This is a genomic window from Bacillus timonensis (assembly GCF_004799755.1).
In the GTDB taxonomy this organism is placed as follows: domain Bacteria; phylum Bacillota; class Bacilli; order Bacillales; family Bacillaceae_L; genus Ferdinandcohnia; species Ferdinandcohnia timonensis_A.
This window is the reverse complement of sequence record NZ_SLUB01000033.1, coordinates 1-48,051: the sequence shown is the minus strand read 5'-3', so window position 1 is coordinate 48,051 and position 48,051 is coordinate 1. Positions and strand designations below refer to the sequence as shown.

Below are 48,051 nucleotides of genomic sequence, written 5' to 3'. Positions count from 1 at the left end.
AGATGTGTATAAGAGACAGCTTTATACCTATGGATATGAATTAGCCCCTAACTTAATGTAATAGTATAGTAAAAAAATGGTTACACCTACCAAAAAACACGTACAGAATACTTCCAAATTCATATACATGATTCACCATAACGACCAAAATAAGCGATAGAGAGGTGGGGGTTCAATAGATGAGAACAGGAAATTCACAAAGTGCTCCGGAACATGTAACAGCAACACCTTCATCTGTTAATCTCGTATTAACAGTGACTGTAAATGGTCAAATTCTTTATATTTCGAGCAACTGTAAAGACGTTTTAGGCTACACGAAAGAGATGTTAATTGGAACTTCGATTAAAAATATCATCCATAAAGATGACCGTTTCATGCTTGAAAGCTATTTTTTCAATAAACAACAACAATCAGCATGTGCACTAAGAGTGCTGAAAACAAATAATGATATTATCTGGTTCGAAACTATTGTTGAGCCTATCTTTGACACCACGTCTTTCGAATATGAAGAAATACTTTTAAAAATGAACGTTTTAGTGGATCCCACAAATGACTGCATGCTTGAGGAAAACAGTCCTAATACGTTGTTATCGTCGCTTTTTCCGGATAAGTCTTTCCCGATTACTAGGTTAGTTGATGCACCGAATTTAATTGATGAAGCTCCATTTCCAATCATTATTGCAAAATTAGGTCAAATCGTGTATTTGAATAGGGAAGCAGCATCCCTTTTAGAAATCCAACAACCTAATGAGGTAATTGGGAACTCCATATATCAGTTTATAGACGAAGAATTCCACGAAGTGGTGAGTAAACGAATAGAGCAGCTTCAGAGTGGCTTTCGTTTAGGTATCATCGAACAAAAATGGTTGAAACAAAACAACGAAAAAATCTATCTGGAAGTGAAGGAAGTTCCAATCTATATCCATGATGAGATCTATGAGTATATCGTTTTACATGATATCTCATCACGTAAATCATTCCACGATATCATCCATAGAAGCCGTGAACGCTACCAACGAATTATTCAAAATTCGATTGATACCATTGCTGTGATTTATCAAAATAATTGGGTGTTTATCAATGACTCAGGTGTAAAAATGTTTGGGGCTAACAGCTACACAGAAATGTTAGGGAAAAATATTTATACCTTTCTTCATCCAGATAATCATGATCAAGTCAGAGAATTCATCGGGATTGTCAATTCTGAAAAGAAGGAAGTTAATTTCAGTAAACAATCATGGTATACATTTCAAGGAAAACAAATTTATACAGAACTAATTGGCATTCCAACAACTTATTTCGGGGAAGCAGCGGTTCAAGTCATTATTCGCGATATTTCTGACCGAATAAAGGCAGAAGAATTAATGATTAAATCTGAAAAACTATCGATTGCCGGACAGCTTGCTGCAGGGATTGCCCATGAAATTAGAAATCCATTAACCGCAATCAAAGGATTTTTACAATTGTTTAATGATGAAATCCAAGGAAAACAAAATTATTTTGACATTATTTTTTCGGAATTAAGTCGAATTGAATTGATTTTAAGTGAGCTTTTGTTATTGGCGAAGCCATCCGAGATAAAATTCAAAAATAAGGATATCCGGATCATATTGCGAGACGTTGTGACACTTCTTGAGACACAGGCTATTCTTCAAAATATTCAAATCAATATTGATTTTGTGAATCAAGATTCGATTATTACCTGTGATGAAAATCAAATTAAGCAAGTGTTCATCAATCTCATTAAGAATGCTATAGATGCGATGGAAAATGGCGGAACAATCATAATACGCACAAGGGTTACAAATGACTCGATCTATATCTTATTTATTGATGAGGGGTGTGGAATTCCAATGTCTATCCTTGATCGAATCGGGGAGCCTTTTTATACAACAAAAGAAAAGGGTACGGGCCTTGGGCTAATGGTAAGCTATAATATTATCGAAAACCATAATGGTGAAATTACGGTGGATAGTAAAGAACACGAAGGCACAACCTTTAAAATTAAGCTTCCGCGAATAAACGATACGGTGTAGCGCAGGAGGCTACACCGTTTTTTCAAAAGAAATGGCTAGTGCATCTCGCACTAGCCTATTGTTTATTGTAAAAAATGATGTTGAGACAGTAACATATTATATTGTTTTGTAAGTTTCATAAATAATGATTCATCTCGATTAATTAGGGATTCGTCGATTTGTTTAAGCAATTGCTCTTTCTTAAAGGAGGCCTGTGATTGGATGAGAACCATTTCTGCTACCTTCTCATACATCTCTTCATCAGGCGTTTGAGGTATAACAACTACTTCATTTTTTTGCTCTTTGTTAAAATGGTCCATTACGTAATCACTCCTTTTTATTTTTCGCTTATTTGTAAAAAAGCGTTGGTTTACTTATAAGCGCCACTAGATCCATGCTATTTTAGGAAACTATTGCATCATCTAGTTGTCTTTCTATTATGAAGGGAAAACGATAAAAAGTAAAGTATTTTTTAGAAAATTTAGATATGTCAGAACTTATCTGGTTTGGAAAACATTGTGATACGTGCCGGAGAATGTGAAAAAATGGGTTACTTTCCTAATTTTCATCATAGTATGATATGAGGACTTTTTATAAAAGGGAGGTACCTGCTATGAATCAACCATATGGTGGATATCAAATGAATCCGTATAACCGAACAGTTCCACAATATTTTTATCCATATTATCCCGTTAATGGCTACCAACAAGCTTATTATATAAATCATAACACACCGGAAAATCAAAAAAGACAAACAGAAGAGTTTCAAAATGTGTGGAAAGAAGTACGAAAAAATGTAAAACCCCATTATGATGAATTAGCAGAATTTAATGTTAACCGAAGAATGTCCCAGTATATTGCGATACAAATTGTTATGTTTACTCTTATGACGCAAAATCAATTTTCAGGTTCCTTAGATCAAAAGGTAAATCAGACTTATCAGGCGTTTCGGAACCAAGCATATTGGATCTTCGTTGTGCTCGCACCCTACCGTATTCCTGATCAGGTACTTCAACGGATCATGAAGGCGATTATTCGACTAACGTATGAAAATATTGGCTATTCACCTGAAAAAAGTTGGAGCGATTGGGAGGACCTTGGGGGTTACTTAACGTCAGGACCTTCGGCTACAATACCTGACAGGAATCAATTAGATGTCTATGTACGTGGCAGAAATCGGGTCCTCTACCACCGAATATGGAATGGGTCAAGTTGGAGCGATTGGGAGGAGCTCGGAGGATCTCTTACTTCATCCCCAGCTGCCATATCATGGGGACCAGGGCGAGTCGACGTTTTTGCCCGAGGTGATAATAACCATTTAATTCATAAATATTGGGACGGTTCCTCATGGAGTGAATGGGAAGATTTAGGAGGAGTTCTCTCGTCATCACCTGCGGTAGCATCATGGGGAGAGAATCGACTGGATGTATTTGGAAGAGGTACGGACCGCCATCTTTATCATAAATATTGGGATGGTTTGGAATGGAGTGAGTGGGAGGATTTAGGCGGTATTCTAACGTCAGCACCTGGTGCCGTATCATGGGGACCTAATCGCATCGATGTCTTCGCTAGAGGAGAGAATCGATCTCTTTTTCATAAGTATTGGGATGGCTCAAGCTGGAGTAATTGGGAAGACCTTGGTGGTCAATTAACCTCTAGTCCTGCTGCCTCTTCAAGAAAATCTAATAATCTAGATGTATTCGCAAAAGGAACAGATAATCATCTGTATCTAAAAAATTGGGACGGAAGTAGTTGGAGTGAATGGGAAGATCTTGGTGGAACATTAACCTCCGAACCATCCTCTGCCTCATGGAGCCGTAATCGAATTGATGTTTTTGCAAGAGGAGAAAACAATCAACTAATTCATAAATGGAAAGCATAATTTTATTCAACAGTCATCCTCCACTTAAGTGGCAGGACAAATGCAGAAAATAATGAATACAGTGTTTGATCTTGTATGCACTAAGGAGTTGTGAAAATGCCAAGATATGTATGGGGAGTGGATTCGTCGGCAACAGCCGACGAAGAATTATATACATGTGTGAAAAATAAATTTGGAAACCCGAAATTTTGGGGGAGATATTTGAGTGAAGTACCAAATGTTTCACACGCTTTAACAAGAGAAGAAATTTCATTTTTACGAAATCGTGGAATTAAGGTTTTGCCGATTTACAATGTTTTTTCTGATGCGACTACTTTTGAAAAAGGGCAGCTTGCTGCACGTAATGCTGTATTTAATGCAAGACGTCTCGGTATTCCCAATAATGTAGCTCTCTTTGCCAATATCGAGCGCTTTTTTGCTGTAGATGAAGCGTGGATTCGCGGATGGGTGGAGTCCATATATCCTACTGGCTATCGTCCAGGTATTTATCATGATCCAGTTGAAGGTGATTTTTCCAATGCGTATTGTGAGGCCGTTCGAAAAAATAAGCAGGTTGCGGTACAAACCATATTATGGAGTGCGGAACCTGAGCCTGGGGTGTCCAAGGAACGGAATGCACCTAACTTTAGACCAACATCACCGAAATGCAAAGCAAATGTATGGGTATGGCAATATGGGAGAGACGCGCAAGAATGCCCGATTGATACAAATTTAGCCGATCAACGCACCTTAACTTACCTCTATTAAAAAAACCAGGTACATACACCTGGTTTTTTTCTATGGACTTATCGATAACTTTCTCCTAATTTTTTGAATACAGGTTTTTGGTAGGTTCGTTTATGTGGTTGATGACTATTTTCTATCTTTTCTTCAATTCCAACGTATTGCTGTAGAAGGCTTTTAGCTAGAGAAAGTGATAGATGAGTTTTTGGATTGCGATATGTCTGACTCAACTTTCCAAGGTGTGGCAGGCGTGAGAAGTCTTCTTTTGTAGGAGGCATGTGAAAATAATAATCCCCTGCTGAAATTAAAACATCAGATTGCTGTTGGCTATTTTTCGGATTTCTAGAAAAATGAAGGCCTTCTTTTTTGGCTTTTCCTTCTACTATAAGCTTTTCTAATGCTTTACGCTTTAGTAAATATAAAAATTTAGGGTTTGTTGCGGTTTTAGCATGTCGATTCACAACAAAGATTGCGCGAGCAAGGTTGTCCACAGTTGGTTCAAGCGGGGTTTGATTTACCTGTTTTTTCATACTTTCGCTCCTTTCTATCTTTTATTATACTTGTAGTAGTGAATTTTGACAAATTCACTAGCATGTAGACGATACATAGCATATTTTATAAATGGATCTATTAAAATATTTCTTTAAAAATTAAAGGTTTTTATCGATATATGCAGAAAGATTTAGATATTACACGAAATAGGGAATGGTATCATGAACAGAATGAATAATGTCATTTTAAAGGATGATCAATTTAGCCGTTTTGATGAAAAAATCGAAGCAATCATCTTTGAAATTATCCTTAAGCACATCAAGGATTTAATTTATGTTATGAAAGTAGAAGACAACGGCGGCTTTTCCTATGTTTTCTTAAATGAAGAAGCCAAGGGGCATGCAAAGCTAACTGATGACAGCATAGGGAAAACACTTCATGAAGTATTACCTCTTGAAACTGCAAATCATTTGGATGAACAATATAAGTCTGTTATGGAGAAAAAAGAACCAGTTTCTTTTCAGGATGTAGTCATATTAGCTGACAAGAGAATCGTTCACGGAGAATCGATCCTTACGCCTATCTTTGATGATAATGGTGATATTACATTTATCGTAAGTGTAACACGTGATATATCTGCTAGAGTCGCAGATAAAGAAATGATTACCTATATGGCCTATCATGATCCACTTACAGGGTTGCCAAATCGAAGTTCATTAAAAAAGGACTTAGACAACGCAGTAGAAAAAGCAGAAATGACGAATCAAAATCTAGCATTAATGTTTATTGATCTTGATCGGTTTAAATTTTTTAACGATTCAATGGGGCATGTTGCTGGTGATCATCTATTAAAAGCAGTTGGAGAACGATTAACCTCTATTAGTGAAAAGAGCTATAAAGTATTCCGCCAAGGTGGGGACGAATTTATTGTGATCCTACCAAACACGTCAAGAGAACTCTCTGAACAATTTGCTCAAAATGTGAACAGAGCTTTTGAAAAGCCATTCCGACTAGAAGCAAAGGAGTTTTTTATTTCAGCAAGCATCGGTATTAGTATTTTTCCAACAGATGGAAGTGATGGCGATTCCCTTATCAAAAATGCGGATACAGCCTTGTATCGGGCGAAGGAATTAGGGCGGTCACTGTATCAATTTTATAGCTTTGATTTACAAAAACAGACGACTCATTTGATGCAGTTGGAGACAGGTCTTAGAAAAGCGATTGAGAAAAATGAACTTGAGATTTACTACCAACCACAGTTGGACCTAAGTACTGATAAAGTGACTAGTTTTGAGGCGTTATTAAGGTGGAAACATCCCGTGCTCGGTTTCGTGTCACCAGTTGAATTTATTCCTATTGCAGAGGAGACAGGTCTTATTTTATCAATTGGAGAATGGATTATTCAGACAGTATGTCGGAAACTAAAGCAATGGAAAGAATATGGGTATGGTTCAGTTTCTGTTTCGATCAATTTGTCTCCGAAGCAATTCCAACAACCTGAATTAGTGACCATGATTCAACAAAATATTGAAGAAAATCAACTTTATCCAGGATGCCTTGAATTTGAGCTTACAGAAGGGGCTATGCAGGACCCGAAGCGAACGTTGCAAACTCTCGCAAAATTAAAAGAGATTGGTGTACGCATTTCAGTAGATGATTTCGGAACAGGTTATTCCTCCTTAAGCTATATTAAGAAACTTCCAATTGATACGCTTAAAATCGATCAATCCTTCGTTAAAGATGTGCTTCGTGATGAGAAGGATGCTGCGATTACAACAACGATTATTCACTTAGCACAAAGCCTTGGTCTTTCCGTTATTGCAGAGGGTGTAGAAGTAGAACAACAGGTAGAATTTTTCAAAATTATGGGTTGTCATAAGGTTCAAGGCTATTTCTTTAGTAAACCCATTCCCGAAGATGAAATGGTTGAACATTATCTAAAAAACAAGTAATGATAGAAAAAGAGGCTGTCAAAGTAAAGTGACGGGTTCCGTTTTGAGGTGCAAACAGACAAATTATCATATTAAAACGCGTAGCGTTTCTAAGGTCAAATCACAGTAAAAATCATAGTCAAACTTTTTAGAGAAATAAAGTCAGAGAATATTCAGACAAGGGCAAGCTAAACCATCGCGGTTGTGTCCGAAGTAGAGGCATCTTCAGACAAGGGAAAGCCAAACATTGGTGGTTGTGTCCGAAGTGAAGGCATCTTCAGACAAAGGAAAGCCAAACCATGGCGGTTGTGTCCGAAGTGAAGGCATCTTCAGACAAGGGAAAGCCAAACCATGGTGGTTGTGTCCGAAGTGAAGGCATCTTCAGACAAGGGAAAGCCAAACATTGGTGGTTGTGTCCGAAGTGAAGGCATCTTCAGACAAAGGAAAGCCAAACCATAGTGGTTGTGTCCGAAGTCGAGTAAATCCTTTAATATTAGAATTTACTTTATTCAGCAAACACGCTGTTGCATCTTCAACTTTGGACCGAAAAGCAATCCACCGACAATATCGTACCTATTTTCACAATCACATTTTCAAGATACAGTATTGTCACACTCCCAAAAAACGGATGTAAGTTTTGATTGTTTTTATAATAAAAACTGCATTTAAACGTTACTATAACAAGATAATTAAAGCGTGAATTCATGTGTGAATTCACGCTAAAAACGTTATTGTGATATACTGCTTTGTACCCTGAATCGGAACCCGTAAAAAGTAAAGTGACATCCTTTTTTTTGCTAGGTAGCAGCTAATGTAAAAATAGAGATTTCGGGTTTAGCAAGAAAACGTAGTGGCAGTCTTGTTGTTCCAAGTCCTCGATTGACATATAGGAACATATTAGTAGGACCAATTAGATGATCTCCTTCAACGTAGATGCTGCCAAGTGGGGGAGTAATCAGTGGTCCGAAAAATGGAATTTGGATTTGGCCACCATGGCTATGACCTGATAGTTGCATATGGGCCCCCACTTCTTCAGCGCGCTCTGCAATATCCGGCTCATGCGCAAGCAGAATGGTAAAGCTAGAAGAATCCACATGCTTGAAGGCTTGTTCAAAATTAGGGCGACCAAGCATGACATCATCCAGCCCAACAATTGTAATCTTAGAATCCTCTACAAAAATTTCCTCTGAGCTATTCATTAATAGGGTAAAACCCGTTTGATTCATCATCTCTTTATAAATTTCTGATCCATAGCCTCCGTGGTCATGATTTCCGTATATGGCAAACTTTCCAAGCGGCGCTTCTAATCGCTCGAGAATCGGAATAAGGTGGTTGGTAGCAGCGTATTTATTAGGCTCATCCATTAAATCACCTGTAAAAAACAGAAGGTCAGGCTTGAGAGCATTTATTTTATCGACTATATGACTTAGTTGCTCCAAAGAAAAGTAGTGCCCAACATGTGTATCACTAAATTGAACTATTTTTATTTGATCGAATTTTTTCGGAATGGTAGGATGCTCGACGATGTGCTTCGTAATTTCTAGTTGCTTCGGTTCAATATAGCGGGCATAGCCATACCCGATTGAAGAAGCAATAATAGCTGTCGAAGTAGTAGCCAATGCTCTTTTTAAAAATTGTCTTCTTGTATATTTCTTTGACATCCTAACAGCCAACTTATCTATTAAATCATTTGAAGTCATGAGACTAGTGTAGCATATTCATATTCAAATAATTTTTAAATATGTATTACACATGTTAAAATGGTATAATAAAAAATGAATAGCCATTCATTTTGTGGAGGGGATAGGATGAAGGGGAAAGTTGTTATTGTTACAGGGGCATCAAGTGGTATGGGAAAATATATGGCAAAAAGGTTTGCTAGCGCTGGGGCGTTTGTTGTCATTACAGGGCGGACTCTTGAGAAATTGGAAGAGACGAAAAAAGAAATTGAAACCTTTCCAGACCAAGTTCTTATTGTTCAAATGGATGTAAGGGAGCCGGAGCATGCTGAGCATATGGTTAAGATAACCGATGAAGCATTTGGTCGGATTGATTTTCTCGTCAACAATGCTGCAGGGAACTTTATTTGTCCTGCTGAAAAGCTATCGGTAAATGGGTGGAATGCTGTCATCAATATTGTATTAAATGGAACATTTTATTGCAGTTCGACAGTTGGAAAGTACTGGATCAAAAAGAATATCAAGGGCAGTATAATTAATATGGTTGCTACATATGCTTGGGGTGCTGGTGCCGGGGTGATTCATTCAGCAGCAGCAAAAGCGGGCGTGTTATCCATGACTAGGACACTTGCCGTTGAATGGGGAAGTAAATATGGAATTCGTGTAAACGCGATTGCACCTGGGCCAATTGAACGTACAGGTGGAGCGGAAAAACTTTGGGAATCAGAAGAAGCGGCAAAACGAACGCTTGGAAGTGTGCCATTACGACGATTAGGAACACCAGAAGAAATCGCTGAACTCGCCTATTTTTTATTATCCGATCATGCAGCCTATGTGAATGGGGAATGCATTACGATGGATGGCGGTCAGTGGCTAAATCAGCATCCATTTTAATAGATTCATAACTTTTTAAAAAGATCACACTCGTGGTCTTTTTTTAGTATGGAGATTTTTCTTGTCAATATTCTTTCTTTTTTTCACTGGATGGTTGAATGAATTGTTTGTATATCGTGTATTGTGTCAAAATATGCAACTATTTAACGAACGATTGTTACCCATAGGAAGAAGAGAAATTGTTAAAATGATGGTACTTGTACTAAGACAGTCTAGCAAGGAAGGGATGATATATTGAACAAGCGAATCGTACTACTACTCATAATCATTTGTTTACTCGGACTCGTTACTGTTCCAGCGGCTACAGCATCATCAAATCAACCTTTACCAAAAGAACAAGTGTTCACACTTCTGCAAGAAGCCTTTCAAGCTCAATCTTCACTGACAATGGAATTTCGTACATATGATGAGGTAGAGCAAATCCTTGCGCCTTATTTTCATGAGGACTATGCAGCAACTTTTTTAGAGGAAAATTTGATGAAGGAAGAAGAGGGCTATATTGTATATGGCTCCGATTTTGCCTTATATTTTGTTCCGTTTTATTCCTATACAGATGAAACAAAAATGTTGTTTGATCAGAAAGAAAATAAAATGTATGTTTATGAATTATTCAAAGCTCCCGATTCAGGTCCTTTTTCGTATAAAAATCATTATGAAGTCATCACGCTTGAAAAAAAGAATTCAAATTGGGTAATTAGTGAACTAGCTATGGAAGATGAGCCCCCTTCTGTTAAAGAGTCTACCTTAGAAAATGAAACGGCTAAAACAGCTACTTCCATTCTAACTTGGAATCCGTTTAAAACGACGATTTATTCCTTGCTTGAAATGGATAACCGCACCCCGTTACAAGCTGGCTGCTTCAATAAAATATTCTGAAATCTAAAAAATAGAAATCCCACTGGGATTTCTATTTTAATTTTAAGAGAAAATCAACAATTCCCATCGAACATATATCAAGGTCAAGTTCAATTATTTCGTATACGTCATGATTCCTTGGAACATTCCTTTCATCAAGGTAAGAGGTGACCTCCTTTAATATTCGTTCTTTAATAAAATTTTTATGTTCACTTGGACTTGCCAATGGATGTTCTGCAAAGGCTTGTTTCCCAGCATCAACAAAGATAGGCAACCAAAACGAGAGTTGCTTATAAACTTCATTTACATTTGTCGTCATCCCATAATGCCCAAAATAAATCGTTGTAACGCCTAGCGATTTTATTTTTTCAGCAGATTCCATCATGGCATCAGGTCGGAATTGATTTGGTGAGGTGGAAGGTAAAATGAGTTCAAGATCATCTTTTACAAGCTCATGATAATAAACACCGATTGTGTCACCAGTAAAAATACCGTTGCTGACAGGGTCAAAAATGCTGAAGTGATGATTAGCGTGGCCTGGAGAATCATAAAAGACAAGTTTGCAATTTGGACCAATTGATAACTCTGTTTGATCTTCTTTCACAATTAGTTTTTCCTCAGGAATGGGTATAATCGGATTAAATAACGTATCAAAATCCTCGCCATATACCGCTCTGGCACCTGCCGTCAAACGGCTGGGATCAGCTAAATGCCTAGCCCCTTTTGGATGAACAACCACCTTGGCATTTGGACAATGCTGTAAGAGGAGTCCAGCACCTCCTGCATGATCTAAATGAATATGAGTGACAATAATATACTCAACATCATTTGGATGAATGTCGAGTTCTTTTAGCCCTTCTAATATGTAAGGAATAGACGGACTTGCACTCGTTTCAACAATTGTTATTTTTTCCTCTTGAATTATGTAAGAACCAGTTCGAGCTTTCCTTCCCAAATCATGTGCATCAATTAAAAATATTCGCTCATTTAGTTGCGTAAGATTTGACATGTTTTCCTCCCACTTTTTTATTGTTTCATGGCTAATTTTATTGTATTGTTACATAGTAGTTATGTAAAGGTATTGAATACAATATTCTGATAATATTGCTCCGTTCGAAAAATGTGGATAGAAGAATGGATATTGCTCAATCCTAAAATGAAACAGGCTTTATGCATACGAAAGGAGAGGCACTTATGTCACAGTTGCAAGGAATTATTACTCGCCTTATAAGTCTTCAGGAAAATGCAAATGGTGGGGAGCCACCTCAACGTTTTTTTGAAGTAAATGGTGAAAGAAAGTGCAGTGTAAAATATTTTAACAAAACAAGTACTTTTGAACTTGAAGTATACCAGGCAGGGGAAAAACCCAAAACATATCAATTCGATAATATTGATATGATCGCAATCGAAATTTTTGATTTAATTAGCTAATCATCATCGTAAAGGTTCGGCGCATGCCGGACCATTTTCTTTTTTAGCAACCTTTCATGTAACCCCTACAAAATAATACAAGTTATCCATTTAAAATTATGGTAAAATAGAGGAGGAGCATGAATAATAGTAATCTGGGAACATATGAAAAATAATTACGATGTGAGGTTGTGAGGCTTACATGTTTGGTCTTCAAAGTGAAAATTTATTTGAAACAACGATTCATGACATGATTATTCCTGCGGATAAAGTTGCCCATGTTCAAATTGGAAACAGCCTAGAACACGCACTTTTAGTCCTTACGAAAACAGGCTATACCGCCGTTCCAGTACTAGACCCAAAATATAAACTACACGGATTAATAAGCTCAACCCTTATCCTAGACTCAATCCTCGGATTAGAACGAATTGAATTTGAGCGTCTTGAGAAGATGAAGGTTGAAGAAGTGATGAATAGGGAAATCCCGAGGTTGAACCTTAATGACAATATGTTAAAAGGTATTCATTTAGTCATTGATCACCCATTTGTATGTGTAGAAAATGATGAACTAGTATTTGAGGGTATTTTTACTCGTCGTGCAATTTTAAAACAATTGAATAAACAACTGAAAATCAAATAAAGTTTCAAAAACCTCCAAATTGATAAAGGAGGTTTTTTTCTGTTATTAATGTAATTTAACGGTATATAAATTATACTATAAGTAAAACTTATACCTGTAATCAGGGAGGAACAAGTGTGCAATTTTCCGAATTTCAATTATTAGTTGTCCTTTCATCTGAATTAAATATGCGAAAAGCTTCAGAACGTTTATTTGTAACACAGCCAGCGCTATCTCAGCGTCTTCAAACGATTGAAAAAGCGTGGAATACTAAGATTTTTATTCGTTCCCAGAAAGGGCTAACACCTACACCGGCGGGAGAAAAAATTATTGATTTTGCAAAAGAGGTTGTCGAAAAAGAAGAGAAAATACGGGAGCAACTTCAAGGACTAAATCAAGAAGTGCATGGGACTTTAAAAATTGCGTGTGCATCCATTATTGGACAAAATTGGCTTCCAAAGGTGTTGAAGAAATATGTAAATAAATATCCACATGCAAAAATTTCGCTCATAACTGGTTGGAGTAGTGAAATCTTAAAAAACCTTTATGATGATACTGTACATATAGGAATCATTCGCGGAAAACCCGACTGGAAGGGGGCAAAACACCATTTATTAACGGATACGATGTATATGGTCGACAAAGAGATCCAAAAAATTGAACAGGTATGGGAAACCGACCGACCATTTATACAATTTAAAAGTGACTCAACCTACTATCAAGAAATCCAAGAATGGTGGCATCGTACCTTTCAGTCAACACCACGCCGAACAATCGTGGTTGATCAAATTGAAACTTGCAAACAAATGACGTTAAATGGAATTGGCTATGCAATTTTGCCATCCGTCACTTTAAATGATGAGGAAACGAAAAATATCTATAAAATTCCGTTAATGAATGAAAACAATGAGCCAATGAAACGGGATACATGGCTCGTTGGCTATGATTATGCGTTTGACCTTAAACAGGTTCAAGCCTTTGTGGAAATGATCAAGGAAAACATAGATACTTTTTAAATTTGTCCTTACGATGAATTCAATCTTCAAATATGTGTAGAATAATCACAGTATGATTGTGACAAATTACATATATGAGGAGGTGGATGATTAATGGCGAAAATTGGAGTTGAGGGCTCTCTAACAAATGTTCAGCAAGCTCTACAAGAAAAAGGCTATGAAGTTGTTCAGTTAAAACAGGAAAGTGATGCACAAAATTGTGACTGCTGCGTTGTGACAGGTTTAGATTCGAACGTGATGGGTATGGCTGATACTGTCATGAAAGGGCCGGTTATTGAAGCAAATGGCCTTTCTGCTGATGAGGTTTGTCAGCAAGTGGAGAGTCGTTTAGGACAAGCGTAAATGACAATAATAGAAGAAGAAAACAAGACTAGGTACAACACCTAGTCTTTTTCATGTGTTTAATCAACGTCTGAAAATGATCTTGATTGAGTGAAATCAAGCAAGAGGTCCAAAAACATAACATCACACAGCCTATTTTTGTTGAAAGTGATCTTAAATTAAATGATACATTTGACAATCAATATGTTCCTGCCTATTATGTGTTTGATAAAGAAGGTAAGCTTCGTCACTTCCAAGCCGGTGGCAGCGTAATAAAGATGCTAACAAAAACGTTGTTAATCGTGTACTAGAGGAAACATAAGAAGGCAGACTAGGAATAATAGTATACAAGACCTAGTCATTTTTTGACCTGGTCTTGTTTTTTATCTTTTTATAGAAAAAATTTAAGATTTTCAGATAATGCACTAGTAATTTATTTCGAAAACCGATATATTATAAGTTACGTAGTTTTTTAACATTTCTTCATGTTTTTGTAAACACCAAGGGGGGAGTTTAATGGAGACCTTTAAGAAATTAAAGGGGTTTTATTGGCCGTATCGAAAGTATTTTTTCTGGTCATTATTTGCAATGATTTTTGTGACGGGAATTACAGTTGTGTACCCAATTGTGCTTCAATTAACAATTGATGAAGTTTTTCGAGCGGGTAACTATCAGCTTGTACCATATCTTGCACTAGGTTTCATTGCCATTATGGTTGTTAAGGGGGTAGCTACATATTTCAACCAATATCTAGGGGATTTATTTGGAATTACTGCTGTATATAAAGTAAGAAATGCATTATACGAAAAGCTTCAACGATTATCGTTTAGCTACTATGACAATGCAAAAACTGGGGACCTTATGTCACGGTTAACAGCTGATGTCGAAGGCTTCCGATTCTTCCTATCTTTTGGATTTGCGGAATTGCTTCGTTTTACACTTTTAATTATCTTCAGTTTAATGGTCATGTTATCCTATTCTGTTCCACTCACTCTCGTGACAATTATGGCATTGCCATTTTTAGCGATTGTTGTCTATCGCTTTGACAAACGTGTTCACCCAGCATTTCGTAAGGTTCGAAAAACCTTTGGTCGCCTGAATACAAATGTTCAAGAAAATATTAGTGGAATAAATACAGTAAAATCACTATCTCGAGAAGAGTTTCAAATCAATAAATTTAATCAATCTAACGAGGGATATCGCGATGTTTCACTTGCAACATCTAAGATATGGGCGAAATTCTTTCCATTAATGGAGTTTATCGGTAATGTCTGTGTCGTTGCGCTTCTTTCATATGGAGGCTATTTAGTTATTGATGGTGCAGTTTCACATGGTGAACTTGTCGCCTTTTTTAGTTTAGTTTGGTACTTACTTAATCCAATCATGAACCTTGGATTTATTATCAACATGTTTTCACAAGCAAAAGCTTCAGGAGAACGCCTTTTAGAAATACTTGAGGCTGAGGAGAAAATTGTTGACGGAGACAATGTGTTCATGAAAGAAAAATTACAGGGTCTTGTTGAATTTAAAGATGTCACCCTAAAATATATGGAGGATGATGAGGCAGCTCTTGAATCTATTTCATTTACAGCTGAACCAGGTAAGGTTGTTGGCTTAATTGGGGCTACCGGCTCTGGAAAAACAAGTATTACTCAGCTGATGACGAGATTTTATGAACCAGTAAAGGGGCAAGTGTTAATTGATGGTAGAAGCATAACCGATTATTCAATTCACACCTTACGAAGTAATATTGGTTTTGTTATGCAGGAGTCGTTCTTATTCTCGTCAACAATCCGTGCCAATATTGCCTATGGAAAGCCGAATGCATCCATGGAAGAAATTATTGATGCAGCAAAACGAGCACAAGCGCATGAGTTCATCATGGAACTTCCAAATGGTTATGATACGATGTTAGGTGAACGCGGTATGGGATTATCAGGGGGACAGAAACAACGGATTGCAATTGCTCGTTCCATTTGCATTGATCCAAGTATTTTGATTCTAGATGATGCCACGAGTGCGGTTGATATGGAAACGGAATTCAAGATTCAGCAAGATTTAAAGGAAGTTATGAAAGGTCGTACAACCTTTATCATTGCTCATCGAATCTCTTCCTTGAAACATGCAGATGAAATTTTAGTATTAGATAATGGTGTTATTGTGGAACGTGGTACCCACGAAGAATTATTGAAAAATGAAGGACCTTATCAACGTATTTATGAAATTCAATATAAGGATCAAAAAGTGGTTTTAGAGACCCAAGTCGGTTAGGTAGGTGAGATGAAATGTCCCAGAAAGAAAAACAAGATATAAAACATCGCTTCCATTATTCAAGCGATACAGTAATTGAAAAACCGTTTAACTGGAAGCAAATGCTTCGATTACTAGCGTATATGAAACCATATTCTAAGAGTTTATTACCACTCGCCATTATCATGGTATTACTTACGACTGCGGTAAGGTTAATTGCACCGATTTTAATCGGTAAGTATACAATTGACCATGCGATTGCCAATAAAGATACGAATTTATTAATTACATTAGTTGTTACCATTGCTGGCTTATATGCAATCAACTATGTAGCCAATATTTATAGAATAAAATGGACGAATATGCTAGGTCAAAATATCATTTATGATTTACGAAAACATCTTTTTACACATGTTCAAGGGCTTTCACACCGCTTTTTTGACAAGCGATCAGCAGGTTCGATATTAGTTCGAATTCTTAATGATGTAAATTCCCTTCAAGAATTATTCACAAATGGAGTTATTAATCTATTAATGGACTTTGTTCTTTTGTTTGGGGTTATTTTTATTCTTTTTGGATTAAGTCCAAAACTTACACTGGCTATCTTGATTATTCTGCCTTTGATGGTCTTAATTACAACAAAGTTAAGAAGAAATATTCGAAGATCATGGCAAACAGTGCGAATTAAACAATCCATGCTTAACTCCCATTTGAATGAAAGTATTCAGGGGATACGAGTAACACAAGCATTTACTCAAGAAAATGAAAATATCGAATTCTTCGATGGTATTAACAATGAAAACTTTGAAAGCTGGAGAGTGGCAACCCAAAAGAACGCAATGTTCCGTCCGTTTGTTGAAATGACGAATGCAGTGGGGACAGCAATTCTTATTTGGTTTGGGGCAATGCTAATTCAGGACAATGGATTAACAGTTGGGGTCTTCGTTTCATTTGCCTTTTACTTAGGGATGTTCTGGGAACCGATATCCCGTTTAGGTCAAGTCTATAATCAACTATTGGTAGGGATGGCTTCATCTGAACGTATTTTTGAATTTATCGATGAAAAGCCAATTGTTGGTGAAAAAGAAGATGCGATTCATCTAACCGATATGAAAGGAAAAGTCGAATTTAATAAGGTTGAATTTTCTTATGATGATAGCCGTAAAGCGTTAAAGGGTATTTCCTTAACGATGGAAGCGGGTCAAACAGTCGCTCTTGTAGGACATACCGGATCAGGTAAAACTACCATAGCCAATTTAATAAGCCGTTTTTACGATGCGACAAGCGGGGAAGTTCGAATCGATGGAATCGATATTAAAGAACTATCGCTTCAAAGTGTTCGTTCCCAAATCAGTGTGGTTCTTCAGGATACATTTATTTTCTCAGGTACCATTAAAGATAATATTCGCTTTGGCCGGCCTGATGCAACCGATGAAGAGGTTATCGAAGCTGCAAAAGCAGTGGGTGCACATCAGTTTATTGAGAAGCTTATTAACGGCTATGATACAGAAGTCGAGGAGAGAGGAAATATCTTATCAGTGGGTGAACGACAATTATTATCATTTGCCCGCGCACTTTTAGCAGATCCGAAAATTTTAATACTAGATGAAGCTACAGCAAGTATTGATACTGAAACTGAGGTAAAAATCCAACAGGCTTTAAAACAGCTATTAAAGGACCGTACGGCAATAATCATTGCCCATAGACTTTCAACGATTCGTGAAGCTGACAAAATTTTTGTATTAGACCATGGCGAAATTATTGAACAAGGAAATCATGACGAACTTATGAAACAGCAGGGAGAATATTTCGGTTTAGTAAGGGCGCAATTTAAGATGCTTGAAGCAATATAAGTAAAAGAATGAAAGGACGACAAAAAAATTGTCCTTTCATTTTTTTGTCTCGTGTGGAAGAAAGCAGGATGATAGGGTGCTTCCACAATCGGAAATAATTATGTTACAATCAATGGTATCATCAAATTGATGGGGGAATCGTAGTGAATAAAAAGGAATTTGCGGTCATTGGCCTAGGGCGTTTCGGAGGAAGTATATGCCGAGCATTAAGTGAAGAAGGCATGGAAGTTATGGCCATGGACATTGATGAAGATAAAGTGAACGAGTATTCAACAATTGCCTCTCATGCGGTTGTAGGGGATTCCACAGATGAATCTGTCCTCAAAAGCATCGGGATTCGTAATTTTGACCTTGTCATTGTGGCAATCGGGGATAACTTGAAGGCAAGTATATTAACGACCATTATCTTAAAAGAATTAGGGGTTAAACAAATTTGGGTTAAGGCACAAAATGATTACCATGAGAAAATCTTAAGTAAAATTGGAGCAGATCGAATTGTCCACCCAGAGCGTGATATGGGGAAACGAATTGCCCATAATATCATTTCAAATAATGTCCTAGATTATTTAGAGCTTTCAGATGAGCATAGCATTATTGAAATTGTCGCAGGGCAGAAAATTGATGGAAAATCTTTAATTGAATTAGATGTTCGCGCCAACTATGGGGTAACCATCGTAGCAATGAAAAGAGGAAGAGATATCATTGTTTCTCCTCAAGCAACCGAACAAATTTATAAAGGAGATATTTTAATCATTATCGGAGCGGATACAGATATCAGTCGTTTCGAAAAAAACTTAATCGAAGAGTAAACGTCTCATTTGAGGCGTTTTTATTTTCATTTTTATTTAAAAACCCACTGAGGAGACTCAGTGGGAGATCAACATTGAATATAAGGGTACATGAAAGCGAATTAAACTTCCATAATGATTGGTAAAATCATCGGACGGCGTTTTGTCTTCTCATATAGGAAAGGAGCAAGTGTATCTGTGATTTCATTTTTAATCTCAGACCATTGTGTTGTACGTCGCTCCATTACTTTATTTAAATGCTTGGATATCAAGCTTTGCGCATCATTGATTAAATCTCCAGACTCACGCATGTACACAAATCCACGAGAAATTAAATCAGGACCTGCTGCAATCTTAAAGTCTTTCATATTAATACTAACGACAACAATAACAAGACCTTCTTCAGAAAGGATGCGGCGGTCGCGTAAAACGATGTTACCAATATCACCGATTCCACTACCATCAATATACACATTGCCTGAAGGGATTTTACCAGCTACAGACGCTTCATTCTCGCTTAGTGCAAGAACTTCACCATTGTCCATAATAAAGCAATTTTCCTTTAATACACCACAATCTACAGCGGATTTTGCATGCATGATTTGCATACGATATTCGCCGTGAATTGGCATAAAGTATTTTGGTTGCATCAGGCGAAGCATTAATTTTTGCTCTTCTTGCCCTCCGTGACCTGATGTATGGATGTCGCTTAGCGGTCCATGAATGACATCGGCCCCTGCACGATAAAGCATATTAATGATACGGCTAACACTCAATGTATTACCAGGAATAGGGGAGGATGAAAACACAACTGTATCCCCAGGGTTTATTTGAATTTGTCGGTGAGTACCATTCGCAATTCTTGAAAGAGCTGCCATTGGTTCACCTTGACTTCCTGTACATAGAATGACCACTTTATTAGCTGGTAGGCGATTGATTTGGTTTGCATCTACAAAAGTGTCCTTCGGGCATTGAATATAACCGAGATCATACCCAATGTTGATTGCCGATTCCATACTTCTTCCGAATACCGCAATTTTTCGGTCATTTTTAACAGCAGCTTCAACCACTTGTTGAAGACGATGTATATTAGATGCGAAAGTAGCGAAAATGATCCGACCATCAACCGTACGAAAAATATCTTGAATACTTTCGCCTACACGTCTTTCAGACATTGTAAAATGAGGAATCTCCGCATTCGTACTATCTGACAGTAAACATAGAACCCCGTCCTTACCTATTTCCGCCATCTTCTGGAGGTTTGCAGGTTCCCCAACAGGTGTGAAGTCAAACTTAAAATCTCCTGTATGTACGATTTGTCCAGGAGGAGTTTTTACCACAATCCCGTAAGAGTCCGGAATACTATGAGTTGTTCTGAAGAAAGTAACCGATGTTTTACGGAACTTTATGATGTCATCCTCTTTAATTTCGATTAGCTTTGCCTGACGGAGTAGCCCGTGCTCTTCTAATTTGTTTCGAATTAAACCGAGGGCAAGCTTTCCACCGTATATGGGTATATTAATTTCACGTAGTAAATAAGGAATACCGCCAATATGGTCTTCATGACCATGGGTGATAAATAAACCCTTAATCTTCTCTTCGTTCTTAACAAGATAGCTGTAATCAGGAATCACATAGTCGATTCCTAACAGCTCGTCCTCTGGAAACTTAATTCCAGCATCGATCAGGATAATTTCATCCTGGAACTGCACGCCATAAGTGTTTTTACCGATTTCCCCAAGTCCACCTAAGGCGAAAACAGCTGTTTGATCGTTCTTTACAAATTTCATCATTCATCAAATCTCCAATACTTTATAATCTTCATTTAGTTTTTCATATTCAAGAAAGGCCCCTTCCACCCGTTGAATATATTCAATGTTAATTTTCCGTTCCTTTAATTTTTGGCGAACCTCAACTTGTGATTCTGCTTCAATAAACATCGTTTTTGTATTTTCTCTTACAGGAACTTCATAAGCATCTTCTTGGTAGTAAACTTTAAATATCATTGCCAAATCTCTCCTTAATTTCCGAAAGTTAGAGTAACTTTTTCTATTATATAAAAATATAACATGATTTTCATGTTTTTTCTTTCTTTTCCTAAATATTTCTTATCAAATGTATACCTGATAGGTAAAAAGAGGAAGTAGCTTAGGGGGAAAGACTATGAACATTCGAATAAAACTAATTGGGAATCGAAGATTTAATCCACCGTACACCTAAAAATATATTATATCATTAATATTAATTGTAGTACATAACAAGCCCTCCGAAACACGAAGGGCTCTATAGTCTTTCACTTTCAAGAATTACGCAATCGACTTCCTTTTTAATAAATCCTGCCATTGCTTTATTAATTTTTTCCGTAACTTTTTTAGCATGACTATCATCTCCTTTTTTCACAGACTTTAAACATTTCAAAAACGATGCGTTGGTTCTAAGTTTGTCTTTAGTATGTGGAAAATATGGATGTTTATCATGGAAAAATACTGGAAAGAACAAAAAAGCATCGACATGCTTTGCACATCGATACTTTCAAATTAACGTTCAATTGGAATTGCATTTTCTGGTTCTGCAAAAGGATTTTCCATATCGATGTGATCATAAAACATAACACCATTTAAATGATCAATCTCATGTTGAAAACAAATGGCTGGAAGACCTTTAAGCTCCACAATAGTTTCTTCGCCATCTAAATTCGTTCCTTTGACCTTGATTTTTGCATAACGAGGAACATAGCCTGGAACAGCGCGGTCGACGGATAAGCAGCCCTCACCAGCTGTTAAATAACTCTTTTTAACAGAATGACTGATGATCTTTGGATTGAACAAAGCAAAGCTATAAAGCACATCATCTTCTCTTAAATGTACGGCAATCATACGCTTAGAGACATTAATTTGTGGTGCTGCAAGCCCAATCCCAGGCCTTAAGCCATATTTTTCTGCCATTTCTGGGTCCTGACTGTTTTTTACATATTGGAGTAGCTCTTCCAATGTTTTTCGGTCTTCTGCCGATGGTGGTAAAGTCACTTCTTTTGCCATTTGACGTAATGTTGGATGCCCTTCGCGGATTATATTATCCATTGTAATCAACGTAATCACTTCCTGCTCTTGATGCTTTTTGTAGTTTTAGTTTAACAAAGCTCTACGGATTTTTAAATACAAAAAGAAGAGGACAACCTTGTTCTAAAGCTTACGCAACTAAATATAATTAAATTAAATGCAAACCCAAAATTTATGTTATGAAAACATATTATTATATAGTATATTGTAAGTAGCTAAGGGGGAACAGATCGTGAAAAATAAAACGTTTAAATTGTCAATTGTTTTACTTTGTATGATTTTTCTCTTAATGGGATGTAATAATGGACCATCACCTGAAGAACAAATGTATGAGACCTTAGAAAAAGTAGTCAAAGTTGAAAAGGACTTTGAAGAACAACAAGAACCATTAGTCGAATTAGAGAAAAGAGAAAAAGAGCTTTATGATGAAATTTTAACATTGGGAATGAAAGAATTTGATCAAATTGTTACGTTATCTAAAGAAGCTCTAGATATTGTGACTGAACGCGAAACAAGAATTAACAATGAACATGAAAGTATCAAAGCCTCTAAAAAAGAGTTTCAAAAAGTGGATTCTTTTATTTCTGAGATAAAGGAAGAAAGTGTTAAGGAAGAAGCAGATGCTTTAGTTTCGGTCATGAATCAGCGGTATGAGAGCTATGAGAAACTTTACTCTTCTTATACAGAAGCCATTGGATATGATAAAAAATTATATGAAATGTTTCAAAATGAAGAATTGACCCTAGAAGAGTTGGAGCAACAAATCAATCTCATTAATGAGACATATGAAAAAGTAGTTGCGGCAAATGAAGATTTTAACAAACTCACTGACCAATACAACAATGCGAAGGTTTCATTTTATAAAAGTGCAGGACTAGAGGTTGTTTTTGAAGAGAAAGAATAAGACACAGGATGAAAGGGCTACCAATGCTGGTAGTCCTTTTTTTATGGCGTTTTTATAGTTTCAAGTCGGAAATTTTATTTTTTTTTATGATACAGATGACAAATGTGTACTGGTACAGTTTTTTAAAATGGATAAGAATTCCAAAAATTATTTTTGTGTGGACAAGAAATAAAACAGTAAACAAACAATTTGACGACTCTCTTACATTGTTGTAAACTTGGAAATGGATAAAGAGCAGTTGTATTAATTGCTTTACCAAAATAATTAATACAGCTTCATTTAGGAAACAGAATATCCTTTTCGAGCATTGCTGAAAGTCATTACATCTAAAGACCATGTCCATTCGGATAAAAAATGTCTTTGAAAAGATATATTTTTGGGTAACCTAATGCTGTATGTTTTGTATCATTCTTAACTTTATAAATGGTTTATCACCATAATAAAGTTACAGCACCTTGGTTTTAGGCACAAAGGCGCATTTGAATAAGAAAATAGGGTAAGAAAGGAAGCGAGAAGAAGATGGCTGTTAAAGCAAATGTCTTTGATTTACAAGGGCAACTGAATAAGGTTGCTGAAAACTTTCCTATGTTTCAGATCTTAAATGAAGAAGGAGAAGTAGTAAATAAAGCTGCTGTTCCTGATTTAAGTGATGAACAATTAAAAGAATTAATGAGAAGAATGGTCTATACACGAATTCTAGACCAACGTTCTATTTCGTTAAACCGTCAAGGGCGCTTAGGTTTCTATGCACCTACTGCTGGTCAAGAAGCATCTCAACTTGCATCTCAATTTGCTTTAGAAAAAGAAGATTTCATTTTACCAGGTTACCGTGATGTTCCTCAAATCGTTTGGCATGGTTTACCATTATACCAAGCATTCTTATTTTCACGTGGACATTTCCATGGGAACCAAATGCCTGAAGGAGTAAATGTCATTTCTCCACAAATCATCATTGGCGCTCAATACATACAATGTGCTGGTGTGGCATTGGGAATGAAAAAACGCGGTAAGAAATCAGTTGCGATTACTTATACTGGTGACGGCGGAACTTCACAAGGTGATTTCTATGAAGGAATTAACTTTGCTGGAGCATTCAAAGCACCTGCGATATTCATGGTTCAAAACAACCGTTTTGCCATTTCCACACCTGTTGAAAAACAATCAGCAGCACATACATTAGCTCAAAAAGCTGTAGCAGCTGGTATTCCTGGAATTCAAGTTGATGGAATGGATCCACTTGCTGTCTATGTTGCTGTTAAAGAAGCTCGTGAGCGTGCAGTTAATGGTGATGGTCCAACTTTAATTGAGACTTTGACTTATCGTTATGGCCCACATACAATGGCTGGGGATGACCCAACTAGATATCGTACTTCAGAGCTTGACAATGAATGGGAAAAGAAAGATCCACTTGTTCGTTTCCGTAAGTATCTAGAAGGAAAAGGAATTTGGAACGAAGAAATTGAAAACCAAGTCATTGAAGAAGCAAAAGAAGATATCAAGAACGCAATCAAAAAAGCTGATGAAACACCAAAGCAAAAGGTTACTGACCTTATTTCACATATGTTCGAAGTGCTTCCTCAAAATTTAGAGGAGCAAATGGAAATCTATAAAGCGAAGGAGTCGAAGTAAGCCATGGCGCAAATGACAATGATTCAAGCAATCACTGATGCGTTACGCACAGAATTAAAAAATAACCCAGATGTCTTAGTTTTCGGTGAAGACGTTGGAGTTAACGGCGGCGTGTTCCGTGCTACTGAAGGTCTTCAGGCTGAATTCGGCGAAGATCGCGTGTTTGATACACCACTTGCTGAATCAGGTATTGGTGGACTTGCAGTTGGTTTAAGCTTACAAGGCTACCGTCCAGTACCAGAAATCCAATTCTTCGGATTTGTATACGAAGTAATGGATTCAATTAGTGGTCAATTAGCGCGAATGCGATATCGTTCAGGTGGTCGTTACACTGCTCCAGTAACGATTCGTTCACCATTTGGTGGAGGGGTACATACTCCAGAGCTTCACGCAGATAGTTTAGAAGGCTTAATTGCTCAACAGCCAGGTGTGAAGGTTGTTATTCCATCTACACCATACGATGCAAAAGGACTACTAATTGCAGCTATTCGTGATAATGACCCTGTTGTATTCCTTGAGCACATGAAGCTTTATCGTTCATTCCGCCAAGAAGTTCCGGAAGGTGAATACACAATTGAGCTTGGAAAAGCTGAAGTGAAGCGCGAAGGTACTGATCTTACTATGATTTCCTATGGTGCAATGGTACATGAGTGCTTGAAAGCTGCAACTGAATTAGAAAAAGAGGGCGTTTCTGCAGAGGTTATTGACCTGCGTACAGTTAGCCCATTAGATATTCCAACCATTATTGCTTCTGTTGAAAAAACAGGGCGCGCAATCGTTGTTCAAGAAGCTCAAAAACAAGCTGGTATTGCGGCAAACGTTGTAGCTGAAATCAATGATCGTGCTATTTTAAGCTTAGAAGCACCCGTATTACGTGTAACTGCTCCTGATACTGTATATCCATTCTCACAAGCTGAGTCAGTTTGGTTACCAAACTTCAAGGATGTATTGGAAACAGCTAAGAAAGTATTGAACTTCTAATTAGACAAAGGAATACTATTTCCTTTTTATGAACAGCCTTTGGTGTACGAGAGAAGAACGATGACATCATATGTATAGCCGTATACCAGGGCATATTTAACTTTATTCAGAAAAGATCTCTTTCTTTTACGAGAGAGAATCATGAAATTAATTTTGTAGGAGGCGAAAACCGTGGCATTTGAATTTAAGTTGCCAGATATCGGTGAAGGTATCCATGAGGGTGAAATCGTAAAATGGTTTGTAAAACCAGGCGATGAAGTAAATGAGGACGATGTACTTTGTGAGGTTCAAAATGATAAAGCAGTAGTAGAAATTCCATCTCCAGTAAAAGGAAAAGTACTTGAAGTACTAGTTGAAGAGGGTACTGTTGCAATTGTAGGAGATACACTTATTAAATTTGATGCTCCTGGATATGAAGACCTTCAATTTAAAGGTAGTGAATCTGAGGAAGCTCCTAAAGAAGAAGCTCAAGCTGAGCAAGCTACAGCAACTGCACCAGAAGCAACTGCACCTGCTGCAGAAGTTGATGAAAACCGTCGTGTTATCGCAATGCCTTCTGTTCGTAAATATGCACGTGAAAAAGGCGTGGATATCAAAAAGGTTGCAGGTAGCGGTGATAATGGTAGAATAATGAAGTCGGATATTGATGCGTTTATTTCTGGCGGTGCACCTGTTGCCGCAGAAACACCAGCAACTGAGGCTCCAGCTGCGGCTACTCAAGAAGCAGCAAAAGCTCCTGCAAAACAACCAATTCCTGCGGGCACATATCCAGAGACTCGTGAAAAAATGAGTGGAATCCGTAAGGCAATTGCGAAGGCTATGGTGAACTCAAAACATACTGCTCCTCACGTTACATTAATGGACGAAGTAGATGTGACAGAGTTGGTTGCACACCGTAAGAAGTTTAAAGCTGTTGCAGCTGAAAAAGGTATTAAATTAACATACCTACCATATATCGTTAAAGCATTAACAGCGGCGTTACGTGATTTCCCTGCGTTAAATACATCTCTTGATGATGCTACTAATGAAATTATTCATAAGCACTACTTCAATATTGGTATTGCTGCAGATACTGAAAAAGGTCTACTTGTTCCTGTTGTTAAAGATGCGGATCGTAAATCTATCTTCAATATCTCAAATGAAATCAATGAATTAGCAGGTAAAGCGCGTGATGGTAAGCTTGCACCAGATGAAATGAAGGGTGCTTCATGTACAATCAGCAATATTGGTTCAGCTGGTGGACAATGGTTCACTCCAGTTATTAATCACCCTGAGGTTGCTATCTTAGGAGTAGGACGAATTGCTGAGAAGCCGGTTGTTAAAAATGGTGAAATTGTTGTAGCTCCAGTTCTTGCTTTATCATTAAGCTTTGACCACCGTATGATTGATGGTGCTACTGCACAAAACGCACTTAACCAAATCAAACGTTTGTTAAATGATCCACAATTATTATTAATGGAGGCGTAATTCAACATGGTAGTAGGAGATTTCCCGATTGAAACAGACACAATAGTCATTGGTGCTGGACCTGGTGGGTATGTTGCAGCTATTCGTGCAGCACAACTTGGACAAAAAGTTACCATTGTAGAAAAAGACACAGTTGGTGGTGTTTGTCTTAATGTTGGATGTATCCCATCTAAGGCATTGATCTCCGCTGGACACCGTTTTGACACAGCTAAACATTCTGATTCAATGGGAATCAAAGCTGAAAATGTTACACTTGATTTTTCTAAAGTTCAAGCATTTAAAGATGGTGTTGTTAAAAAGTTAACTGGTGGAGTTGCAGGGCTACTTAAAGGTAACAAAGTTGATGTTGTTAAAGGCGAAGCCTATTTCGTCGATGCAAACTCTTTACGTGTAATGAGTGAAAACTCTGCACAAACTTACAATTTCAAAAATGCAATCATTGCAACAGGATCTCGACCAATCGAGATACCATCTTTTAAATATTCAAAACGTGTTCTTGATTCAACAGGTGCATTAGGGCTTAAAGAAGTACCAGAAAAAATCGTAATTATCGGTGGCGGTGTTATCGGTATTGAACTTGGTGGCGCTTATGCAAACTTTGGAACACAAGTAACGATCTTAGAAGGAGCAGATGACATCCTTCTTGGTTTTGAAAAGCAAATGACTACACTTGTGAAGAAGAACCTAAAGAAAAAAGGTGCAGAAATCATCACAAAAGCATTAGCTAAGGGTGTAGAAGAAACAGATAATGGTGTAACAGTGAAGTATGAATCAAAAGGTGAAGAACAATCAATCGATGCAGATTATGTATTCGTAATGGTTGGACGTAGACCTAATACTGATGAGCTTGGTTTAGAGCTTGCAGGTGTTAAAATGAATGAAAGAGGCGTAATTGAGATTGATAAACAATGCCGTACTAGCGTAAGTAATATCTACGCAATCGGTGATATTGTTCCAGGACCTCAATTAGCACACAAAGCATCCTATGAAGGTAAAATTGCTGCAGAAGCAATCGCTGGTCACCCATCTGAAATTGACTACTTAGGAATTCCAGGAGTTGTATTCTCTGAACCTGAACTTGCAACTGTTGGTTATACTGAGCAGCAAGCTAAAGATGAAGGAATTGAAATCGTAGCAGCTAAGTTCCCATATGCTGCAAACGGTCGTGCTCTTGCTCTTGAAGCAACTGACGGTTTCGTGAAGCTCATTACTCGTAAAGAAGATGGACTCCTAATCGGTGCTCAAGTAGCTGGTGAAAGTGCGTCAGATATTATTTCAGAATTAGGTCTAGCTGTTGAAGCTGGAATGACAGCTGAAGATATCGCTATGACTATTCATGCTCACCCAACTCTTGGTGAAATTACAATGGAAGCAGCAGAAGTTGCTCTAGGTACTCCAATTCATATAGTAAAATAATGAATAGAATGAAAATCGCCCCTTTTTTAGGGGCGATTTTTTAATTTTTCAATGTGTTTATTTTTTGGAACTTGTAGAAGAGGATAATACGTTTTCTAGAGGGGTGATGATTTCGTCTTTGTCGACATTCCCTTCAATTTTTTGAAGAATTTTATCTTGCTGGACGATTAATAAAGATGGATATTGCTCAATCTGATATTTCGTATACAGTCTATTTTCGTCAGAAGAAACAACTTTCATGTTTTCGATTTCGGTTGGAAATTTATTTTTAAGTTCTAGTAAAGCATCATAGTAACTGGTTTCATTACGAAGATTATTCTCATCTGAAAAAAAGATAATTTGTTTTTCATCGGATTCCGGTATAGGCGGCTGTGCCTTGTACGAAGAACACGAGGAAAGTATAAAAAAAGAAAGTATGATTAGAGTATAAGCTTTCATTTTTATAATCACTCTTCCATAAAATAGTTAAAAGTATAGGTCTTTACAGCTAATGAAACTAATACAAAACACCTATTTTTTCATTCCAGTTTATTTTATCATGTATTCTAAAAATTCTTTCCAATGTAATCGATTTGTTACATAAATGAAAAATACTACCATCTTACTGTGCATATTAATTAATATAGTAAACAGAAATTTATAGAAGACAAGCTTAAGCTTGCGCCATTTGATTTAAAAAGACGTTGCAACTTGAGAAACTGCTTTCATAGTTTATGTTCTTTTATTGTAAATAAAAGGAGAGTTTTCTAATGAGGGTATATGTAATTGGGTTGATTCAGGTTTTAATTTGGAGTACTTTTACTTTAGTGACATGGTTGTCAGGATCTGATAGCATGCTTGCGAGAGGTGTATTATTGATTATTTTTTGTTATGTCGCCTTCATAATTGCTAACAAAATCGGTTTAACGCGAAAAGCATCGATACTGATAACAGCTATCTCATTTTTTTGTTTTTTCTCATTTGAAAAAGTGTTTTGGTTCTTTACGTAGAAATAGACCACATCTAGGGATATGGTCTATTTCTGTTTGAACTATTTTCGTTTGTAAAAATACATAACCCGTCCATTAAATAAATGTAATTCACCTTCGAGTTTTTTTGCTAAAAACTTGCAAAATTCGTTTGCTTTGCCTTTGTCTCCTGCAGTTGAAATTTCAGGAAGGGTGATTTGGATATAGCTTTGAACTGTGTTCTCACCAGTCTCGTCTACTATTTTCTCCTGTCCCACTCCTACTATGATTGCCTTGTATTTTTGATGATCTGATTTTAAGTAAAACCAATTTTTTTCATGATTCACTTCTTTTATCTGGTAGGGGAATGCGGCGTTATCGTAGTCCCAATCAAGCTGTGTGCCAGTTTTTCCAGTAATTTCTTTGTAATAGCTAAAGAGGTCTTTGACATCATCAAGTGAAATATGTTGTGCATTTGAATTAGTAACAAGCTTTATGTATGCGTTTTCCAAACTTTTCACTCCTACTCCGGTAAGTATTCGGTATTTATCTCTTATTCTATGTATATTTACTTCTATTCTAGCATTTAATCAATCAGACTTACAACTTCATATTGTTTGTGATACATGTATACATCCTTAATATGATCATATAACCAAATAAAAAAGTAATAATGTTATACAATTAACCATTGACTAATTAAATGTGACATACTATTATATAAATAACATATCTTAAAACGTTTTCACCAAAGGAAAAATCTACTTTTCGAAAGGGGCTTTGAATAATGGGTACAATCATCTGTCAAAACTGCAGCGAGACAATTGAACACTTTGAATACGAGAAGGTTACAACACTTTATTCAACATGCGACCACTGTGATTGTAATCACGAAGAGAATTAATCCTATTTAAAAAATATGAAAAAAGCATGCAGAATTTGCATGCTTTCTTTTTTGTTTTTAACGAATTGCTCTGTGTTCCATGATGACACGTAGGTATTTCAACTCATAATCCTCAGGTCCTTGGACAGGAAGGCCAGCTTCAATATTTTTTTGGATATAGGTTAAGTTCTCTTCAGTAATGATTTCTCCCGGGATAAAGATTGGAATACCCGGTGGGTAAACCATCACAAATTCTGCGATTACACGTCCTGCAGATTCTTCAAATGGAACCACTTCCGTTTCAGAGTAAAATGCATCTCTTGGCGATAAAGCGAGAACAGGAATGTCTGGAAGTAATACTTCTGGAACGATTCTTGATTCGAAAAAGTGGGATACCTCATCGGAAAGATTAGCAAGTGCTGCAATCAGAAGATCAGCCTCTTTTTGGGAATCACCAGGGGTGATAATACATAGGATGTTATAGAGATCGGACATCTCCACTTCTATATTATACTTTTCACGTAGCCAAACTTCTGCATCTGATCCTGTAATGCCAAGTTCTTTTACAGAAATGATTAATTTTGTTGGGTCAAAATCAAATGTTGCTTTCAAACCTAAAATTTCTCGTCCGACACAATAAAGTTTATCGATTTCGTTAATTTTGTCTCGAATATAATTGGATAAGGCAATCGTTTTTCCAATTAGTTCATGGCCTTCAGTGACTAAACGTTTTCTTGCAACGTCTAAGGAAGCCAATAATAAATAAGAAGTAGACGTTGTTGTAAGCATGCTTAAAATCGATTGTACTCGGTTAGCTGACACTAAACCTTCTTTTACATTTAAAATAGAGCTTTGTGTCATTGATCCACCAAGTTTATGGACGCTTGTGGCAGCCATATCTGCACCAGCTTGCATAGCTGATAGGGGAAGTCCTTCATGAAAGTGAATATGAACACCATGTGCTTCGTCAACAAGAACCGGAACATCATAGGAATGAGCAATATCTACAATTCTTTTTAAGTCTGCAGCGATTCCGAAGTATGTTGGATTAATCACAAGCAAACCTTTTGCATCTGGATGCTGGGCAAGTGCTTTTTCGACAGAGTCAGTTGTGATTCCATGAGAAATTCCTAATGTATTATCGATTTCAGGATGGATGAAAATAGGAACTGCACCAGAAAAGACAATGGCTGACATGACTGATTTATGCACGTTTCTTGGTACAATAATTTTATCCCCAGGGCCACATACAGCCATGACCATTGTCATGATTGCTCCGCTCGTCCCTTGAACTGAAAAAAATGTATGATCCGCGCCAAATGCTTCAGCAGCAAGGTCTTGTGCTTGTTTAATTATTCCTTTAGGTTGATGCAAATCATCTAAAGGTCCAATATTGATTAAATCGATGGATAGCGCATTATCACCGATAAAGTTTCGAAATTCAGGGTCAATCCCAGCTCCTTTTTTATGTCCAGGAATATGAAATTGGGTTGGATTTTTTTTTGCATGTTCAATAAGACCAGTAAATAATGGTGTTTCATTTTGCAACAATTGATAACCACACCTCTTTATTTAAATAATTTTCCTTTTTTCAAAATGTCTTTTTTGCATAAAACAAGAGAATTATAGCACTTCTTTTTCTGTTTGCATATAAAAATATTTCTTTCTTTTAAAGTGTCACAGGTAGTGGATTATTAAACATTTTTAAGGCTGTTAAACTTTACTGTAAATTACATAAGACCAGAAGTAAAAAAAGAGGAATTTTAGGTTGTCATCTCGAAATGATGTATTTGAAAGGTGGGAGTTTAATGAATTGGGAAACAAGAGTGTCAACTTTATTAGGAATTAAATATCCAATCATTCAGGGAGGACTTGCTTATTTAGCTTATTCTGAGCTTGCAGCAGCTGTTTCAAATGCAGGAGGATTGGGTCAAATTACAGCAATGTCACTTCATTCACCAGAAGAACTTCGGAATGAAATTAAAAAAGTAAAAGAATTAACAAATAATCCATTCGGAGTTAATTATGCAATTGGACAGCATGGTAGACCATTTTCTGACATGCTTGAAGTTGCAATTGAGGAAGAAGTGCCTGTTATTACAATGACCGGAGGAAATCCTGCGCCTATATTTGATCAATTAAAAGGTGTAAATACGAAAAAGCTCGTTCTTGTTGCAGCAAGAAGGCAAGCGCAAAAGGCCGAAGAACTAGGAGCAGACGCTGTGATGGTAGTTGGTCAAGAGGGTGGAGGTCACCTTGGAAGACAGGATATCGGAACAATGGTTCTTATTCCACAGGTAGTTGATGCTGTGTCTATTCCAGTCATCGCATCTGGTGGTATAGGGGATGCACGTGGTTTAATGGCAGCATTAAGTTTAGGGGCTGAAGGAATTGAAATGGGTACACGTTTTATTGCCACGAAAGAATGTGTCCATGCCCACCAAGGCTATAAAGACGCATTGATTAAAGGAACTGAAAATGATACAGTTGTGATTAAACGATCACTTGGAGCACCAGGTCGAGCGATTTCTAATGAATGGACCTCGAAAATTCTTCAGTTGGAAGAAGAGAACACTGGATATGATGGATTGAAAGAATACATAAGTGGTCAAGCTAATATAAACTATATTTATGATGGGAAAGTAGATGGTGGATTTGCTTGGGCGGGTCAGGTAATGGGCCTGATTAAAGATGAACCAACAGTTGCTGAGCTTTTTGAGAGGATGATCACTGAGGCCGAGCAAATTCGAAACAGGTGGAGTAAATAGAGGTGAATGAATTGGATTATCAATATCCCCTTTCTTTTGATTGGAGCACAGATGAAGTAGTCGATGTAATCTCCTTTTTTGAATGTGTTGAAAAAGCATATGAGAAGGGAATTGCAAGGGATCGATTGATGCAGGCTTATAAGCGTTTTAAAGAAATTGTGCCAAGTAAATTAGAAGAAAAACAGGTTTGCGGAGAATTCGAGGAAACAAGTGGATATTCAGCGTACCGTGTTATCCAAAAGGCAAAAGAAAATAAGGAAATCATCAAAATGTAAATAAAAAGGATGTCTTATTCGGAATAGGACATCCTTTTAGCTTGTCGAAAAATGCTTCTATTTCAAAACTTATTTTGAACTTTTTTGTGCCAGCTGATATAATGGAAGTAACTTTCTGAAAGTTCCATCAATTGTTTGTAGTAATTCTTCACCACCCATTTCTACAGCTTTATCTCGAGAAATAGTAATTCCACAAAGGATTTCAGCCTTTTTAACCGTTTGAAGCCGCGTGAACATCGATTCAAGTTCTTGGTCATTCAACTCATGATGAATACTCGTATCTGGTTTCGTGTGATCAATTGACCATAAAAAATGGTTTGGTACACTTTCTCTAATTTGTTTCGAATGCTCCAATAAAATGTTTCCGAACTCAGCTTTAATGGGTGCTTCATATATGACTGCAAACCAAACAAAAAGATGAGTATTCCACAATCCGATTTGAAAATGAGGAAGCATTTTATATCCGCGTTTATTATTTGCAAAAGCAACCCAAGTATCTTTAGGTGGATTGATTGTTCTTCTCGCATGTTTTGCCACATGAGCAAACATCTCGTCTCCTGTAAGGCTTGAAAGTGTAGGTGCGAAATAATTCCCTAAATCCTCTAATTTAGGCCGAACATGTGTAATTAATGCATCCATCCGATTTTCAAGTCCATCTATTGTAAACACATCAAAGTCTTCGTTTGTAAACCCTGTAAAAGTCATTTATGTATCCTCCTATTGATATTCCTATAGTCATTTTACCAAAAATATAAGAAATTCTGTACTAGTCTGCTTTGAATAGATTCGATGCTTCTAGGTATACGCACATATTTGTTACAATGCTCCCGCTTTTTCATAAGATAGTTGTAACAAGTGGAATTGTTATTTTAGGGAAAGTGAAGGATTGAAATAAACGAAAGGGGTGCGAAAATTGAAACAAGTGATAAATGATTTAAAACGAAAAGACGGAGAAAAACGCTTGGCAGTGTTACGTCTAGAAGTAGACTATGAATTGGCAACCCTTTATGATGCGATGATTGAAAATGATGAAGTGAAAAAAGCAGAATGTAAAAAGAAACTACAAAAACTTAGCAAAGAAATAACTAAACTTGAAGCATAAAGGAATAAAAGCGAAAAGCGCTGGGCTACACCATTTAAAGATCCAGATGATATAATTTATAATTTTCTAGACCAGCACAAAGGCGAACCGAACTTGGTTCGCTTTCCTTATTGCTTGCTTTTCAGTAAAAAAGTGAAGTAAGCTTTTAAAGAATCATACTTAGCGTATACTATCCGATGAGATAAAAAAGTGAGGTACTTACAATGATGAATTGGAATGAAATAGAAGATTACGCCAAACATTGGATAAGAGAAGCGGGGGAACGGATTAGAGATTCGTTTCAAACAAAGCTTGTGGTTGAGTCAAAATCAAATCCTGATGATTTGGTCACAAATATGGATAAAGAAACGGAACAATTTTTTATCGAAAAAATACATGAAACCTTTCCATCACACCAGATTCTTGGAGAGGAAGGATTAGGAGATAAACTTCAGTCATTAAAGGGGATTACATGGATTATTGATCCAATCGATGGCACAATGAATTTCGTTCATCAACAGCGAAACTTTGCGATTTCCGTTGCTGTATATGAAGACGGAGTAGGGCAAATTGGTCTTATCTACGATGTCGTCCATGATGAATTGTATCATGCACGTAAAGGTCAGGGTGCCTATTTGAACTCTACAAAGATTGAACCATTAGGGGATGTTCCTCTCGAAAAAGCCATCGTGGCGATAAATGCTACATGGGTTACCGAGAATAGACGAATTGATCCAAAAATTTTGATTCCTATCGTCAATGCTGTTCGCGGAACTCGTTCCTATGGTTCTGCTGCATTGGAATTGGCCTATCTCGTAACAGGACGAATTGATGTATACATCACCATGCGCCTATCACCGTGGGATTTTGCAGCAGGAGTTGTCCTTTTAAATGAGGTAGGTGGAGTAATCACGACGCTCGAAGGGGAGCCCTTAAACTTTTTGAAGGAAAACAGTATTTTTGTTGCAAGACCTAATTTACATAAAGAGATTTTTACAAAATTTTTAAAAAGGAAATAAAAATAGCGTGAGAAGGCAGAATTAAAGCCTGCCGTTCTCACGCATTTTTTTCTTTGTCGTAAATCCTAAACCTGTAACAATAATTACTGCGATAATAGACAAAATAATACCTAATAGACTTTTTTCAGCTATTGATACACCAATCAGCATAATGCAAACAGCTGTGGCAATCGCAAAGAGAAGCATTGGGATATTCACGTTTTTCATAGTAATTTGCCCCTTTCCATAATTTATTTTACAGATAAATATGTATTATTTCTAGACTTTGGTATATAATATTTTAGTTGCGACTCTTTTCGAAAGTAAAAAAATGTAAAAAGAATTTAAATCCTTAATTTGATAATAGGAGATGTGAAATAGTGACAACACGTAATGACTTACGAAATATAGCAATTATTGCCCACGTAGACCATGGAAAAACAACCCTAGTAGATACGCTGCTTCATCAATCAGGTACATTCCGCTCAAATGAGCATGTTGATGAACGTGTAATGGACTCAAATGATATTGAACGTGAACGCGGTATCACCATTCTTGCCAAAAATACGGCAATTAATTATAAAGGTACCCGAATTAATATTATGGATACTCCAGGACATGCTGACTTCGGTGGAGAAGTTGAACGTATTATGAAAATGGTGGATGGAGTACTATTAGTTGTCGATGCTTATGAAGGCTGTATGCCTCAAACTCGCTTTGTATTGAAAAAAGCATTGGAGCAAAACCTTACACCGATCGTAGTTGTAAACAAAATTGACCGTGACTTTGCCAGACCTGAAGAAGTTGTCGATGAAGTAATCGACTTATTTATCGAGTTAGATGCTACTGAAGAACAATTAGAGTTTCCGGTTGTATATGCTTCAGCAATCAATGGAACAGCAAGTACAGACCCAAAACAACAAGATGAAAACATGGAATCTTTATTCCAATGCATTATCGAGAACATTCCTGCTCCAATTGATAATAGTGAAGAACCATTACAATTCCAAGTAGCGTTACTTGATTATAACGATTATGTTGGAAGAATTGGAATCGGACGAGTATTCAGAGGAACTATGCATGTTGGACAGCAAGTTGCGTTAATGAAATTAGATGGCAGTGTAAAACAATTCCGTGTTACAAAAATCTTTGGCTTCTCAGGATTAAAACGAATTGAAATTCAAGAAGCAAAAGCGGGAGATCTTGTAGCTGTATCGGGTATGGAAGATATCAATGTTGGTGAAACAGTTTGTCCAATCGAACACCAAGATGCTTTACCAATTCTCCATATCGATGAGCCGACTTTACAAATGACATTTTTAGTAAATAATAGCCCATTCGCTGGCCGCGAAGGTAAATATGTCACAGCACGTAAAATTGAAGAACGTCTTCGTGAACAGCTTCATACGGATGTAAGTTTACGCGTGGATAATACAGATTCCCCTGATGCATGGATTGTTTCAGGACGTGGTGAGCTTCATTTATCAATATTAATTGAAAATATGCGTCGTGAAGGCTACGAGCTTCAAGTTTCAAAGCCAGAAGTAATTGTAAAAGATATTGATGGAGTACGTTGTGAACCGGTTGAACGCGTTCAAATAGATGCACCTGAGGAAAACACTGGTGCGATCATGGAATCTATTGGTGCACGTAAAGGCGAAATGTTAGACATGATTAACAATGGGAATGGTCAAGTCCGACTTATTTTCATGGTCCCTGCACGTGGGCTTATCGGATACACAACAGAATTTTTAACATTAACAAGAGGTTTTGGTATCCTTAATCATACCTTTGATAGCTATAAGCCAATGGCACAAGGACAAGTAGGTGGACGTAGACAAGGTGTGCTTGTTTCGATGGAAACAGGTAAAGCAACCCAATACGGAATTACTGGCGTTGCAGACCGTGGTACGATCTTTGTTGAGCCTGGTACAGAGGTTTATGAAGGGATGATTGTGGGTGAACATACCCGTGAAAATGACTTAACGGTTAATATCGTGAAAGCCAAACAAATGACAAACATGCGTTCTGCCAATAAAGACCAAACAACAACAATGAAAAAGGCACGCATTATGTCATTAGAAGAATCACTTGAATATTTAAACGATGATGAGTACTGTGAGGTTACTCCAGAATCCATCCGTTTACGTAAAAAGGTTCTAGATAAAAATGAACGTGAAAAAGCTGCAAAACGAAAAAAACTGGCTGAAGTTAATCAATAAGGTTGTGAACCTTGTCTCTTTCTGATACTTTTATGATAGATGTGTCAGAAAGAGGGGTATAAATAGTTATGGATGTCTATGAACACATGTGGCCGATTGCAAAAACAATCTATAGTTCGACAACACCTAATGTCGGGTCAAATATATTGTATGCAGTCATTTTACTCCTAACGATTATCGTGTTTCGTTTAGGATTTGCGAAAAAACTGCCATTGTTAAAAAATATTGTTATTTATGCATGTCTTGCCTTAGGCTGCACCATTTTAACGTTTTTAGGTGCATTCTTACCGATTGCGGAAGGATTAGCGATTACCGCAGCAATTTTACTTATTTATAAATTACGTCTTCACCAGACAAAAAAACGGGAAGCGTAAGGAGGTAATCTGATGAAATCCCTACAGGATGCGATTTATAATTGGTTAACGATTAAAATTGTAGCTGAAGCAAGACCTGATGATAAAGCAGCCAAGGAAACTTTCGATTTATTTGAAGATATTTTGGTTAATGAGTTTAGGTTGAAGGACATCCATATTCAAAAAGATGATGTGATGTATCTTGTGAACTATACGATTGATGGGGAAGCGAAAAGTGCTAGGTTTCCAACAGAGTTAATTGAAGTCATGCACAACCAAATCAATCAACATCCAGAGAAATATCAGAATTACGAATAAAACAAAAAAGCCGAGCGAAGTGTTCGGCTTTTTTAGTGGTTTAGGAAATTATAAAATTTATCATTGTGGATAACTTTTATTGGGTGTATCCACGTCTAGCTCCAGCGCCTAGCCCCTCGAGGTCATAAGTCAATCGCTTCGGAAGGCAAGAAGCGCCTTCCGTCAGCGCTCGTCTTATGCTTGTCGGACTTGCACAGGATGTGCTGACGTCTACGTTTGCCACAGGACGTGGCAGTAGTTAGTAGACGTTCAACAAAAGGCGCTTGCGCTTTTGTTCTTGGCGTCTACATTTACCACCAATCGTCGTCAGTTTTCTTTTTGCGATAGAGCTTGAATTTATTTGTTGCGATTCTTTCGTTTGTCCTCGATTCAATTCGATCATGGCATTCTTTACACATATATGTATGGATTGGGCGGTTTCTTAGCCGTTTAGCGAGGCTCGATTCATCCTCAATGTCCTCAATCTTATCACAAATTACACATTTTACTTTCATTTTTTATAAACCCCTCAACTATTATCTAGTATCTATTTTTTCATTATACAACATTACTTACTTTTCTGACAAAGTTTGTCTTTTTGAGGGGAATATTTAATCACAAAAGACAGCGCAGGACACCTTGTTGTATCCATACGCTGAACAATCACAGTAATTACTATTTTATTTATTACCTATTTTACTATTTGACTGATCTTGTTGTTCTTTATCTAATTTTTGTTGTTCTTTTTGATTTAGCTGCTTGTCATTTGTCTTCGTTGGTTCAGTATTTTGATTGTCAATGATATCACTTGGAACATCAGGGACTAGTCTACCAACGATTTGCGCCAATTCATCTAAGATACCTGTAACAGGTCTTCCGTCTTCAATTTGTTTCTTCATTTGCTTCAAACGTTCAAAGGTATCAGCATCAGCTATTACAATTGCGTTAGCGCCATAAGGGTCATGCTGTAAACTCTCAGCAACTGAATATTTAATCGTCTGTACCCTTGATCGTTCCAATTTTGAATCAACGTCAATGCCAACGACGGCAAACTTTCCTAGTACAACAGCTGTGGCATCATTCACCTTAGGAACACTACTTGCAAGTTCGACAAGATGACTCGCGATTTCTTGCCCTGTTTTTCTGTCGATATTGTTTTCCACTGTATTTTGAACCTTTACACGAGTATCTTTTTCATTTTCACCAGCATTATTATTTCCACCACAACCAGAAACCAAAAATAGTATGCTTGAGAACAGAAGGATATAAATATGTCTCACCGTTTTGCCTCCCATCGTTCTTTATGTTTTCTTTTTTTATTGTTTAATTATTCTTCTATCTTTATTCATTCCTACATATATTTTTATCAATGGTCGTCCTTACACGAACAAAAAAGGGGATTGGCTAATATAATATAAAAAAATATTCTCGTACGAAAGGATTATCCTGTTTCACTCCTAAAACAAAAAATGAAACCCACTTGAGTAGGAGGCGTGATTTTGGGGAAAATTTATGTATTAGACACAAATGTATTACTGCAAGATCCTAGATCCATTTTTTCATTTGAAGATAATGAGGTTGTTATACCCGCAGTAGTGTTAGAAGAGGTTGACTCAAAAAAACGTTATATGGATGAAATAGGAAGAAATGCGAGGCATGTATCAAAGCTTATCGATAATTTACGACAAACAGGGAAGTTACACGAAAAAATTCTGCTTGAAACAGGTGGAAGCCTGCGGATTGAATTAAATCATAGATCCTTTCATGAACTTCAAGAGATCTTTGTGGAAAAAACCAATGATAACCGCATTTTGGCAGTTGCCAAAAATCTCTCATTGGAAGAACAATCAAAAGAAAATGGGAAACAGGTCATTTTAGTTAGTAAGGATGCATTAGTTCGCGTAAAGGCTGATGCATTAGGGTTACAATCTGAAGATTTTTTAAGTGATCGTGTTGTTGAGGTTGACCATATTTATTCGGGATTTCTCGAAATTTATATAAACCGTAACCTACTTGATCTCTTTTATGAAAAAGGGGAACTTCACGTAACAGAGTTAGTCAATCATCCATTCTATCCTAATCAATTTATTCTCTTAAAAGATGCATTAGGCGGTTCATCATCTGCGATTGGGATTGTTGATCGAACAGGTAAAGTGGTAAAAAAACTTCATTTTAAACAAGATCATATTTGGGGTATTAAACCTAGAAATGTTCAACAAACAATGGCATTTGAGCTGTTATTAAGAGATGATATTCCATTGGTGACATTAATAGGAAAGGCAGGGACAGGAAAAACATTATTAGCTCTTGCAGCTGGACTGATGCAGACAGAAGATTTAGGACAATATAAAAAGCTTTTAGTCGCGCGTCCAATTGTCCCGGTGGGAAAAGATATAGGCTTTTTACCCGGAGAAAAACAGGAAAAGCTTAGACCGTGGATGCAGCCAATTTTCGATAATCTAGAATATTTATTTAATACGAAAAAGCCTGGGGAATTGGATGCGATACTTGCAGGAATGGGCTCAATCGAGGTTGAGGCGCTGACCTATATCAGAGGGAGAAGCATACCAGAGCAATTTATCATTATTGATGAGGCACAAAACTTAACCAAGCATGAGGTGAAAACCATACTCACCAGAGTCGGGGAAAAGAGTAAAATCGTGTTCATGGGAGATACCGAACAAATAGACCACCCATATTTAGATGAATACAATAATGGGTTAACATATGTGGTAGAGAAGTTTAAGGACCAAAAAATTGCTGGTCATATTCGATTAGTAAAAGGAGAACGGTCAGGGCTTGCTCAGTTGGCGGCAGATATTCTGTGAAAAAATGAGCCTGTTGCTAATCCGATAAAGGATTAGTTACAGGCTCTATTTTCAAATTATTCGATGATAAAACGTTCTATATGCTTTATAGGATTTTCCTGGTTAGAGCCATCTCCGAAATAGAAATGGACAGGACCGTCTTCACGTAAAGGCTTACCTTCTTTTGAAAATCCAAGAACAGCATCATATGCTTTGCTAAGTGGCACTAATGTTTCTTGTTCCTTTTGTACGATCTTTAATGTAGTAGCTTCTTCCATGGGTTCAGCATTTTTAATGAAATCTGAAAATGGGATTCCGAATGTACCAGTTAATACTTTTTCCTTTAAAAACCTTTTCTCTGTTTTTAGTGTTGGCGGGTAAATCGCACCTTCACGAATTTCTCGATCCCAATGCTTAGAAATGGACTTTGTGTATTCGCTTAAATCTTCCTGGGTGACTTGATCTGTCTCAAAATATGTAAGTAAATCCACTCTACGATCATCAAAAATCCACACACTTGGATCAAGTGTAATTGTATACTTTGTCTTTCCTTCAATCAAAATAATTGAGTTCATCGATGCATCAATCCTTTCATTCATATTATAGAGCTTTTAAAACGTAATAGAAAGTATAAGCTCAATTATTGTCTATATGAACGATTTTTTTAAGGGAATTTGAATTTAAAGAATAATAGTCTTATCTATTTATTCTTGCAATTTTATTGTATACAGGTTAATATTTATAGATAGGATTAGGTATCGCTTCTGAACGGAGGGGTTATAAATTGACTTCAGAGATTTCGATTAATCATCGTGAAAAGGCATTGTCTTTGCTACAGGCAGATGCTGAAAAAATATTAAAACTTATAAAAGTTCAAATGGATAATTTAACCATGCCTCAATGTCCACTGTATGAAGAAGTACTTGATACGCAAATGTTCGGATTATCCAGGGAGATAGATTTTGCAGTACGATTAGGCTTAATAGATGGGCTTGAAGGAAAAGAGCTCCTAAATCAACTTGAGCGTGAATTGTCCGTTCTTCATGAAGCCTCAACTCGAAAATAGGTAACCTATAGATAAATCAACTCAAATTATCCGGTCCATAGGATAATTTGAGTTTTTTTATAAGAAGGGGTTTACAGCATTTCATTTTTACAGTAATTTTATAAAAAGGTTTTTACGTTGTAGATAGTAAAAAACACTTAAATAGGTTGAAAGATTAGTAGAAAAATGCAGGAATTTTACGATATAAACCGAAAAATATAGTACAATGAATAATTATATCCTTTATTTAGAGGAAGATGCCAATGCTTAAAAAAATTATAAAATCATATGATTACACCCTAGTTGTTGCTGTGTTTCTTTTATGTTCCTTTGGACTTGTCATGGTCTATAGTGCAAGCATGGTCATTGCCTCAGCCCCAAAGTTTGGAGAAAACCCGTCCTTCTTCTTTGATAGACAGAAAGTAGCTTTACTTGCTGGTACAGCTGCATTTTTCGTAACCATGATCTTACCTTATAAAATATATGCATCTAAAAAAATTCTTCTCACTATTGTTCTAGGTTCAGTTGCAATGCTTTTATTAGTTTTTGTTGTAGGTCATACGGCAAATAATGCACAAAGTTGGATTATGGTAGGGGCAAGGGGAATTCAGCCATCTGAGTTTACGAAACTTAGCGTTATCATCTATCTTGCTGCCGTATATGCGAAGAAACAAGCTTATATCAACCAATTTGGAATAGCAGTCATGCCACCTATCATTTTTACCCTTGGCATATGTATGACAGTAGCGATACAACCTGACTTCGGAACAGCCTTTATTATAGGGTTAATTGCTTTGACAATCATTTTATGTTCAGGTATGGGGATTAAAAGCCTAGGTAAACTTATCTTATTGGGCTTTGTAACAGCGGTACTTTTATCACCGCTACTTTACATATTATCAGGTGGGATCCTATCTGAGGGCCGTATGGGGCGTTTTTTAGGGTTTATGAATCCTTTTGAAGATGAAAAGAATGGCTACCAATTAGTTAACTCCTATATAGCTTTAGGTGCTGGTGGATGGAAAGGTCTAGGTTTAGGACAGAGTATTCAAAAGTTTAATTACCTTCCAGAAGCCCATACAGATTTCATTATGGCAATAATTGCTGAAGAATTAGGTTTATTTGGAGTCTTATTTGTATTATTATTGTTAGCATATATTGTTTTGCGAGGATTCCAAATTGCAAGAAAATGTACAGACTCGTTTGGAAGTTTGCTTGCGATTGGCATATCCTCCATGATCGCCATTCAAACCTTTATAAATCTAGGAGGATTAACAGGGTTGATTCCAATCACTGGGGTTACCTTGCCTTTTATCAGTTATGGAGGTTCATCCCTATTGTTATTAATGGCTTCAATGGGAATCCTAATAAATGTTTCTATGTTTACAAATTATCAATCTATGTATCTCACAAAAGAAAAACAACCACAGAGCCAACCAGCTCGGTCTTTTCAAAAAAACTATGTCTCTTATAGATAAAAATATCTATATGTTGATGATAAAATGTATTATACTTTTTAAACTATGTAATTTTTAGAAGGAGGATTTATATGGACAAGCGCATCAAGAAGGTACTAGTTGCCAATCGTGGAGAAATCGCGATACGTGTTTTCAGGGCTTGTACGGAGTTAAATATTCGTACAGTTGCTGTCTATTCTAAGGAAGATGCAGGCTCTTATCATCGATATAAAGCGGATGAGGCTTATTTAGTAGGTGAAGGAAAAAAACCGATTGATGCCTATTTGGATATTGAAGGAATTATTGAGATTGCAAAAGAAAATGATGTAGATGCGATTCATCCTGGTTACGGTTTTTTATCTGAAAATATTGATTTTGCTAGAAGATGTGAAGAAGAGAATATTATTTTTATCGGGCCTAAAACCGACCATCTTGATATGTTTGGTGACAAGGTTAAAGCAAGACACCAAGCAGAAAAAGCGGAAATTCCGGTCATTCCTGGTAGTGATGGACCACTAAAAAACTTAGAAGATGCAGTGCGTTTTGGTGAAGAACACGGCTATCCTGTAATCATCAAGGCATCACTTGGTGGTGGCGGACGCGGAATGCGAATTGTTCGCAATAAGGCGGGGATTAAAGAATCCTATGAACGTGCTAAATCCGAAGCTAAAGCAGCATTTGGTAGTGATGAAGTATATATTGAAAAGCTAATTGAAAATCCAAAACATATTGAAGTTCAAATTATTGGTGATAGTCATGGAAATATCGTTCACCTCTATGAGCGCGATTGCTCTGTTCAACGACGTCATCAAAAAGTGGTCGAAGTAGCACCGAGTGTTTCTTTATCTGAACAATTACGTCAAGACATTTGTGATGCTGCGGTAAAATTAATGAAAAATGTACAGTATGTGAATGCTGGAACAGTTGAATTCCTCGTAGCCAATGATGAATTCTACTTTATCGAAGTCAACCCACGTGTACAGGTTGAACATACAATCACAGAAATGATTACAGGAATTGATATTGTTCAAACACAAATCCAGGTTGCTGAGGGTCATTCATTACACAGTAATGAAATCAGTATACCGGCACAGGAAGATATCAAAACACATGGATATGCGATCCAATCCCGTGTAACAACAGAGGATCCATTAAATAATTTTATGCCTGATACAGGTCGAATTAGTGCATATCGGAGTGGCGGAGGATTTGGTGTTCGTCTAGATGCTGGGAACGGATTCCAAGGTGCAGTTATTACACCATATTATGACTCATTATTAGTGAAGCTATCTACACAAGCGTTAACCTTTGAACATGCTGCATCAAAAATGGTCAGAAACTTGAAGGAATTCAGAATCCGCGGAATTAAAACAAACATTCCTTTCTTAGAAAATGTTGTAAGACACGAAAAATTCTTATCTGGTGAATATGATACTTCTTTTATTGATTCATCACCTGAGTTGTTTATTTTTCCTAAACCAAAAGACCGTGGAACGAAGATGCTTTCCTATATTGGAACAGTAACAATCAATGGTTTCCCAGGTGTTGAAAAGAAACGAAAGCCAGTGTTTGATAAACCATTCTTGCCTAGAGTAAGACACGATGAGCCAGTCCCAACTGGAACAAAACAAATTTTAGATCAACATGGTCCCCAAGGGGTAGTGGATTGGGTAAAAGAACAAAAACAAGTTCTTTTTACTGATACAACATTCCGTGATGCTCACCAATCACTTCTTGCAACAAGAATTAGAACAAATGATATTAAACATATTGCAGATCCAACCGCTAGATTATTACCAGAGTTATTCTCACTCGAGATGTGGGGTGGAGCAACCTTTGATGTGGCATACCGTTTCTTAAATGAGGATCCTTGGGAGCGCCTTGAAACATTAAGAAAGCAGGCTCCAAATATTTTATTCCAAATGCTACTTCGTGCTTCTAATGCAGTGGGATATAAAAACTATCCGGATAATCTGATCCGTGAGTTTGTGAAAGAGTCAGCTCAGTCTGGAATTGATGTATTCCGTATCTTTGACAGCTTGAACTGGGTAAAAGGGATGACACTAGCAATTGATTCTGTTCGTAACAATGGAAAAATAGCTGAAGCGGCCATTTGTTATACAGGTGATATTAGTGATCCAACACGTACAAAGTATGATTTGCAATATTACAAAGACCTAGCAAAAGAACTAGAGCAATCTGGTGCACATATTCTGGGAATCAAGGATATGGCAGGCTTACTAAAGCCTCAAGCAGCATATGCGTTAATTTCTGAATTGAAAGAAACAGTTTCTATTCCAATTCACTTACACACACATGATACAAGTGGCAATGGGCTATTCACTTATGCTAAAGCAATTGAAGCAGGTGTAGACATTGTTGATGTAGCGGCGAGTTCTATGGCAGGACTAACATCTCAACCAAGTGCAAACTCATTATTATATGCATTAGAAGGTTCTGAACGAAAGCCTGAACTTTCAGTTAAAGCATATGAAGAGATTGCGCGATACTGGGAAGGTGTACGTAAATACTATCAAGATTTTGAAAGTGGTATGAATGCACCACATACTGAAGTCTATCAGCATGAAATGCCAGGCGGACAATACAGTAATCTTCAGCAACAGGCAAAGGGAGTTGGCCTTGGCGCAAGATGGGAAGAGGTTAAAGAAATGTATCGCCGTGTAAATGACATGTTCGGTGATATTGTCAAGGTAACACCGTCTTCAAAGGTTGTGGGTGATATGGCATTATACATGGTTCAAAACAACCTAACGGAAGATGATATTTACGAAAGAGGCGAAACGCTTGATTTTCCGGATTCTGTAGTGGAGTTATTTGAAGGATATTTAGGTCAACCACATGGTGGATTCCCTAGAGAACTTCAACGCATTATATTAAAGGGACGCGAGCCGATTACCGTTCGCCCTGGTGAACTACTAGAGTCTGTTGATTTCAGTGATGTAAAAGATACTTTAACTCACAGCCTAAATCGCGATGTAACGAATCAAGATATGGTCTCTTATGCGTTATATCCAAAGGTATTCATGGACTACCAGAAAACATTTGAGCAATTTGGTAACATTTCAATGTTAGATACACCAACTTTCTTATACGGAATGAGACTTGGTGAGGAAATTGAAGTAGAGATTGAACAAGGGAAGACATTAATTGTTAAACTTGTGTCAGTTGGCCAAGCTCAACCAGATGGTACACGGATTATCTATTTTGAATTAAATGGACAGCCTCGTGAAGTAATCGTTAAGGATACGAATATTAAATCAACTGTTGTTGCGAAGCTAAAGGCAGATCGCGATAACGAAAACCATATTGGTGCTACAATGCCAGGTACAGTGATTAAAGTATTAGTAGAAAAAGGCGATAAAGTAAATAAAGGGGACCATCTCATGATTACTGAAGCAATGAAGATGGAAACAACTGTTCAAGCCCCATTCACAGGTGTAGTTCGGGATATTCACGTCGCAAATGGTGAAGCAATCCAAACAGGTGACCTTTTGCTAGAACTTACAAAATAAATACTTCGAGCCCTAAAGGTGAATACTTTGGGGCTCTTTTTATGCAAAAAAATAACCCGTGGGCAAGTGCCCTCGGGTTTATTATACTTATTGAACTGGTACTGTTCGATTTGAATTAATTGGTTCCTCATTTGGATTTTGCGCTTCTGCTTTTAATGCCATTTCATTTTTATTACTTCTAGAAGATAATAAAATAAAGTAACTAAAAACGCCAAATAGGCAAGCAATAAATAAAGCATGTGCAAGTGCGATATAAAGATTTATCTCTGATATTACTACAACGGCACCAGAAATAACTTGCAACGAGATGAAGCCTAATGCAATCATCCAACCATGATAAAGGACTTTTTCGTGTTTATAATGCTTGTAAATTCGTACAAAAAGTAACAATACCCAAATAAATAATATGCCTGCTAACATTCTGTGCCCCATTTGAATCCATTCATGCATCTGAGTTGGAAGACCAATATTATTATATGTACATACTGGCCAATCAGGGCAGGCAAGTGAAGCGCCAACGTGTCGAACCAGTGCGCCAGTATAGACAACAACTAAACTATAAATGGTTATGGCGTAAAACTGTGTTCGTAGTTTTTTGTCTATAACTAGTGAATCGGCATCAAACTTTTTATCCACTTCAAAAATAAGCAAAGTCAATAATAAAACTGATGCAAAGGAGATGAGTGAAATTCCGAAATGTAGAGCTAGTACGAGATCAGATTGTCCCCACATAACTGCTGCCGCACCAATCAGTCCTTGTAAAACTAAGAAAAAGAATGATATAAAGGCCAAAAACTTCGTTTCTCTAATATGACCGATTGCTATCCAAGACCAAATTGATAGTGCTAGAACTAAGATTCCAACAACTCCAGAAACGACCCGGTGGCTAAGTTCAATTACAAGTTCAAACGTTATCTCATCAGGGATCAATTGCCCGTGACAAAGCGGCCATGAATCACCGCATCCAGCACCTGATTCAGTTTTCGTTACAAGTGCCCCACCGATTAACACAAACAGCATACCAATCGTAGTTAGAACCGATAACCATTTTAATGAACGGTTCAAAAAATCACCTTCTTACTTATTAAAACGTTATTTCTATTATTCATATTAACTTTCTTGATATTCATCTTATCTAAATAATAGATAAAATTCAAAGAAACACTCTTCTCGATATTACACCTGTCTCTTATACACATCT

Annotated in this window: 46 protein-coding genes and 1 pseudogene; 31 read left to right on the top strand and 16 right to left on the bottom strand. The window is 37.0% G+C overall.

Annotated features, from left to right (window positions below; all coding sequences use genetic code 11):
• Window positions 1-179 precede the first annotated feature (179 nt).
• Complete coding sequence (locus E1I69_RS16230) at window positions 180-2,036, top strand: PAS domain S-box protein (protein WP_136380611.1); 1,857 nt, start codon at window positions 180-182, stop codon at window positions 2,034-2,036.
• 62 nt (window positions 2,037-2,098) lie between these two features.
• Here E1I69_RS16230 and E1I69_RS16225 read toward each other — a convergent pair whose 3' ends face one another.
• Complete coding sequence (locus tag E1I69_RS16225; protein WP_136380610.1) at window positions 2,099-2,335, bottom strand: IDEAL domain-containing protein; 237 nt, start codon at window positions 2,333-2,335, stop codon at window positions 2,099-2,101.
• Window positions 2,336-2,628: 293 nt separating this feature from the next.
• Here E1I69_RS16225 and E1I69_RS16220 point away from each other — a divergent pair, with 293 nt between their 5' ends.
• Both E1I69_RS16220 and E1I69_RS16215 read left to right on the top strand, forming a co-directional pair.
• Window positions 2,629-3,897, top strand: coding sequence for a DUF346 domain-containing protein (locus E1I69_RS16220; protein WP_136380609.1), 1,269 nt, complete (start codon window positions 2,629-2,631; stop codon window positions 3,895-3,897).
• Between the two features lie 96 nt (window positions 3,898-3,993).
• The gene (locus tag E1I69_RS16215) at window positions 3,994-4,644 is read left to right on the top strand and encodes a glycoside hydrolase domain-containing protein (RefSeq protein WP_136380608.1); all 651 of its coding nucleotides are present in this window, start codon (window positions 3,994-3,996) and stop codon (window positions 4,642-4,644) included.
• A gap of 38 nt (window positions 4,645-4,682) precedes the next feature.
• Here E1I69_RS16215 and E1I69_RS16210 read toward each other — a convergent pair whose 3' ends face one another.
• The gene (locus E1I69_RS16210) at window positions 4,683-5,150 is read right to left on the bottom strand and encodes a YkyB family protein (RefSeq protein ID WP_136380607.1); all 468 of its coding nucleotides are present in this window, start codon (window positions 5,148-5,150) and stop codon (window positions 4,683-4,685) included.
• Between the two features lie 183 nt (window positions 5,151-5,333).
• Here E1I69_RS16210 and E1I69_RS16205 point away from each other — a divergent pair, with 183 nt between their 5' ends.
• Window positions 5,334-7,064, top strand: coding sequence for a sensor domain-containing protein (locus E1I69_RS16205; RefSeq protein ID WP_136380606.1), 1,731 nt, complete (start codon window positions 5,334-5,336; stop codon window positions 7,062-7,064).
• Window positions 7,065-7,840: 776 nt separating this feature from the next.
• On the opposite strand, the gene E1I69_RS16200 is transcribed toward E1I69_RS16205, so the two are convergent.
• The gene (locus E1I69_RS16200; protein ID WP_136380616.1) at window positions 7,841-8,704 is read right to left on the bottom strand and encodes a metallophosphoesterase; all 864 of its coding nucleotides are present in this window, start codon (window positions 8,702-8,704) and stop codon (window positions 7,841-7,843) included.
• Between the two features lie 147 nt (window positions 8,705-8,851).
• Between E1I69_RS16200 and fadH the strand changes: the two genes are divergently transcribed.
• Together fadH and E1I69_RS16190 are read left to right on the top strand one after the other, a co-directional pair.
• Window positions 8,852-9,616: a 2,4-dienoyl-CoA reductase gene (gene fadH, locus E1I69_RS16195; protein ID WP_136380605.1), complete on the top strand. Its 765-nt coding sequence runs from the start codon at window positions 8,852-8,854 to the stop codon at window positions 9,614-9,616.
• A gap of 234 nt (window positions 9,617-9,850) precedes the next feature.
• Window positions 9,851-10,492, top strand: a complete 642-nt coding sequence (locus E1I69_RS16190; protein WP_161974918.1) for a DUF3993 domain-containing protein — start codon at window positions 9,851-9,853, stop codon at window positions 10,490-10,492.
• 31 nt (window positions 10,493-10,523) lie between these two features.
• Here the strand turns inward: E1I69_RS16190 and E1I69_RS16185 are convergent, their stop codons facing one another.
• The gene (locus E1I69_RS16185; protein ID WP_136380603.1) at window positions 10,524-11,480 is read right to left on the bottom strand and encodes an MBL fold metallo-hydrolase; all 957 of its coding nucleotides are present in this window, start codon (window positions 11,478-11,480) and stop codon (window positions 10,524-10,526) included.
• Between the two features lie 185 nt (window positions 11,481-11,665).
• On the opposite strand from E1I69_RS16185, the gene E1I69_RS16180 reads away from it, so the two are divergent.
• From E1I69_RS16180 to E1I69_RS16145, 8 genes and pseudogenes are all read left to right on the top strand, one after another.
• Entirely contained in the window at window positions 11,666-11,902 is a 237-nt protein-coding gene (locus tag E1I69_RS16180) for a YkuJ family protein (protein WP_136380602.1), read from the top strand.
• Window positions 11,903-12,083: 181 nt separating this feature from the next.
• Window positions 12,084-12,521: a cyclic-di-AMP-binding protein CbpB gene (gene cbpB / locus E1I69_RS16175; protein ID WP_136380601.1), complete on the top strand. Its 438-nt coding sequence runs from the start codon at window positions 12,084-12,086 to the stop codon at window positions 12,519-12,521.
• A 116-nt stretch (window positions 12,522-12,637) separates the two neighbouring features.
• The gene (locus tag E1I69_RS16170) at window positions 12,638-13,516 is read left to right on the top strand and encodes a LysR family transcriptional regulator (RefSeq protein WP_136380600.1); all 879 of its coding nucleotides are present in this window, start codon (window positions 12,638-12,640) and stop codon (window positions 13,514-13,516) included.
• 93 nt (window positions 13,517-13,609) lie between these two features.
• Window positions 13,610-13,858, top strand: coding sequence for a YkuS family protein (locus E1I69_RS16165; protein WP_136380599.1), 249 nt, complete (start codon window positions 13,610-13,612; stop codon window positions 13,856-13,858).
• Window positions 13,859-13,944: 86 nt separating this feature from the next.
• Window positions 13,945-14,159, top strand: a pseudogene (locus E1I69_RS16160) (TlpA family protein disulfide reductase); the annotation flags it as partial.
• A 194-nt stretch (window positions 14,160-14,353) separates the two neighbouring features.
• The gene (locus E1I69_RS16155) at window positions 14,354-16,108 is read left to right on the top strand and encodes an ABC transporter ATP-binding protein (RefSeq protein WP_136380598.1); all 1,755 of its coding nucleotides are present in this window, start codon (window positions 14,354-14,356) and stop codon (window positions 16,106-16,108) included.
• A gap of 14 nt (window positions 16,109-16,122) precedes the next feature.
• Window positions 16,123-17,940 (top strand): ABC transporter ATP-binding protein, encoded by a 1,818-nt coding sequence (locus E1I69_RS16150; protein WP_136380597.1) that lies wholly within the window; start codon window positions 16,123-16,125, stop codon window positions 17,938-17,940.
• Window positions 17,941-18,083: 143 nt separating this feature from the next.
• Window positions 18,084-18,749, top strand: a complete 666-nt coding sequence (locus E1I69_RS16145) for a potassium channel family protein (protein ID WP_136380596.1) — start codon at window positions 18,084-18,086, stop codon at window positions 18,747-18,749.
• A 101-nt stretch (window positions 18,750-18,850) separates the two neighbouring features.
• On the opposite strand, the gene rnjA is transcribed toward E1I69_RS16145, so the two are convergent.
• The 3 genes from rnjA to def form a co-directional block, all read right to left on the bottom strand.
• Window positions 18,851-20,518: a ribonuclease J1 gene (rnjA, locus tag E1I69_RS16140; RefSeq protein WP_136380615.1), complete on the bottom strand. Its 1,668-nt coding sequence runs from the start codon at window positions 20,516-20,518 to the stop codon at window positions 18,851-18,853.
• A 6-nt stretch (window positions 20,519-20,524) separates the two neighbouring features.
• Window positions 20,525-20,734, bottom strand: coding sequence for a DNA-dependent RNA polymerase subunit epsilon (locus E1I69_RS16135; RefSeq protein ID WP_136380595.1), 210 nt, complete (start codon window positions 20,732-20,734; stop codon window positions 20,525-20,527).
• Between the two features lie 531 nt (window positions 20,735-21,265).
• Window positions 21,266-21,817: a peptide deformylase gene (def, locus tag E1I69_RS16130; protein ID WP_207308560.1), complete on the bottom strand. Its 552-nt coding sequence runs from the start codon at window positions 21,815-21,817 to the stop codon at window positions 21,266-21,268.
• Between the two features lie 202 nt (window positions 21,818-22,019).
• Between def and E1I69_RS16125 the strand changes: the two genes are divergently transcribed.
• From E1I69_RS16125 to lpdA, 5 genes are all read left to right on the top strand, one after another.
• Window positions 22,020-22,691, top strand: a complete 672-nt coding sequence (locus E1I69_RS16125) for a YkyA family protein (RefSeq protein WP_136380594.1) — start codon at window positions 22,020-22,022, stop codon at window positions 22,689-22,691.
• Between the two features lie 519 nt (window positions 22,692-23,210).
• Window positions 23,211-24,320 (top strand): pyruvate dehydrogenase (acetyl-transferring) E1 component subunit alpha, encoded by a 1,110-nt coding sequence (pdhA, locus tag E1I69_RS16120; protein WP_136380593.1) that lies wholly within the window; start codon window positions 23,211-23,213, stop codon window positions 24,318-24,320.
• A 3-nt stretch (window positions 24,321-24,323) separates the two neighbouring features.
• A complete protein-coding gene (locus tag E1I69_RS16115; RefSeq protein WP_136380592.1) occupies window positions 24,324-25,301 on the top strand; it encodes an alpha-ketoacid dehydrogenase subunit beta in 978 nt (325 codons plus the stop codon).
• A 171-nt stretch (window positions 25,302-25,472) separates the two neighbouring features.
• Complete coding sequence (locus E1I69_RS16110) at window positions 25,473-26,768, top strand: dihydrolipoamide acetyltransferase family protein (protein WP_136380591.1); 1,296 nt, start codon at window positions 25,473-25,475, stop codon at window positions 26,766-26,768.
• A 6-nt stretch (window positions 26,769-26,774) separates the two neighbouring features.
• Window positions 26,775-28,184, top strand: coding sequence for a dihydrolipoyl dehydrogenase (gene lpdA / locus E1I69_RS16105; RefSeq protein ID WP_136380590.1), 1,410 nt, complete (start codon window positions 26,775-26,777; stop codon window positions 28,182-28,184).
• 57 nt (window positions 28,185-28,241) lie between these two features.
• Here lpdA and E1I69_RS16100 read toward each other — a convergent pair whose 3' ends face one another.
• On the bottom strand, window positions 28,242-28,622 hold the full coding sequence (locus E1I69_RS16100; RefSeq protein WP_136380589.1) for a thioredoxin domain-containing protein: 381 nt from the start codon (window positions 28,620-28,622) through the stop codon (window positions 28,242-28,244).
• Between the two features lie 592 nt (window positions 28,623-29,214).
• Window positions 29,215-29,643: a DUF1885 family protein gene (locus tag E1I69_RS16090; protein ID WP_136380587.1), complete on the bottom strand. Its 429-nt coding sequence runs from the start codon at window positions 29,641-29,643 to the stop codon at window positions 29,215-29,217.
• A gap of 275 nt (window positions 29,644-29,918) precedes the next feature.
• Here E1I69_RS16090 and E1I69_RS16085 point away from each other — a divergent pair, with 275 nt between their 5' ends.
• Window positions 29,919-30,035 (top strand): GapA-binding peptide SR1P, encoded by a 117-nt coding sequence (locus E1I69_RS16085; protein WP_136380586.1) that lies wholly within the window; start codon window positions 29,919-29,921, stop codon window positions 30,033-30,035.
• Between the two features lie 57 nt (window positions 30,036-30,092).
• On the opposite strand, the gene E1I69_RS16080 is transcribed toward E1I69_RS16085, so the two are convergent.
• Window positions 30,093-31,565: an aminotransferase class I/II-fold pyridoxal phosphate-dependent enzyme gene (locus E1I69_RS16080; RefSeq protein ID WP_136380585.1), complete on the bottom strand. Its 1,473-nt coding sequence runs from the start codon at window positions 31,563-31,565 to the stop codon at window positions 30,093-30,095.
• A gap of 257 nt (window positions 31,566-31,822) precedes the next feature.
• Here E1I69_RS16080 and E1I69_RS16075 point away from each other — a divergent pair, with 257 nt between their 5' ends.
• Window positions 31,823-32,782: an NAD(P)H-dependent flavin oxidoreductase gene (locus E1I69_RS16075; protein WP_136380584.1), complete on the top strand. Its 960-nt coding sequence runs from the start codon at window positions 31,823-31,825 to the stop codon at window positions 32,780-32,782.
• A gap of 11 nt (window positions 32,783-32,793) precedes the next feature.
• Window positions 32,794-33,057 (top strand): UPF0223 family protein, encoded by a 264-nt coding sequence (locus tag E1I69_RS16070; protein WP_136380613.1) that lies wholly within the window; start codon window positions 32,794-32,796, stop codon window positions 33,055-33,057.
• A 69-nt stretch (window positions 33,058-33,126) separates the two neighbouring features.
• On the opposite strand, the gene E1I69_RS16065 is transcribed toward E1I69_RS16070, so the two are convergent.
• Window positions 33,127-33,762: a YktB family protein gene (locus E1I69_RS16065; protein ID WP_136380583.1), complete on the bottom strand. Its 636-nt coding sequence runs from the start codon at window positions 33,760-33,762 to the stop codon at window positions 33,127-33,129.
• A gap of 208 nt (window positions 33,763-33,970) precedes the next feature.
• On the opposite strand from E1I69_RS16065, the gene E1I69_RS16060 reads away from it, so the two are divergent.
• Together E1I69_RS16060 and E1I69_RS16055 are read left to right on the top strand one after the other, a co-directional pair.
• Window positions 33,971-34,159, top strand: a complete 189-nt coding sequence (locus E1I69_RS16060) for a hypothetical protein (RefSeq protein WP_136380582.1) — start codon at window positions 33,971-33,973, stop codon at window positions 34,157-34,159.
• Window positions 34,160-34,362: 203 nt separating this feature from the next.
• Window positions 34,363-35,157, top strand: a complete 795-nt coding sequence (locus E1I69_RS16055) for an inositol monophosphatase family protein (protein WP_136380581.1) — start codon at window positions 34,363-34,365, stop codon at window positions 35,155-35,157.
• A 21-nt stretch (window positions 35,158-35,178) separates the two neighbouring features.
• Here E1I69_RS16055 and E1I69_RS16050 read toward each other — a convergent pair whose 3' ends face one another.
• Complete coding sequence (locus E1I69_RS16050; RefSeq protein WP_136380580.1) at window positions 35,179-35,364, bottom strand: YlaF family protein; 186 nt, start codon at window positions 35,362-35,364, stop codon at window positions 35,179-35,181.
• A 152-nt stretch (window positions 35,365-35,516) separates the two neighbouring features.
• Between E1I69_RS16050 and typA the strand changes: the two genes are divergently transcribed.
• The 3 genes from typA (at window position 35,517) to E1I69_RS16035 (ending at window position 38,029) form a co-directional block, all read left to right on the top strand.
• Window positions 35,517-37,358 (top strand): translational GTPase TypA, encoded by a 1,842-nt coding sequence (typA, locus tag E1I69_RS16045; protein ID WP_136380579.1) that lies wholly within the window; start codon window positions 35,517-35,519, stop codon window positions 37,356-37,358.
• Between the two features lie 68 nt (window positions 37,359-37,426).
• On the top strand, window positions 37,427-37,732 hold the full coding sequence (locus E1I69_RS16040) for a YlaH-like family protein (protein WP_136380578.1): 306 nt from the start codon (window positions 37,427-37,429) through the stop codon (window positions 37,730-37,732).
• Between the two features lie 12 nt (window positions 37,733-37,744).
• Entirely contained in the window at window positions 37,745-38,029 is a 285-nt protein-coding gene (locus tag E1I69_RS16035; protein ID WP_136380577.1) for a hypothetical protein, read from the top strand.
• A 290-nt stretch (window positions 38,030-38,319) separates the two neighbouring features.
• On the opposite strand, the gene E1I69_RS16030 is transcribed toward E1I69_RS16035, so the two are convergent.
• Window positions 38,320-38,523 (bottom strand): YlaI family protein, encoded by a 204-nt coding sequence (locus tag E1I69_RS16030; protein ID WP_136380576.1) that lies wholly within the window; start codon window positions 38,521-38,523, stop codon window positions 38,320-38,322.
• A gap of 165 nt (window positions 38,524-38,688) precedes the next feature.
• On the bottom strand, window positions 38,689-39,303 hold the full coding sequence (locus tag E1I69_RS16025) for a YhcN/YlaJ family sporulation lipoprotein (protein ID WP_242634616.1): 615 nt from the start codon (window positions 39,301-39,303) through the stop codon (window positions 38,689-38,691).
• A gap of 204 nt (window positions 39,304-39,507) precedes the next feature.
• On the opposite strand from E1I69_RS16025, the gene E1I69_RS16020 reads away from it, so the two are divergent.
• Window positions 39,508-40,836, top strand: a complete 1,329-nt coding sequence (locus tag E1I69_RS16020) for a PhoH family protein (RefSeq protein ID WP_136380574.1) — start codon at window positions 39,508-39,510, stop codon at window positions 40,834-40,836.
• Window positions 40,837-40,892: 56 nt separating this feature from the next.
• On the opposite strand, the gene E1I69_RS16015 is transcribed toward E1I69_RS16020, so the two are convergent.
• Complete coding sequence (locus E1I69_RS16015) at window positions 40,893-41,390, bottom strand: peptidyl-prolyl cis-trans isomerase (RefSeq protein ID WP_136380612.1); 498 nt, start codon at window positions 41,388-41,390, stop codon at window positions 40,893-40,895.
• 209 nt (window positions 41,391-41,599) lie between these two features.
• On the opposite strand from E1I69_RS16015, the gene E1I69_RS16010 reads away from it, so the two are divergent.
• The 3 genes from E1I69_RS16010 (at window position 41,600) to pyc (ending at window position 46,850) form a co-directional block, all read left to right on the top strand.
• The gene (locus E1I69_RS16010; RefSeq protein WP_136380573.1) at window positions 41,600-41,881 is read left to right on the top strand and encodes a YlaN family protein; all 282 of its coding nucleotides are present in this window, start codon (window positions 41,600-41,602) and stop codon (window positions 41,879-41,881) included.
• Window positions 41,882-42,123: 242 nt separating this feature from the next.
• Window positions 42,124-43,338: an FtsW/RodA/SpoVE family cell cycle protein gene (locus E1I69_RS16005; RefSeq protein ID WP_136380572.1), complete on the top strand. Its 1,215-nt coding sequence runs from the start codon at window positions 42,124-42,126 to the stop codon at window positions 43,336-43,338.
• A 71-nt stretch (window positions 43,339-43,409) separates the two neighbouring features.
• A complete protein-coding gene (pyc, locus tag E1I69_RS16000) occupies window positions 43,410-46,850 on the top strand; it encodes a pyruvate carboxylase (RefSeq protein WP_136380571.1) in 3,441 nt (1,146 codons plus the stop codon).
• A gap of 87 nt (window positions 46,851-46,937) precedes the next feature.
• Here the strand turns inward: pyc and E1I69_RS15995 are convergent, their stop codons facing one another.
• The gene (locus tag E1I69_RS15995; RefSeq protein ID WP_136380570.1) at window positions 46,938-47,915 is read right to left on the bottom strand and encodes a COX15/CtaA family protein; all 978 of its coding nucleotides are present in this window, start codon (window positions 47,913-47,915) and stop codon (window positions 46,938-46,940) included.
• Between the last annotated feature and the right edge of the window lie 136 nt (window positions 47,916-48,051).

Coding starts and splice junctions, on each gene's coding strand:
- E1I69_RS16230 (WP_136380611.1), top strand. CDS start 180: ATGAGAACAGGAAATTCACAAAGTGCTCCGGAACATGTAACAGCAACA.
- E1I69_RS16225 (WP_136380610.1), bottom strand. CDS start 2,335: ATGGACCATTTTAACAAAGAGCAAAAAAATGAAGTAGTTGTTATACCT.
- E1I69_RS16220 (WP_136380609.1), top strand. CDS start 2,629: ATGAATCAACCATATGGTGGATATCAAATGAATCCGTATAACCGAACA.
- E1I69_RS16215 (WP_136380608.1), top strand. CDS start 3,994: ATGCCAAGATATGTATGGGGAGTGGATTCGTCGGCAACAGCCGACGAA.
- E1I69_RS16210 (WP_136380607.1), bottom strand. CDS start 5,150: ATGAAAAAACAGGTAAATCAAACCCCGCTTGAACCAACTGTGGACAAC.
- E1I69_RS16205 (WP_136380606.1), top strand. CDS start 5,334: ATGAACAGAATGAATAATGTCATTTTAAAGGATGATCAATTTAGCCGT.
- E1I69_RS16200 (WP_136380616.1), bottom strand. CDS start 8,704: ATGTCAAAGAAATATACAAGAAGACAATTTTTAAAAAGAGCATTGGCT.
- fadH (WP_136380605.1), top strand. CDS start 8,852: ATGAAGGGGAAAGTTGTTATTGTTACAGGGGCATCAAGTGGTATGGGA.
- E1I69_RS16185 (WP_136380603.1), bottom strand. CDS start 11,480: ATGTCAAATCTTACGCAACTAAATGAGCGAATATTTTTAATTGATGCA.
- E1I69_RS16180 (WP_136380602.1), top strand. CDS start 11,666: ATGTCACAGTTGCAAGGAATTATTACTCGCCTTATAAGTCTTCAGGAA.
- cbpB (WP_136380601.1), top strand. CDS start 12,084: ATGTTTGGTCTTCAAAGTGAAAATTTATTTGAAACAACGATTCATGAC.
- E1I69_RS16165 (WP_136380599.1), top strand. CDS start 13,610: ATGGCGAAAATTGGAGTTGAGGGCTCTCTAACAAATGTTCAGCAAGCT.
- E1I69_RS16155 (WP_136380598.1), top strand. CDS start 14,354: ATGGAGACCTTTAAGAAATTAAAGGGGTTTTATTGGCCGTATCGAAAG.
- E1I69_RS16150 (WP_136380597.1), top strand. CDS start 16,123: ATGTCCCAGAAAGAAAAACAAGATATAAAACATCGCTTCCATTATTCA.
- rnjA (WP_136380615.1), bottom strand. CDS start 20,518: ATGAAATTTGTAAAGAACGATCAAACAGCTGTTTTCGCCTTAGGTGGA.
- E1I69_RS16135 (WP_136380595.1), bottom strand. CDS start 20,734: ATGATATTTAAAGTTTACTACCAAGAAGATGCTTATGAAGTTCCTGTA.
- pdhA (WP_136380593.1), top strand. CDS start 23,211: ATGGCTGTTAAAGCAAATGTCTTTGATTTACAAGGGCAACTGAATAAG.
- E1I69_RS16115 (WP_136380592.1), top strand. CDS start 24,324: ATGGCGCAAATGACAATGATTCAAGCAATCACTGATGCGTTACGCACA.
- lpdA (WP_136380590.1), top strand. CDS start 26,775: ATGGTAGTAGGAGATTTCCCGATTGAAACAGACACAATAGTCATTGGT.
- E1I69_RS16100 (WP_136380589.1), bottom strand. CDS start 28,622: ATGAAAGCTTATACTCTAATCATACTTTCTTTTTTTATACTTTCCTCG.
- E1I69_RS16085 (WP_136380586.1), top strand. CDS start 29,919: ATGGGTACAATCATCTGTCAAAACTGCAGCGAGACAATTGAACACTTT.
- E1I69_RS16075 (WP_136380584.1), top strand. CDS start 31,823: ATGAATTGGGAAACAAGAGTGTCAACTTTATTAGGAATTAAATATCCA.
- E1I69_RS16065 (WP_136380583.1), bottom strand. CDS start 33,762: ATGACTTTTACAGGGTTTACAAACGAAGACTTTGATGTGTTTACAATA.
- E1I69_RS16055 (WP_136380581.1), top strand. CDS start 34,363: ATGATGAATTGGAATGAAATAGAAGATTACGCCAAACATTGGATAAGA.
- E1I69_RS16050 (WP_136380580.1), bottom strand. CDS start 35,364: ATGAAAAACGTGAATATCCCAATGCTTCTCTTTGCGATTGCCACAGCT.
- E1I69_RS16040 (WP_136380578.1), top strand. CDS start 37,427: ATGGATGTCTATGAACACATGTGGCCGATTGCAAAAACAATCTATAGT.
- E1I69_RS16035 (WP_136380577.1), top strand. CDS start 37,745: ATGAAATCCCTACAGGATGCGATTTATAATTGGTTAACGATTAAAATT.
- E1I69_RS16030 (WP_136380576.1), bottom strand. CDS start 38,523: ATGAAAGTAAAATGTGTAATTTGTGATAAGATTGAGGACATTGAGGAT.
- E1I69_RS16025 (WP_242634616.1), bottom strand. CDS start 39,303: ATGGGAGGCAAAACGGTGAGACATATTTATATCCTTCTGTTCTCAAGC.
- E1I69_RS16015 (WP_136380612.1), bottom strand. CDS start 41,390: ATGAACTCAATTATTTTGATTGAAGGAAAGACAAAGTATACAATTACA.
- E1I69_RS16005 (WP_136380572.1), top strand. CDS start 42,124: ATGCTTAAAAAAATTATAAAATCATATGATTACACCCTAGTTGTTGCT.
- pyc (WP_136380571.1), top strand. CDS start 43,410: ATGGACAAGCGCATCAAGAAGGTACTAGTTGCCAATCGTGGAGAAATC.